Below are 57,044 nucleotides of genomic sequence, written 5' to 3'. Positions count from 1 at the left end.
GCCGGTCCGCCGGGGAACGCCGCCGCCCGCCGCGGGTGTCGTCGGCCGCGTCGGGTGCGCACCGCGCGCGGCTGCCGTTCTCCTGTTTTCTGGACACGTCGGCGCAGCTGACCGACAATCACCTGCGTGACGTCGTCCTACGAGTTCAACACGTACCCCGCGCGGTTGTCCGACGCGGAGCGCGACAAGGCGCTCAAGGCGCTGCGGGACGGCGTCGCCACGGGACGGCTGTCCCACGACACGTTCATCCGCAGGATGGAGCTGGCGCTCACCGCCCGCCGCGCGGAGGATCTGGTGGTGCTCACCGCCGACCTGTCCACCGAGGGCCGGCTGTCGCGGCTGGTGTTCGGCACCGTCGAGGCGGTGTCCGGGTTCGGCGCTCGGCTCGCCACGGCCTGGCGGGCCGAGCGGCTGCCCAAGCTGCTGCTGCCCCACCCCGGTACCAGTCATCCGCTGCGCATAGGGCGGGATCCGGCGAGCGGGCTGCGGCTGAGCCACGAGACGGTCTCCCGGGTGCACGCGGAACTCAGCCGGCAGGGCGGCATGTGGGTGCTGCGCGACCTGGGTTCGACCAACGGCACCACGGTCAACGGACGGCGGGTCATCGGAGCCGCCGTGGTCCGCGAGGGCGACCAGATCGGCTTCGGCCGGATGGCCTTCCGTCTTGCGGCGGACTGAGGCCGGCCACCCCCGCGAACTCACCCGTGGCCCGGGCTTCACTGGGCGTCGTACGCCTCTTGACCGGCACCATCCCTTTGCATTTCGCGGTGTTGACGTACCCCCCAAGTCGTGACTGACTGTGCGTAGACCGCGCACACCAGGTGAACCGACGGCCCGCATCGTGGAGGTGTGCCCTGCCGCCCCTCCTGCGCTATCCGACCGTGGACGAGTTGGGTGCCCGGGCCGCCGCACTCGTCACGCACCATCCCCGGCACGCCCGGCTGCGCCGCGTCGGCACCTCCCGCGCGGGCACCCCGCTGCTGCTGCTCTCCGTCGGCCACGGCAGCCGCCAGGTCCTCGTCGTCGCCGGACCGCACGCGAACGAGCCCGTGGGCGGCGCCACCGTCCTGCGGCTGGCCGAACGCGCCGTCGCCGACCCCCACCTCACCGAGGGCGCCGACGCCACCTGGAACCTGCTGCTGTGCGTCGACCCCGACGGCCTGCGCCGCAACGAGGGCTGGCTGTCCGGCCCGTACACCCTCGGCCGCTACGCCCGGAACTTCTTCCGGCCCGGCTTCCTGGAGCAGCCCGAGTGGCTGCCCGACGGGCCGGAGCGCGCCGCGCTGCCGGAGACCCGCGCGCTGCTCGGCCTCCAGGACGAACTGCGCCCCTTTCTCCAGTGCTCCCTGCACGGTGTCGACGTGGGCGGCGGCTTCGTCGAGCTGACCCACGAACTGCCCGGCATCGCCGGACGCATCGCCCACATCGCGGCCCGGCTCGGCGTCCCCCGCGAACTGGGCGCCTACGACACCCTGTACTGGCCCGAACTCGGCCCCGCCGTCTACCGCATCCCGCCGCCCCGCCGCGGCGACTTCACCGCGGCCATCACCGAGGCCGCCGTGGACTCCACGTGGTGCCACCCGCGGCACTACGGCACGGTCACCGCGGTCGTCGAGGCGCCGATGTGGGGCGTGGCCGCCGTGGCGGACGCCTCACCCCCGGCCGACCGGGACGCGGCGCTCCGCAACGTGAGCCGCACCCTGCGGCAGGACGCCCGGCGGTTGCAGCGCGTCCTCGCCCGGATGCGGCCGCACCTCGCCGCCGTGCCCGGAGCCGCGCACCTGCTCGCCCCGGTCGACGACTACCTGCTCGTCTGCCCCCGGCTCGCCGACACCTGGGACCCCGACGCCGACGACGGCTCGGGCCGTCCCCTGCCGCCGATGAGCACCGCCCACCTGGTCGCGCTGCGGCTGGCCGGACGGCGCCTCGCCCTGCGGACCGCGGGACTGCTGCACCAGTTGGTGACCCGCGCGGGGAACGATCCGGCGGGGGTCCTGCCCGAACTGGACCGGCTCGTCGACGAGGGCTGCGCCGACTACCGCGACGGCTGCGGGGCCCGCTGGATACCGGTCGCCCGGCAGGTGGAGTACCAGACCCGCGTCGTCCTCGCCGCCTTCGAGCTGGCGGGGCGGCGCCCCGCGGCGGACCCCCGCCGCGTCGAGGCGGACCGGGGCGCCGAGGCCGCGGTGCCGATGCACCAGGAGTGACCCGCGGCCCCCTCTCCGCGCAGGCCCGGGCCTCAGACCTTCGCGCAGGCCCGCCTCAGACGTCGCCCACCCGATCGAGGAGCGCCACCGGCGTGTCGGCGAACAGCTCCTCCACGCGCGCGTGCCCCGTGAACTCCCGGCCCGCCGCCAGCGTGTCGGCCCACCGGCCCGGCGGCAGCGGCAGCACCGTCCCGCGCCAGCCGCCCTCCTGTGCCAGCCGCAGCGACAGCCGGGTCACGGCCGTCACCACGTCCCCGGAGCGGGCGAACGCCACGCAGTGCGCCGCCGCGGGACCTTCGGCGCGCAGGGGCTCGTACGTCGCCGCGCCGCCGAAGGCGCCGGGCCGCCGGGCCCGCAGCGCGAGCGCCGCCCGGGTCACCGCCGTCTTCCCCGCGCCGTCCCCGCCGTACCCGCCGCCGGCGGCGCTCCCGCCCGGCGGCGGAGCCGGGGAGGCACCGGCCCGGGGGGCCCGCGGGATGCCCCCCGGGGCGTCACCCGTGGCGTCCGTCGGGGCGTCCGTCGGGAAGTCCACCGGTCGTCGGTTGTCCGGGTCCACCAGGGCCAGGTACTCGTGCTCGGTGCCCTGGTAGAGATCCGGCACGCCCGGCATCGTCAGATGGATCAGGGCCGTGCCGAGGACGTTGGCCCGCACGTGCGGCTCCAGGGCCTTGCGCAGCTCGGCGACCCGCTCGCCCGGTGCCCCGCACGGACCCGCCGCCACGAACCGGTCCACCGCCTCCTCGTAGGACGGCACCTGCTCCGTCCAGCCGGTGTGCAGGCCCGCCTCGCGCACGTGCTTCAGCAGCGCCTCCCGCACCCGCCCGCCGTCCGCCCGGCCCAGCCCGAACACCGTCTGCCAGGCCGCCCAGGCCAGCTGGAGGTCCGGCGCCGCCTCACCCGCGCGGCTGACCTCCGTCAGGACGTCCGCCCACCGCGCGGGGCACTCCGTGAGCACCGCCAGCGCCGCGCGCACGTCGGCGCTGCGCTTGGTGTCGTGGGTCGAGACGACCGTGCCCGTCGCCGGCCAGTCGCGCTGCACGCGCGCGCAGTAGGCGTGGAAGACCTCCGGCTCCAGGGCCGGGCCCCCCGGGTTCCCGCCCACCTCCGTCGCCGACAGCAGCGGCACGTAACGGTAGAAGGCCGAGTCCTCGACGGACTTGGCGCGCAGCGCGGAGGCGGTCTGCGCGAAGCGCGTCCGGAACTCCACGTACTCGGGACCGTCCCCGTACCGTCCGAGGACCAGGTCCCGTACGGCGTCCACCGCGCCGGCCTCCTCGGGCACCGCGAACGCGAGCCGCGCCTCGGCCGCCGCCTGACCGGTGACGACCCGCGCGGCGTCCGCCGGCGTGTACGGCCGGTACACCTCCAGGCGCACCAGCAGTTCCCGCAGCGCCGTGCCCAGCGCCCACGGGGCCCGGTCGCTCAGCGCGGGTTCCGGAGAGGCCGCGCACAGGCGGTGGGCCAGCCGGGTCAGCCGGTCCGTCTCGGCGGCCAGCTCGTGCGTGAGCACCCGGTACGCCGCCCGCCGCACGGTCGCCGCCCAGTCGCCGCCCAGGTCCGGCTGCGGAGCGGCGAAGGCGCGGTAGTGCCCGAGGAGTTCCCCGTGTCCCGCCGGGTCCGTGAAGAGCCCGTCGACATGGCGCAGCGCGTCGTAGCCGGTCGTCCCTGCCACGGGCCAGTCGGCGGGCAGCCGTTCCCCGTCCGCGAGGATCTTCTCGACCACCGTCCACCGCCCGCCGGTCGCCTCGTGCAGCCGCGCCAGGTAGGCACCGGGGTCGGCGAGTCCGTCGGGGTGGTCGACGCGCAGCCCGTCGACGACGCCCTCGCGCAGCAGCCGCAGAACGGTGGCGTGCGTGGCCTCGAACACCTCCGGGTCCTCCACGCGCAGGCCGATCAGCTCCGAGATGCTGAAGAAGCGCCGGTAGTTCAGTTCGGTGCGGGCGAGCCGCCACCACGCCGGGCGGTACCACTGGGCGTCCAGGAGCCGCGGCAGCGGCAGGTCCTCGGTGCCGTCCCGCAGCGGGAACGCGTGCTCGTGGTAGCGCAGTACGCCGCCGTCGACCCGGAGGTCGTCCAGCACCTCGCCGACCGGGGCGCCGAGCACCGGGAGCAGCACCCGGCCGCCCTGCGCCTGCCAGTCGATGTCGAACCACCGCGCGTACGGCGACTCCGGGCCCTCGCGCAGCACCTCCCACAGGGCGTGGTTGTGGCGCGGCGACATCGCCATGTGGTTGGGCACGATGTCCACCACCAGGCCGAGACCGTGCTCCCGCGCGGTGCGCGCCAGCGCGCGCAGCCCCTCCTCGCCGCCCAGCTCCTCGCGCACGCGCCCGTGGTCGACGACGTCGTAGCCGTGCCGCGAGCCCGGTACCGCCTCCAGGACGGGGGACAGGTGCAGGTGCGACACGCCGAGCGACGCCAGATACGGCACGGCCGCCGCCGCGGCCCCGAAGGGGAAGGCGGGCTGCAGCTGGAGCCGGTAGGTGGCCGACGGGACGGGGGAGGCGGCCGGGGACGGCACCGGGCCGGGTCGCTCAGGTGTCATGGAAACCTACGTACCCGCCTCGCCGTCTTTCGTGTCACCGGCCCCCTGCACGGGTGAAGGAGCCCGCGCCGGAACGGGCCCCTACACCGGCCGCTGCAGCACCGTCAGGCTCCGGTCCACCAGGGTCAGCCGGTCCCCGGCCTGCACCTTCGGTCCCGTCTGCGAGGGGACCGGATCCGTGCGGGCGGTGTCCACGACGACCTCCCACTGCCGGCCGTGGTCGACCGGCACGACGAAGTCGAGCGGCTTCGGCGAGGCGTTGAACATCAGCAGGAACGAGTCGTCGGCGATGCGCTCCCCGCGCGGATCGGGTTCGGAGATGGCGTTGCCGTTCAGGAACACGGTGAGCGCCGACGCCCGCGCGGAGTTCCAGTCCCGCTGCGTCATCTCCGTCCCCTCGGGGGTGAACCACGCGATGTCCGACAGCTCGTCGTGCGTGCCCTGCACGGGACGGCCGTGGAAGAAGCGGCGCCTGCGGAAGACCGGGTGGTCCTTGCGCAGCCACACCATCGCGCGGGTGAACTCCAGCAGCCCGGGGTCCGTGCTGTCGCTGTCGCCGTCGGGCCAGGCCACCCACGCCAGTTCGTTGTCCTGGCAGTAGGCGTTGTTGTTGCCGCGCTGGGTGCGCGCGAACTCGTCGCCGTGGCTGATCATCGGGACGCCCTGGGAGAGCAGCAGGGTGGCGATGAAGTTCCGCATCTGCCGCATCCGCAGCCGGCGCACCGCCGGGTCGTCGGTGTCGCCCTCGACGCCGCAGTTCCAGGAGCGGTTGTGGCTCTCGCCGTCCCGGTTGTCCTCGCCGTTGGCCTGGTTGTGCTTGTCGTTGTACGCCACCATGTCGTGCAGGGTGAAACCGTCGTGGCAGGTCACGAAGTTGATCGAGGCCAGCGGACGGCGCCCGTCGTCCTGGTAGAGGTCGGAGGAACCGGTCAGCCGGGACGCGAACTCCGCCAGTGTGCGCGGCTCGCCGCGCCACAGGTCCCGCACCGTGTCCCGGTACTTGCCGTTCCACTCCGTCCACAGCGGCGGGAAGTTGCCGACCTGGTAGCCGCCCTCGCCCACGTCCCAGGGCTCGGCGATCAGCTTCACCTGCGAGACCACCGGGTCCTGCTGCACCAGGTCGAAGAACGACGACAGCCGGTCCACCTCGTGGAACTGCCGGGCCAGGGTGGCCGCGAGGTCGAAGCGGAACCCGTCGACGTGCATCTCGGTGACCCAGTGGCGCAGCGAGTCCATGATCATCTGCAGGACGTGCGGGGACCGCATGAGCAGCGAGTTCCCCGTGCCCGTGGTGTCCGTGTAGTAGCGCGGGTCGTCGGCCAGCCGGTAGTACGAGGGGTTGTCGAGCCCCCGGAAGGACAGGGTCGGACCCAGGTGGTTGCCCTCGGCGGTGTGGTTGTAGACCACGTCCAGGATCACCTCGATCCCGGCCTCGTGCAGCGCCTTCACCGCCGACTTGAACTCCAGCACCTGCTGACCGCGGTCGCCCCACGAGGCATAGGCGTTGTGCGGGGCGAAGAAGCCGACCGTGTTGTAGCCCCAGTAGTTGTTCAGCCCCATGTCCACCAGGCGGTGGTCGTTGACGAACTGGTGCACCGGCATCAGCTCCAGCGCCGTCACGCCCAGCTCGGTCAGGTGCTCCACGACCGCCGGGTGCGCGAGGGCCGCATAGGTGCCGCGCAGCTCCTCCGGCAGGCCCGGGTGGCGCATCGTCAGGCCCTTCACATGCGCCTCGTAGATCACCGTGTGGTGGTACTCCGTGCGGGGGCGCCGGTCGTCGCCCCAGTCGAAGTACGGGTTGACCACGACCGACGTCATCGTGTGCGGCGCCGAGTCCAGGTCGTTGCGCCGTTCCGGTTCACCGAAGTGGTAGCCGTACACCTCCTCGCCCCACTGGACCGCCCCGCTGATCGCACGGGCGTACGGGTCGAGGAGCAGCTTGGCGCTGTTGCAGCGCAGCCCGCGCTGCGGGGCGTACGGGCCGTGCACGCGGTAGCCGTAGCGCTGCCCGGGCATCACGCCGGGCAGGTACGCGTGCCGCACGAAGGCGTCGCTCTCCCGCAGCTCGATCGCGGTCTCCGAGCCGTCGTCGTGCAGCAGACACAGCTCTACTCGGTCGGCGGCCTCCGTGAAGACCGCGAAATTGGTGCCGGCGCCGTCGTACGTGGCACCCAGTGGATACGCCTCTCCAGGCCAGACCTGCATGGACACGACTCTTTCAGGTGTGGGGCGCCCGCGCGGACGCCTTGGCTCCGAGTCCCCCGGAAGTCTCCCCGAAAGATGAGGCGACCCCTGGTACCCAGGTCCGGTACGTACGTCTCCTACCCACCCGCGGGCGTTCCGCTCCGGTTCCGCTCCGGCTCCGCTCCGGTTCCGCTCCGGGCCGGACGCGGGGCCCCTGCTCCGGGCCCCGGCCGCGTCACCGCTATGAATCCGCTCACTCCTCGGTGTCACGGCGGGCGGAACGGCCTTGTGGATCAAGGAGGTTGGCAAAACCGGCCGGTCCATCGGGCTGCACCGCGGACCGCTCCCGGAGTACCCTTCCTTGATCGTTGGGACGGGGTGTCCCCGGCAGTGACCGGGGGAGCGGAAGGCGGTACACGGGTGGGCTCGGGAGGGCTGGAGCTGCCTCCTGGTGACGACGGTCACCAGGAGAACTCCACGGACGTCCCGCCCGGTGCGGTGTCCCTGGCGCGGCCGATGAACGCGGGCGCGATCGGTCCGGAACTGGACTGGGACTCCGACGCCTGGCACGAGGTGCGCACCCGTGCGCAGCGGGCGGGCCGGGCCTACATCTGGCTGAACCTGGTCGAACAGCGGCTGCGCGCCGTCGTGGCGGCCGTCCTCAGGCCGGTGTACGAGCCCGTCCACGGCGACGACTGGGTGGTCGCCGCGGCCGGACCCGCCGGGCAGGAGTGGGTGCAGCGGGCCGTCGCCGTCCGCGAGGTCAGCCGCCGCAAGGGCTACCTCCTCGACCCGGCCGACGACAACGTCCTCAGCTTCCTCACCCTGCCCCAGCTGCGCGAGCTGATGGTGCAGCACTGGCCCTGCTTCGAGCCGTACGTGGACGAGCGCCGCGACGTCGAACTCGCCCTGGACGAGCTGGAGGTCACCCGCAACGTCGTCTCCCGCAACCGGGCGCTGTCCGAGGCCGTGCTGAGCCAGGCCGAGCGGGCCTCCGCGCGGCTCCTGGAGATACTCGGCGCGGGCAGCGACGTGCCGTCCGCGCGACGGCTGCCGGTCGACGCGGTGGAGGACCTGGTCGGCGACCGCTACTCCGACGTCGTCGCCGTGCACCCGGACCGGGTGCGGCTGCTGCGCCAGTTCCCCGCCGAGGACCTGTTCGGCGGCGCCCGCCGCGTGGACGCCCTCGGCATCGGCCTCAACCTGCTCGTGCAGAACTTCTCCGGCCGCCGCCTGCTGCGGATGGCCGAGGCCGGCGGCCGGGTGCGGCTGCTCTTCCTGAACCCGGCCTCCAGCGCCATCAAACGCCGCGAGCGCGAACTGGGTATCAAACGGGGCGAGCTGAGCCGTGCCGTGGAGATGAACATCCTGCACATGCGCCGGGTGCGGGCCCGGCTGCGGGACCCCGGCGCCTTCGAGATCCAGGTCTTCGACGAGACCCCCCGCTTCACCGCCTACCTCGTCGACGGCGACGGCGCCGACGGCATCGCGGTCGTGCAGTCCTACTTGCGCCGCACCCGGGGCATGGAGGCGCCGGTCCTCGTGCTGCGCAACGGGCGCAACGGCGGCAAGGTCGTGAAGTCGGACCAGCCGGACGAAGCCGGACTCTTCCCCACCTACCGTGAGGAGTTCGAGATGATGTGGGCGGATTCGCGACCGGTGTCGTGAAGGGCGTGACGGAGGGCGTGACGGAGGGCGCCGTAAGGACGTCGTGAAGGGGCGGGCCCGGGGTCGGTGCGGCCGCAAGCGGAATGCGACCCTCTGATTGTCAGTGGCCCGTGCGAAGGTGGAGACCACTGGGGGAACGCACCACCAAGAAGGGGGACCGCCCATGGGCTGGCACCGGGAGCTGCTGATCGGCTTCGACCTGGAGACGACGGGCACCGATCCGCGCGAGGCGCGCATCGTCACGGGAGCCGTGATCGAGGTCAGGGCCGGTGAGCCGCTCGGCCGCCGGGAGTGGCTGGCCGACCCGGGCGTGGAGATCCCGGCCGACGCGGTGGCGGTGCACGGCATCACCGGCGAGCGCGCCGCGCGTGAGGGCCGGCCCGCCGACCAGGTCGCGGACGCCATCGCCGGTGTACTCACGGACCACTGGCTGGCGGGCGTCCCGGTCGTCGCCTACAACGCGGCCTTCGACCTCAGCCTGCTCTCGGCCGAACTGCGGCGCCACCGGCTGCCGTCCCTGCGCGAGCGCCTCGGCGGCCTCGACCCCGCCCCCGTCATCGACCCGTACACCATCGACCGTGCCGTCGACCGCTACCGCAGGGGCAAGCGCAACTTGGAGGCGGTCTGCCGGGAGTACGGGGTCGGACTCGACACCGCGCACGACGCCACGGCCGACGCCCTCGCCGCCGCCCGGCTGGCCTGCGCGATAGCCGGCCGCCACCCCAAGGTCGCGGCCCTCGGCCCGGCGGACCTGCACCACCGCCAGATCGAGTGGTATGCGGAGTGGGCGGCGGACTTCCAGAGCTTCCTGCGCCGCAAGGGCGACCCCACGGCCGTCGTCGACGGAACGTGGCCGCTGCGCGAGCCGGCCGGCGAACGGGTCTGACACAACCCGGGGCGGACGCCGCAGGGCCGGGACGCGGAGCCACCGGCCGGAACGCACGGTCGCAGCGGACGTTCTGAACGTGTGGTCGGAACGCGCGTTCTGAACGTGTGGCGGATGTGTGGCCGGACGCACGGTCGGATGCGCGGTCGGCTGTGTGACCGAATGCGCGGCCGGACGCACGGTCGGCTGTGTGGCCGAATGCGCGGACGGGTGCGCCGTCAGAAGGGATGCCAGCGCACCGACGTGTCCCCGTCCCGCAGTGACGCCACCCTGCGCTCGAACTCGGCCAGCGCCTTCGGGTTGCCCGGCGCGTGCTGGGCCACCCAGGCGCAGCTCGCCGTCTCCCGGGCGCCGCGCAGCACCGCGCAGCCGTCCCACTCGCGTACGTCCCAGCCGTAGGCCGCGGTGAACGCGTCGTACGCCTCGGCGGGCAGCCCGTAGCGGTCCCGGCTGAGCGCGAGGACCACCAGGTCGTGCTCGCGCAGGTCGGCGGAGAAGGTCTCCAGGTCGACCAGGACCGGGCCGTCCGGGCCGACGTGCACGTTCCGGGGCAGCGCGTCGCCGTGGATCGGACCGGGCGTCAGACGCGGCGTGAGCGCGGCGGCCGCCGCCGCGAAGCCGTCCCGGCGCTCACGCAGGTACGCGGCGTCCGCGGGTTCGATCACGTCGCCCGCGAGCCGCAGCCAGCGCTCCACACCGCCCAGCAGTTCGCGGGGCGGCAGTTCGAAGGAAGGAAGGGGCAGTTCGTGAACGAGCCGGAGCAGCACGGCCACGTCCCGGGGCTCGGCGGGCCGCACCGGGTCGGGCAGCCGCCGCCACACGGTCACCGGGTGCCCGTCGACGGACCGCGCCGTCGGGTCGGCCGCCCGCACCGCCGGTACGCCGGCCTCCGCGAGCCACACCGCCACGGCCAGTTCCCGGCGGGCCCTGGCCAGGAGTTCCGCGTCGCGGCCCACCTTGACCACGAGGTCCCCGGCGGTGAAGACGGCGTTCTCGCCGAGGGCCAGCAGTCGCGCCTCGCGCGCCGGGCCGGGCAGTACCCCCGCCGCGGCCAGCACCTCCCGAGCCCGTGCCTCGTCCATCGTGGTGCGCCTCCGTGTTTTCGGTGCTTCTGGTGCTTCTGGTGGTTTCGGCTCGCTCGTCGGTCTTCTGCCGGCGTGAGCGTCGTGCGTCGCTCAGTGTCGCATTCGCACTGGTCGGGGCGGATGCGCGGTCCCTTGACTGAGCGCGGTCACCCCATGACCATGACGAGGCCCGCCCGAGCAGCGCAAAGGGGATGAATACGTGACATCGGTGACCGAGTCGAGACGGCCGGCGGTCCGCGCGTCCGGCACGGGACGCCCCGGACGCGGGCCCGACCACGGTGCCTGGTTCCTCGTGCTGCCCGCGCTGATCCCCATCCTGGTGCTCAGCGTGGGACCGCTGCTGTACGGCATCCTGCTGGCCTTCACCGACGCCCAGTCCGGCCGCACCGAACCCACCCGGTGGATCGGCACCCTCAACTTCCAGGACCTGCTGCACGACACCCTCTTCTGGGACTCGTTCCGCATCGGCCTGGTCTGGGCCATCGGGGTGACGGTCCCGCAGTTCCTGCTCGCGCTCGGCCTCGCCCTTCTCCTCAACCAGAACCTCCGCCTGCGCTGGCTGGCCCGCGCCCTCGCGATCGTCCCCTGGGCCATGCCCGAGGTCGTCGTCGGCATCATGTGGCGGCTGGTCTACAACGCGGACGCGGGCATCCTCAACGAGACCCTGCGCGACCTGGGCCTCGGAAACGGCCACGACTGGCTCAGCGGCCTCGCCACCGCCCTGCCGGCCGTCATCGTCGTCGGCGTCTGGGCCGGTATGCCGCAGACGACCGTGGCCCTGCTCGCCGGACTCCAGAACACCCCGCGCGAACTGCACGAGGCGGCGGCCGTCGACGGCGCCGGTGCCTGGCGCCGCTTCCGCACGGTCACCTGGCCCGCGCTGAGGCCCGTCGCCCTCGCCATCACCGCCCTCAACCTCATCTGGAACTTCAACTCCTTCGCCCTGGTCTACGTACTCACCAGCGGCGGCCCCGGCGGACGCACCCGGCTGCCCATGCTCTTCGCCTACGAAGAGGCCTTCCGGTACGGGCAGTTCGGCTACGCGGCGGCCATGGGCTGCGTCATGGTCGCCCTGGTCTCGGTCCTGCTGGCGGTCTTCCTCGCCGGCCGTCTGAAAGGAGGCGACGAGGCGTGAGGACCTCGACCGGAGCCCGCGTCGGCCAGTACGCCGCGCTGCTCGCCTACCTCGTCTTCCTGGCCTTCCCGTTCCTCTGGCTCGTCTCCACCGCCTTCAAACCGCCGCGCGAGCTGGGCAGTCTGCACCCCACCTGGATTCCCGAGGACCCCACCCTCGACAACTTCCGGCAGGCCTTCGACGAACAGCCGCTGCTGCACGCCGCGCTCAACTCCCTGCTCGCCGCGCTCGGCGCCGCCGTGCTCGCGGTGCTGATCGCGACGCCGACGGCGTACGTCATGGCCCGCCACCGCGGCCGGTTCGCCAAGGCGGCCACCGGCTGGGTCGTGGTCAGCCAGGCCTTCCCCTTCGTCCTGCTGATCATCCCGCTCTTCCTGGTCCTCAAGAACCTCCGGCTGATCAACTCCGTTCCCGGGCTGGTGATGGTGTACGTCGTGTGGTCGCTGCCGTTCGCGCTGTGGATGCTCGCCGGGTACGTCCGCGCCGTGCCGGCCGAACTGGAGGAGGCGGCGGCGGTCGACGGCGCCGGGCGGCTGCGCATCCTCGTGTCGGTGACCGCGCCGCTGCTCGCGCCGGGGATCGTGGCGACGGCCCTGTTCGCGTTCATCACCGCGTGGAACGAGTTCTTCTTCGCGCTGGTGCTGCTGAAGTCACCGGAGAAACAGACCCTGCCCGTGATCCTCACCCACTTCATCGGCGCCGAGGGCGTGGCCGACCTCGGGCCGCTCGCCGCGGCCGCCTTCCTCGCGACGCTGCCCTCGCTGCTCGTCTTCGCGCTCATCCAGCGCCGGATCACGGGCGGCATGCTCGCCGGGGCGGTGAAGAGCTGATGCGCGGGAGAACCGTCACGCTGCTCACGGCCCTCGTCCTGCTGCTCGCCGGCTGCTCGGCGGGCGGCGACGGGCCCGACGACGGCCGGATCACCCTGCGCTACCAGTCCCTGGCCTGGCAGGACGAGTCCGTGCGGGTCAACAGGGAACTGGTGCGGGAGTGGAACGCCACCCACCCGGACGTGCGCGTCGAGTACGTCCAGGGCAGCTGGGACAGCGTCCACGACCAGCTCCTCACCTCCTTCGAGGGCGGCGAGGCGCCCGACATCATCCACGACGCCTCCGACGACCTCGCGGACTTCGCGTACGGCGGCTACCTCGCCGACCTCACGGACCTGCTGCCCCGGCGGCTGACGTCGGACATCCCGCGGCGCAGCTGGGAGACGGCCACCTTCGGCGACGGCGTGTACGGCGTGCCGTTCCTCCAGGAGCCACGCGTCCTCATCGCCGACGCCACCCTGCTGAAGCGGTCCGGGGTGCGCGTTCCCACGCCGGAACACCCGTGGACCTGGGCGGAGTTCCGGCAGGTGACGAAGCGGCTGAGCGGCGACGGGAGGTACGGGGTGGCCTGGCCGCTCAAGGAACCCGTCTCCGCCACCCTCAACCTCTCCCTGTCCACCGGCGGCCGGCTGTTCCACCGGGGCGCGGACGGCAGGGTCACGGTCCGTTTCGAGGAGGGCGACCGCGTGGTGCCCCGCACCGTCCACGACCAGGTCAACACCGACCACAGCGCCTCCGCCACCACCCTGGGCAGCGGCGGCTCCGACACCCTGCCGGGGTTCTTCGCCGGCAAGTACGCCATGGTGCCGCTGGGCTTCTCCTACCGGCAGCAGATCGAACAGCAGGCCCCCGAGGGCTTCGACTGGCAGGTGCTGCCCGCCCCCGCGGGCGCCGACGGACTCGCCCAGGGCGTCAGCCCGCAGACCCTGTCGATCGCCGAGGACACCCGGCACAAGAAGGAGGCCGCCGCGTTCCTCGACTTCCTCCTCCAGCCCGACAACATGGTGCGCCTCGCCCTCGGCGACTGGATGCTGCCCACCGGTAAGCAGGCGCTCCAGGACCCCGCCCTGCACACCGCCGAGCACGGCTGGGCCACCGGTACCGCCCTCGCCGCCCACCTGCGCCCGGCGCCCGCGCAGTCCGTCCGGGGCTACGCCGAGTGGAAGGACAAGGTGGCGACACCGGCGCTCCAGGAGTACTACAGCGGCGCGATCGGCATGGACGAACTGCGCCACCGCATGGAGGAGGACGGAAACCTCGTACTCGCCCGGTACCAGCGTTGACGGCTGCCCGGTACCGGCGTTGACGGCCGCCGGTACCTGGGTTGACGCCGCCCGCACCAGCGTCGGCGCCCGCCGACCGAAAACCCGTTGCCGACCGGGCGCGGGTCCGCCTACCGTCACCTCCGTGGCAGCTTTCAACGCGATCACCAACTCCGGTCTCGGCCGGGGCTGCACGTACTCCATCAGGATGCGGCGCGGCCCCGGAGCCCTGACCGGCCCGGGGTCCCCCCGCCGCTGACGCGAGCGACACGTCCGACACGCCCGGCGCACGGGATGCGTCCGGCGTGTGCGACGCGCGCGCGGCGGGGCTGAGCCTCCGCATCTCCCACTGCCTCCGTCTTCCGGTCAGGGCCTTCGGCTGCCCTTTTCCCCCTTCACGGAAGACAAGGACCGCAGGCCATGGCCCGCCCCACCCAGCGTGCCCGCACGCTCTCGCAGAACTTCCTCGCCGACCGCGCCACAGCCGAGCACGTCGCCCGGCTCGCCGTCCCCGACCGCCGGCACCCGCCCCTGCTGCTCGAAGTGGGCGCGGGCAACGGTGCCCTCACCGAGCCGCTCGCCCGCCGCAGTCGGGAACTGCACGCCTACGAGATCGACGCCCGGCTCGTCCCGGGACTCCGCGCGCGGTTCGCGCGTACCCCGCACGTGCGTGTCGTCGCCGGCGACTTCCTCGCCGCCCGGCCCCCGCGCCAGCCGTTCTCGGTCGCGGGCAACGTGCCCTTCTCGCGCACGGCGGACATCGTCGACTGGTGCCTGACCGCGCCCGCCTGCACCGACGCCACCCTCCTCACCCAGCTCGAGTACGCCCGCAAACGCACCGGTGACTACGGCCGCTGGACGCTGCTGACGGTACGCACCTGGCCGAGCCACACCTGGCTGCTGACGGGCCGGGTGGACCGGTACCGCTTCCGGCCCGCGCCGCGTGTCGACGCCGGCGTCCTCCGGATCCGGCGCCGCCCGGCCCCGCTGCTCACCGGCGCCGCCCTCCGGAGCTGGCGGGACCTGGTCGAGCTGGGCTTCTCCGGTGCCGGCGGCTCCCTGCACGCCTCCCTCCGGCGCGCCCACCCACGGCGCCGGGTGGACGCCGCCTTCCGTGCGGCCCGGCTCGACCCCCGCCTGCTCGTGGGCGAGGTCGCGCCGGACCGTTGGCTGCGGCTGTACGAGGAGCTGACGCCATGAACCGGACCGGATTCCACGAGACGCCCCCGAAGGAGCCCCGCGACATGACCTGCACCGATCCGCAAGAAGCGCCCCCGAAGGAGCCCCACGACATGACCCGCAGCGATCCGCAGGAAACGCCCCCGAAAGAGCCGCAGCAGATGACCTCGAAGGAGCCGCACATGAGCGACGCAAAGAAGTTGCACGAGACGTCTCGTCTCGCATACGGTCGGCGCATGACCAGTCCCGCTCACATCGCCATGTTCTCCATCGCCGCGTACGGCCACGTGAACCCCAGCCTGGAGGTCGTCCGCGAGCTAGTCGCGCGAGGGCACCGGGTGACGTACGCGATCCCGCCGCTGCTCGCGGACAAGGTCGCCGAGACGGGCGCCGAACCCAGGCTCTGGAACAGCACCCTGCCCGGCCCCGACGCCGACCCGGAGGCATGGGGGAGCACCCTGCTGGACAACGTCGAGCCGTTCCTCGACGACGCGATCCAGGCACTCCCGCAGCTCACCGAGGCCTACGAGGGCGACGAGCCGGACCTGGTCCTGCACGACATCGCCTCCTACACCGCCCGCGTCCTCGGCCGCCGCTGGGACGTGCCCGTGATCTCCCTGTCGCCCTGCATGGTCGCCTGGGAGGGGTACGAGCAGGAGGTCGGCGAGCCGATGTGGGAGGAGCCGCTGAAGACCGAGCGCGGGCAGGCGTACTACGCGCGCTTCCACGCCTGGCTCGAGGAGAACGGGATCACCGACCACCCCGACCCCTTCGTCGGCCGCCCCGACCGCTCCCTGGTGCTGATCCCCAAGGCGCTCCAGCCCAACGCCGAGCGGGTCGACGAGACGACGTACGCGTTCGTCGGCGCGTGCCAGGGCGACCGCACGGCCGAGGGGGACTGGACCCGGCCCGAGGGCGCCGACAAGGTCGTCCTCGTCTCGCTCGGGTCCGCCTTCACCAAGCAGCCGGCGTTCTACCGGGAGTGCGTCAGGGCCTTCGGCGAGCTGCCCGGCTGGCACACGGTGCTCCAGGTCGGCCGGCACGTCGACCCGGCCGAGCTGGGCGACGTACCGGACAACGTGGAAGTACGCTCGTGGGTCCCGCAGTTGGCGATCCTCCAGCAGGCCGACCTGTTCGTCACGCACGCGGGCGCCGGCGGCAGCCAGGAGGGCCTGGCGACCGCCACGCCGATGATCGCCGTGCCGCAGGCCGCGGACCAGTTCGGCAACGCGGAGATGCTCCAGGGCCTCGGCGTCGCCCGCACCCTGCCGACCGAGGAGGCCACCGCCGAGGCGCTGCGCACCGCCGCCCTCGCCCTGGTCGACGACCCGGAGGCGGCCCGAAGGCTGAAGGAGGTCCAGGCACAGATGGCCCGGGAGGGCGGCACCCGGCGGGCCGCCGACCTCATCGAGGCGGAACTGGCCGCCGCACGGAGCTGACCGGGCCATACGGCAGCAGGACAGGCAGGACGGCAGGACAGGCAGGACAGCAGGACAGGCAGGACAGCAAGGCGGCAGGGCCCGTCGGTTCCATGCGAACCGACGGGCCCTGCCGTCGTGGTGACGCGCCGGTCAGACCCCGACCGGTTCGCCCCGCTCACCGCCCCGTTCGCCGCCCCGTTCGCCCTCGCCGTCCGGGACCGGCGGGGCGATCGCCCCGGGCGTCTCGTCGTGGCTCAGGTCCGGCAGCCGGTGCAGCCACTTCGGCAGGTACCAGTTGCGCTCGCCGAGCAGCGACATCACGGCCGGCAGCAGCACACCGCGGATGACCGTCGCGTCGATCAGCACCGCCGCCGCCAGGCCCACACCCATCTGCTTCATCGACTGCATGGACAGCGTCCCGAAGATGGCGAACACCGCGACCATGATGACGGCGGCACTCGTGACGACCCCCGCCGTCGTGACCACACCGTGCCGGATCGCGTCCCGGGTGCTCAGCCCGCGCAGCCGCGCCTCACGGATCCGCGAGACCACGAACACGTGGTAGTCCATCGACAGGCCGAACAGGATCACGAAGAGGAACAGCGGCAGCCACGTGATGACGGCCCCCACACCCTCCGCGCCCACCAGCGACGCGCCCCAGCCGTGCTGGAAGACGGCGACCAGGATGCCGTACGCCGCGCCCACCGACAGCAGGTTGAGCACGATCGAGGTGAGCGCGACCGTCAGCGAGCGGAACGACAGCAGCATCAGCAGGAAGGCGAAGGCGACCACGAACACGAAGACCGGCAGGACCGACCCGACCAGCTGGTCGTTGAAGTCCTTCGAACCGGCGACCTGCCCGGTGATCGGCGCCTCGACCCCGTCGACCTTGCCCAGGGTCGCGGGCCGCACGTCGTCGCGCAGCTTGTCCAGGCTCTCGCCGGCCCGGTCCTGGTCGGAGCCGCCGACCAGCGGCACGTACACCAGCGCGACGTTCTGCCCGTCGTGCACCGTGACCTCCACCGGCCCGCGCGAGGCGCCCGAACTCACCGCGCGCTCCCGGAAGTCGGCGAGCGCGGCCCGCACCTCGGGCGCGTCGATGTCGTCGGCCTTCACGACCACCTCGGCCGGGTCGGAACCGCCGGGGAAGGCCTCGTTGACCCGGTTGTACGTGCCCACGATGGGCAGTGAGTCGCCGAACTCCTGGTCCAGGGTGAAGTTCTGCGTCTTCATGCCGAGCGCGGGCGCGGCCACGGCCAGCAGCGTTCCGACGGCCACCGCGGCGGCGAGCAGCGGCCTGGCCAGTACGCGGTTCAGTACGGCCGTCCAGAAGCGGCTGCCCTCGGCACCACCGCTGCGGCGGCGCCGGCGCAGGAACGGCACGCGGCCCTTCTCGACGCGCTCGCCCAGCAGGGACAGCAGCGCGGGCAGGACCGTCACCGAGCCGACCATGGCGACCGCGACCACCATCAGCGACGCCAGGCCCATCGCCTCGAACTCGGCGATCCCGGTGAACAGCATGCCCGCCATCGCCACGCACACCGTGACACCGGAGACGACGATCGCCCGGCCACTGGTGGCGGCGGCGATCCTGAGCGCCGTCTGCGCGTCCCGGCCGGCGGCGCGCTCCTCGCGCTCACGGCGCAGATAGAACAGGCAGTAGTCGACGCCGACCGCCAGACCGACGAGCAGCATCACGGAGTCGGCGGTCTCGCTCATCGGCTGGAAGTGGCTGACCAGGCCCATCAGACCCATGGTCGCGACGATCGCGGTGATCGCCAGAGCCACCGGGACCAGCGCCGCCACCAGCGCGCCGAACGCGACGAGCAGGATGCCCAGCGCCACCGGCACCGCCGAGTACTCGGCCTTCTTGAAGTCGTCGCCGAACGCGTCGTCGAACGTCTTCATCATGCTGGCGCCGCCGATCTCCTCGATCCGCAGCGACCCGTGCTCCTTCTGTACCCCCTTGACGGCCTTCAGCACCGGCTCGACCCGCTCGCCCGCGGTTTCCGCGTCGCCGCGCATGTCGAACCGGACCAGCGCGCTGCGGCCGTCCTTGGAAACCGTTCCCGTGTCGTACGGCGAGGTCACGCCGGTGACCTCACCGGTCCCCTCGACCGCCGCCGTCACCGCGGTCACCGCGGCGCGGAACTCGTCGTCCGTGGCCTTGACGTCCCCGCCCCTGGCCTGGATCAGGACGCTCTCACCGGCCGGCTCCTCGATCCCCGCGTCCTCGACGATCCGCGCCGCGGTGTGCGTCTCGCCCCCCATCTCCTCGCTGTCCTTGACGTCGACCCGCCCGGCCGCCGAACCGAGCCCCATCGCCAGGACGACGAACAGTACCCAGATCCCCACCGCGGCCCATCGGTGCCGGGCGCTCCACCCTCCGGCCCGGGCGGCGACGCCCCGCACCCGTGTCTCTCCGTTCCGCATGACGGGCCTGCCCCCTCCTGAGCGGTGACGGCCCCCTGCCGCCACCTCGCGATTCGAAAGTATGGGCCGCGTAAGGCCGTCGCGTCGTGCTCCCCGGTGACGTACGGGGGCTCCGCCTCATCCCTCCGTACCGGCGCCCTCACCGCTGAGAAGGATGCCGGACCCTTACATCTACCGGGGTCTCCGGGGCCCCGGGATCAGGGTGCGGCCGGATGCGCAGGTCTATTGGAAAACCTGTTGATTAAGTCACAGGTGCGCGAAGTGGTTGAAGGCTGCACACGTATCGGCGAGAGTGGCGCGCACGTCCGCCTGCGCGGACCCGGCCGTCGTGCCCGCCCCCACGGGGCACGGCGGCCGTTCTATGGTGTGCGCATGACGAAGACGTACGCCGCGCTGCTGCGCGGGATCAACGTGGGCGGCGCCCGGAAGCTCCCGATGGCCGACCTGCGCGCGCTCCTGGAGGAACTGGGCCACGGCGGCGTACGCACCCATCTCCAGAGCGGACAGGCCGTCTTCGCGTCCGCGCACGGCGACGAGGAGTCGCTGGCCGCCGAGTTGAGGCAGGCGATCGAGCAGCGTTTCGGCTTCCCCGTGGACGTCCTCGTCCGCGACCACGCCTACCTCAGGGCGGTCGCCGAAAACTGCCCGTTCCCGGCCGCCGATCTGGAGCCCAAGCAGCTCCACGTCACCTACTTCTCCGGGCCGGTCGACGAGGAACGCTTCGCGCCGGTCGACCGCGCCGCCTTCCTCCCGGAGGACTTCCGCCTCGGCGACCGCGCCCTCTACCTGTACGCTCCGAACGGCCTCGGCCGCTCAGGCCTCGCCGATGCCCTGTCCAGACCACGCGTGAACAAGGGCCTGACCGCCACCACCCGCAACTGGAACACCGTCACCAAGCTGGTGGAGCTGACCGGCGCCTGAGAGCGGGCGTCAGGCAGCCCCGGCCGCCGCCGGTACCGGCACCCGCGCCGCCTCGTACCGCTCCAGGAGGACCCGCGCCACCTCCGGCGAGGGGCCGAGGACGTCCGCCAGCACGTCCGCCCCGGCCGCGCCCCGCGCGATGCGGTCCGGCAGGAAGCCGGGGGCCAGGACGTACGGCGCGACGGCGACGCGTGCACAGCCCAGCGCACGAAGCCGCCGTACGGCGTCCTCGGTGCGGGGAAGCGATGCGGAGGCGAACGCAGGCCGCACGGCGCACCAACCGGTGTGCCGCCACTCCCGCGCGATGTCAGCGATCACTGCGATCGCCTCCGGGTCGGAGGACCCCGCCGAGGCCAGCACGACCCCGGTCGAGGACTTGTCGGCGGGCGTGAGGCCCGCCTCGTACAGGCGCCGTTCCAGCGCCGACAGCAGCAACGGCGAGGGGCCGAGCACCTCCGCCTGCCGGATCCGCAGCCGGGGCGGGGCGTCCGCGAGGACCGCCGGGATGTCCGTCTTGGCGTGGAAGGCGCGGGTCAGCAGCAGCGGGAGGGCCACGACGTCCCGCACGCCCTCCGTCGCCAGGGACTCCAGGACGCCCTGCACGGAGGGCACGTTGAAGTCCAGGAAACCGGTCTCCACCCGAACGTCCGGGCGCTGCGCCCTGACCCGGCGGACCAGGGCGTGCACGGTCGCGGCGTGCCGCGGATCGCGGCTGCCGTGGGCGACGACCAGGAGTACGGGACGCACCGGTGCGGACATGGGGTGCCTCAGCTCTTGACCAGCAGGCCGCGGCTGCGCAGCACCCACCGCTCCAGCGGACTGAAGATGATCAGGTCGATGGCGATGCCGACGACCAGGATCAGCAGGATCGCCTCGAAGACCATGGCCATGTCGCTGGCGTTGCGGCCGTTCTCCAGGAGCTGGCCGAGGCCCACCCCGAGGTCGGGGAAGGACGCGATGATCTCGGCGGCCATCAGGGAACGCCACGAGAACGCCCAGCCCTGCTTCAGACCGGCGACGTAGCCCGGCAGCGCGGCCGGCAGGACGATGTGCCAGGTGCCCTTCAGCCCGGTCGCGCCCAGGGTCCGGCCGGCCCGCAGGAAGAGCGGGGAGACCTGGTCGACGCCGGAGACCAGGCCGTTGGCGATCGAGGGGACCGCGCCCAGCAGGATGACGGCGTACATCATCGAGTTGTTCAGGCCCAGCCAGATCACGGCCGGCGGCACCCAGGCCACCGACGGCAGCGACTGCAGACCGGACAGGATCGGACCGATCGCCGCGCGCACCACCTTCACCCGCGCCACCAGCAGACCCAGCGGGGTGCCGATGAGCAGCGCGAAGCAGAAGCCGAGCAGACCGCGCGAGACGCTGGTCCAGATGTAGCCGAGCAGCTCGCCCTGGAGCCAGGCGTCCCGCACGACCTGCCACACGTCCGACGGCGCGGGCAGCTTGCTCGGGTCGTCGACGATCTTGAAGGAGACCAGTCCCTGCCACACCGCCAGGACCAGCAGTACGGCGACGGCGGGCGGCAGGATCTTCTGCGTGAAGGTCTGCCGGAACGGCGTACGGCCGCTCTGCCGGGTCTCCAGGGCGTCGAGGCCCGCCTCCAGGCCGGCGAGATCGCCCGCGTCCCCTCCGGCGGGGGAGCCCGCGTCCCCCGCGGGCGTGGTGGTCTCAGTGCTGGCCATGGCGGCGGATCTCCCCACGCAGTTCTTCGGTGATCTCGACGGACAGTTCGGCGACCTGGCTGTCCTCGATCCGGCGCGGCTGCGGAATGCCCACCGTCCACTCGCGCGCCACCCGCCCCGGACGGGACGACAGCAGCACGACGCGTTCGGCGAGCCGGACGGCCTCGCGGACGTTGTGGGTGACGAACAGGACGGACACCCGCGTCTCGCGCCAGATGCGGGTCAGTTCGTCGTGCAGCACGTCCCGGGTGATGGCGTCCAGGGCCGCGAACGGCTCGTCCATCAGCAGCAGCCTGCTCTCCTGGGCGAGCGCGCGGGCCAGGGCGACGCGCTGGCGCATGCCGCCCGACAGCTCGTGCACCCGCTTGCCGTGCGCGCCCTTCAGCCGGACGAGCTCAAGCAGTTCCTCGGCCTTGTCGCGGCGCTCCGCCTTGGGCACGCCCCGCAGCTTGAGGGCGAGTTCGATGTTCTTGCCGGCGGTGAGCCAGGGGAACAGGGCGTGTTCCTGGAACATCAGGGCCGGGCGGCCGTCCGTGGTGATGTCGCCCGCGCTGGGCCGGTCCAGGCCCGCCACCAGGTTGAGCAGCGTGGACTTGCCGCAGCCGGAGGCGCCCAGGAGGGTGACGAACTCGCCGGGCGCGACATCGAGGGTGATGTCGTCCAGGACGAGCTGCTGCCCGGCGGGGCCCGCGAAGGACTTCGAGACGTGCTCGATCCGGGCGGCGGGTGCGGCCGGCTCCGTGCCGTCGGCGGCCTTGGCGAGGGTCGTGGTCGTGGCCATGGTCGTCACCTCCTGGGGTGGTCGGATCCGGACTTACTGGACGCCGAGTCCGGCGTCGTCGACCGCGGGCTCGCCCTTGGCCTTGAGGACCTTGTTGAGCAGCGTGAGGTCGTAGATGCCGTTCAGGTCGGGCTTCTGAAGCAGACCGGCCTTCACGGCGTGCTCCGCCTGGGCGTCGAGGGTGGCGGCCAGCGGGTCGTCGGTGAGCTTGATCGACTCCCACGACGGGTCGAGCACGTCGGCCGGCAGGGCCTTGCCGGAGTCCTTCTTCAGCTGCTCGTTGGCCGCCGCCTTCGCGTCGTCCGGGTTGTCCGCGATCCACTTGTTCGTGTCGACCGAGGCACCCAGCACCGCCTCCACGGCCTTCGGGTGCTCCTTGAGGAACTTCTGCGACACGATGATGTTCGTGATCACGAACTTCTCGTCGGGCCACAGCGTCGACTCGTCGAGCAGTACCTTGCCGCCCTCGGCGACCAGCTTGGACGCGGTCGGCTCCGGCACCCAGGCGCCGTCCAGGGAACCGGACTTGTAGGCGTCGGGCGTGACCTTGTTGTCGCTGCGCACGACCGTGACGTCGCCCTTGCCGCTCTGCGCGTCGACCTTCCAGCCCTGCTCGGCTATCCAGTTGAGGAACGCCACGTCCTGCGTGTTGCCCAGCTGCGGCGTCGCGATCCGCTTGCCCTTGACGTCGTCCAGGGACTTGATCTTGTCGGGGTTGACCACGAGCTTCACGCCGCCGGAGGCCGAACCGCCGATGATGCGCAGGTTCTTGCCGCCGGACTTGGTGTAGCCGTTGATCGACGGGGACGGGCCGATCCAGCCGATGTCGATGGAGCCGGAGTTCAGCGCCTCGATCTCGGACGGACCCGCGTTGAACACCGCGTACTTGGCCTCGGTGCCGCCCAGTACCTTCTGGAAGAAGCCCTTCTGGTTGGCGACCAGCGGCGTGGCGTGCGTGATGTTGCCGAAGTAGCCGATCCGGACGGAGTCGAGGCCGTCGATCTTCTCGGCGCCGTCGGCGACCTTGGCGGTGTCGTCGTCCTTGGACTCGGAGCCGTAGCCGCACGCGGCGAGTGTCAGCAGGGGCAGGGCGGCCATGACCGCGAGAGTGCGGCGCAGAGCGGTGGTGGCAGGCACGGGAGGGGTTCCTCTCGTTGGCCCGGAGCTCACGCCTGTCGGTCTGATCCGAGGTTCAGGTCGTGGCCGGGAGGTCGGCAGGTCTTCGACTGTGCGGGTGGGGGGCGGTCCGGGCGCGCGAGCGGTGCGCGTACGTCACCGCGCACATCGCGCCACTCCGCCCTGGCCCGCGCCGAGGGCGCCGCTGCCGACGCGGCCGCCCTCCTTCGCGAACGTGGAGTAGAAGTCGTGGGAGTTCATCGTCAGAAGTCCCATCCGTCGTCGTCCGCCTCGTCCTTGACCGGCTCGGGCGCCGCGAAGGACTCGCCGGCCATGCCCGCGGTGAGCGTGGTGCCGTCGCCGGGGTCGATGAGGATGAAGGAACCCGTGCGGCGCGAGTCCGCGTAGGAGTCGGCGGGCAGCGGCTCGGCGGTGCGGATCTTGACGCGGCCGATGTCGTTGGCGACGAGCTGCCCGGGGTGCGGGTGCAGGGACAGGTCGTCCAGGGTGAGCCGGGCCGGGATGTCCTTGACGATGGCCTTGACGGTGCGGGTGCCGTGCTTCAGGAGCACCCGGTGACCCACCGTGAGCGGCGCGTCCGCGACGTGGCAGACGGTGGCCTCGACGTCCTGCGTGGTGGCCGGGGCGTCCTCGCGGGGCACGATCAGGTCACCGCGGGAGACGTCGATGTCGTCCTCGAGGAGCAGCGTCACCGACTGCGGCGTCCAGGCGGCGTCCACCGGCTCGCCCAGCAGGTCGATGCCGGACACCTTCGAGGTGCGGCCGGACGGCAGGACGGCGACCTCGTCGCCGACGCGGAAGGTGCCGGCGGCTATCTGGCCCGCGTAGCCGCGGTAGTCGGGGTGGTCGGCGGTCTGCGGACGGATCACGTACTGCACGGGCAGCCGGGCGTGGCAGTGTGCCAGGTCGTGGCTGACCGGGACGGTCTCCAGGTGCTCCAGGACGGTCGGGCCGCCGTACCAGTCCATGACCGCCGACGCCTCCACCACGTTGTCGCCCTCCAGGGCCGAGATGGGGATCGCGGTGACCTCGGGGACGCCCAGCTCGGTGGCGTACGCCGTGAACTCCTCGGCGATGGCGGCGAACACGGGCTCCTTGTAGTCGACCAGGTCCATCTTGTTGACGGCGAGGACGACGTGCGGGACCCGCAGCAGGGCGGCGATCGCGGCGTGCCGGCGGGTCTGCTCGACGACGCCGTTGCGGGCGTCGACGAGGATCACCGTCAGCTCGGCGGTGGAGGCGCCGGTGACCATGTTCCGCGTGTACTGCACGTGCCCCGGCGTGTCGGCCAGGATGAACCGGCGGCGCGGGGTGGCGAAGTAGCGGTAGGCCACGTCGATGGTGATGCCCTGCTCGCGCTCGGCCCGCAGGCCGTCGGTGAGCAGCGCGAGGTCCGGGGCCTCCTGGCCGCGGCTCGCGGAGGCACGCTCCACGGCCTCCAGCTGGTCGGTGAGGACCGACTTGGAGTCGTGCAGAAGGCGGCCGACCAGCGTGGACTTGCCGTCGTCGACCGAGCCGGCGGTGGCGAACCGCAGCAGGGTCGTCTCCGACAGCTGCCAGACCAGCGCCTCGGCAGAAGTGGAAGCAGAAGCGGCGCCGGACGCGGCGGGCTCGATGGGTTCGGTGGTGCTGGTCATGGCTAGAAGTACCCCTCGCGCTTGCGGTCTTCCATCGCGGCCTCGGACATCTTGTCGTCGGCACGGGTGGCGCCGCGTTCGGTGAGGCGGGAGACGGCGATCTCGGCGATCACCTTCTCGATGCTGTCGGCGTCCGAGTCGACGGCTCCGGTGCAGGACATGTCGCCGACGGTGCGGTAGCGGACCTTCCGCTTGACCACCGTCTCGCCGTCCTTCGGGCCGCCCCACTCGCCGGCGGTCAGCCACATGCCGCTGCGCCCGAAGACCTCCCGCTCGTGGGCGTAGTAGATCGCCGGCAGTTCGATGCCCTCGCGGGCGATGTACTGCCACACGTCCAGCTCGGTCCAGTTGGACAGCGGGAAGACGCGCACGTGCTCGCCGGGGGCGTGCCGGCCGTTGTACAGGTTCCACAGCTCGGGGCGCTGGCGGCGCGGGTCCCACTGGGAGAACTCGTCGCGCAGCGAGAACACCCGCTCCTTCGCCCGTGCCTTCTCCTCGTCCCGGCGCCCGCCGCCGAAGACGGCGTCGAACCTCTCGGCCTGGATCTTCTCGGTCAGCGGCAGGGTCTGCAGCGGGTTGCGGGTGCCGTCCGCGCGCTCCTTGAGCACACCCCGGTCGATGTAGTCCTGCACGGAGGCCACGTGCAGCCGCAGCCCGTGCTTCTCCACCGTGCGGTCCCGGTAGTCCAGGACCTCCGGGAAGTTGTGCCCGGTGTCCACGTGCAGCAGCGCGAACGGCACCGGCGCCGGCGCGAACGCCTTCAGCGCTAGGTGCAGCATCAGGATGGAGTCCTTGCCGCCGGAGAACAGGATCACCGGACGCTCGAACTCCCCCGCCACCTCGCGGAAGATGTGCACCGCCTCGGACTCCAGGGCGTCGAGGTGGGAGAGGGCGTACGGGCTGTCCGCCGCCTCCTGAACCGCGGCCGCGGACGTCACGGACGTCGTCATGCCAGTCCCCTTTCGGTGAGCAGCGCGTGAACCGCCGCGGCGGACTCCTGCACGGTCTGGTCCTGCGACTCGATGCGCAGGTCGGGCTTGACGGGTTCCTCGTACGGGTCGTCCACCCCGGTGAGCCCCGTCAGCTCACCCGCGGCCTGCTTGGCGTACAGGCCCTTCACGTCGCGCACCGAGCAGACCTCGACGGGTGTGGCCACGTGCACCTCGACGTACGCCGTGCCGTTGCCCTCGTGGCGCTCGCGGACCGCGTCGCGGCTGTCGGCGTACGGCGCGATCACCGGGACCAGCGCGACGACGCCGTTGCGGGCGAGCAGCTCGGCGACGAAGCCGATGCGCTGCACGTTGGTGTGCCGGTCCGCGCGGCTGAAGCCGAGGCCCCGGGAGAGGAACTCACGGATCTCGTCGCCGTCGAGCAGCTCGACGCGCCGGCCCTCCTCGCGAAGGCGCCCGGCCAGCTCGTGGGCGATGGTGGTCTTGCCGGCGCTGGGCAGCCCCGTGAGCCAGACGGTGGCTCCGGTCGTCACGTGGTTCTCCCTGGTTCTCGACGGGCCCGACGCCGTCGGTCCGGTGGTGGCCGGTCCGGTGGTCGTCGGTCCGATGGTGGTCGGTCCGGTGGTCTTCATGTCAGCCGTGCAGTCCGCACTCGGTCTTGGAGCGGCCCGCCCAGCGTCCGGCGCGGGCGTCCTCGCCCTCCAGCACCCGCCGGGTGCAGGGCGCGCAGCCCACGGAGGCATAGCCGTCCGTCAGCAACGGGTTGGTGAGGACGCCGTGCTCGGTGACGTACGTTTGCACATCTTCCTGTGACCACCTGGCGATGGGGGAGACCTTCACCTTGCCCCGCTTCTCGTCCCAGCCGACGACGGGTGTGTTCGCCCTGGTCTCCGACTCGTCGCGGCGCAGCCCGGTCGCCCAGGCCTGGTAGCCCCGCAGCCCCTCCTCCAGCGGCTTCACCTTGCGCAGCGCGCAGCACAGGTCCGGGTCGCGGTCGTGCAGCCGGGGGCCGTACTCGGCGTCCTGCTCGGCGACCGTCTGGCGCGGGGTGAGCGTGATGACGTTCACGTCCATCACGGCCTCCACCGCGTCCCGGGTGCCGATGGTCTCCTCGAAGTGGTAGCCCGTGTCGAGGAACACCACGTCCACACCGGGCAGGGCGCGGGAGGCGAGGTGGGCGACGACCGCGTCCTCCATGGACGAGGTCACGCAGAAGCGGTTGCCGAAGGTGTCCGCCGCCCACTGGAGGATCTCCAGCGCGGAGGCGTCCTCCAGTTCGCGGCCCGCACGCTCGGCCAGTGCCTTGAGATCGTCGGTCGTACGCTCTTCCTGAACCGCGGTCATGTCGGTTCCCCTCCCGTGAGGTCGGGCTGCAGCCCGCGGGCGAGCAGCCCGAGGAACTTCAGCTGGAATGCGCGGTTGCACGCCCCGCATTCCCAGGCGCCGTGGCCCTGCTCTCCCGGACGCAGGTCCTCGTCGCCGCAGTAGGGGCAGTAGAAGGGCGCGGCGCGCTCGCTCACGACAGGGCCTCCTCGGACGCCCTGGCCGCCCAGGTGGCGAACCGCTCGCCGTCCTCGCGCTCGGCCCGGTAGCGGTTGAGCACGCGCTCCACGTAGTCCGGCAGCTCCTGCGCCGTGACCTTCAGGCCGCGCACCTTGCGGCCGAAGCCGGGCTCCAGGCCGAGCGCGCCGCCCAGGTGCACCTGGTAGCCCTCGACCTGCTCGCCGCTCTCGTCGAGCATCAGCTGGCCCTTGAGACCGATGTCCGCGGTCTGGATGCGGGCGCAGGCGTTCGGGCAGCCGTTGAGGTTGATGGTGAGGGGCTCGTCGAAGTCCGGGAGGCGGCGCTCCAGTTCGTCGATGAGGGAGGCGCCGCGCGCCTTGGTCTCGACGATCGCGAGCTTGCAGAACTCGATGCCCGTGCACGCCATGGTGCCGCGCCGGAAGGTGGAGGGGCGGGCCGTGAGGTCCAGCGCCTCAAGGGATTCCATCAGGGAGTCGACCGCCCCCTCCTCCACATCCAGAATGATCATCTTCTGTTCGACCGTCGTGCGCACGCGCTGCGAGCCGTGCGCCTCGGCCAGGTCGGCGACCTTGGTCAGGACCGTGCCGTCGACGCGGCCGACGCGCGGGGCGAAGCCCACGTAGTAGCGGCCGTCCTTCTGCCGGTGCACGCCGATGTGGTCGCGCCAGCGGCTGGTGGGGTCGGCGGGCGCCGGACCGTCGGTCAGCTTCCGCTTCAGGTACTCGTCCTCCAGGACCTGGCGGAACTTCTCCGCGCCCCAGTCGGCGACCAGGAACTTCAGGCGGGCGCGGTTGCGCAGCCGCCGGTAGCCGTAGTCGCGGAAGATGGAGATAACGCCCTCGTAGACGTCCGGGACGTCCTCGATCGGCACCCAGGCGTTCAGCCGCACGCCCAGCTTGGGGTTGGTGGACAGGCCGCCGCCGACCCACAGGTCGAAGCCGGGCCCGTGCTCGGGGTGCTCGACGCCGACGAAGGCCACGTCGTTGATCTCGTGCACCACGTCGAGGACCGGCGACCCGGAGATCGCGGTCTTGAACTTGCGGGGGAGGTTGGAGTACGCCGGGTTGTTCAGGACCCGGCGCTTCATCTCCTCCAGGGCCGGAGTGCCGTCGATGATCTCGTCCTCGGCGATGCCCGCCACGGGCGAGCCGATCATCACGCGGGGCGTGTCGCCGCACGCGGTCACGGTGGACAGGCCGACGCCCTCCAGGCGGTTCCAGATCTCCGGCACGTCCTCGATGCGGATCCAGTGGTACTGGACGTTCTGCCGGTCGGTGATGTCGGCCGTGCCGCGCGCGAACTCCTGCGAGATCTCGCCGACGACCCGCAGCTGGGCGGTCGTCAGCGCTCCGCCGTCGATGCGGACGCGGAGCATGAAGTACCGGTCGTCCAGCTCCTCCGGCTCCAGGATCGCCGTCTTGCCGCCGTCGATGCCCTGGCGGCGCTGGGTGTAGAGGCCCCACCAGCGCATGCGGCCGCGCAGGTCGCCCGGGTCGATCGAGTCGAAACCGCGCTTGGAGTAGATCGTCTCAATGCGTGTCCGTACGTTGAGACCGTCGTCGTCCTTCTTGGTCTGCTCGTTCCCGTTGAGCGGAGTGAAGTGCCCGGCCGCCCACTGGCCCTCGCCGCGGTGACGGCTCACCTTGCGGCGCGGGGTCGCGGCAGCGGGCTTGGGCGGGGTGGCGGCCATGGGTGACACGTCCTTTATAAGCAGCATCGAGGGGTGCCGGCGCGTGGCGTCGTCGATGAGGGGTGGCGGTCGGGTGGCGGGTGGGAGGCTCTGACCTGCGCGCAGGGCGCACGGGCACTGCGTGGGCGTACGTGGACATACGTGAGGACACGCGTGCGCGTCGTTGCGCGGGAGCGAGACGAAGGGGGATCCGGTGGTGCTGGAGAGTGCTCTCAGCGGCCCGGACAGATGGCGCTGGACATGCGGCCCAGGTCGACGTGGCGCCGACTCACCAAGGCAATTCCAGTTCCAGACATGACGGAAGCGTGGCACGGAGATCTGGAGACAGTCCAGCATTATCCGGAATGTGGACACCCCTGTCTCGCTGTACGAGACAGGGGTGTCGTTGGTCACACGGCTCGTCGCGCAGCTCGTCACGCGACCGAAAAGGTATGTGTCGGTGCAGGTCAGGAGGGGAAAGCCCCCGGCCACGGCCCCGGAGTCGCCACCTCCGCCTCCTCCTCGACCTTGGTGTCGAAGAGCCGGAAGCCCCGGCGCCGGTAGTTGTCCATCGCGTACGGGCCGTCCTTGCTGCAGGTGTGCAGCCACACCCGCTTCGTCGTGGCCAGTCCCGGCCATCGCTCCGCCACGTCCCACGCGCGGGCGGTGCCGTACGAGAGGAGGTGGCCGCCGATGCGCCGGCCGCGGAAGGCGGGGATCAGGCCGAAGTACTCGATCTCCACGACCCCGTCGTCCCCGGGCACCAGTTCGACGAACCCGGCGGGCGTGCCGCGGTCGTACGCGACCCAGGTCTCGACGCCCGGCCGCTCCAGGTGCTCGCGCCAGCGCGCGTGGGTCCAGCCGAGCCGGTCCGTCCAGCGGATGTCGCCGCCGACCGAGGCGTAGAGAAAGCGGCTGAACTCGGGGGAGGGCACCTCGGCGCGGACGATCCGCACGTCCCCCTCCGGGGCGGCGGCCGGCAGCAGGTCGGTGGGCGCCGTCTGCTCCAGGGACCACGTGGTCACGGCGATGTTGGTCATGCCGGCCAGGGAACCACCCGCCCCGCGGATCTGTCGATCCCGGCCCCAGGCCCAGGCCCAGGCCCAGGCCCAGGCCCAGACCCGGTCCCGGTCCCGGTCCTGGTCGGGATCCTGTTCGCGTTCGGTGCTAGTCGAGGGCGTTCGTGATCGACGACAGCGGCAGGGCGAAGAGCATGCTTCCCGACTGGGACCAGACCTCGCCGGTCCGTTCCGAGTACGACAGGGAGCCCGCTGATCCGCTCCAGCACTGCTGCGAGCGGTCGGCCCCGCACTCCGCGGCCCGGGCGCCCTCGGTGTCCTGGCGCCACAGGGTCCCGCGCCCGTCCTGGCCGCCGGCCGCGCGCCCCAGGTACCACTCGGAGTGCGCCGTGCCGGGCTGACGGACCGACAGTACGCCCCCGACCTCGGCGGCCCCGGTCTCGTACGCCTCCGCCGCGTTCACCCGTCCCGCGGCGTCCGTGACCGGGAGCCCGGTGCGCTCGGGGTCCGTGCTCGTGCCCAGGGCGTAGCGCCAGAGCCGGGTGGGACGGTCGGCGTCCGCGGTCACCCGCTCGCTCGCCACCACGCTGTCGGGCGCGGTGCCGCGGTCCAGGGAGAGCGCGCCGGGGCGGGCCGCGTCGTCGGTGTCGGGGAGCCGGTACGAGGCGACGGCGGGCAGTACGTACCGGTGGCCGTTCGCCGCCCAGCCGCCGGGCACGCGACCGACGGCGTTGGCCGCGGTGGTGGCGCGCTGGATCCGCTCGATGTCGTACACGTACAGCGCGTCGCGGTCTCCGGCGGCGGTGGTGACCAGCAGCTTGTCCTGGTACCAGACCATGCCGGTGACGGGCGAGGCCAGGCCGCGGTAGTCGTGGCCGCCGTCCACCGGGACGGCGAGCAGCGCCGAGGTGTAGCCGAGGTGGTCGGGGTCGTCGGCGTCGACGAAGGAGACCCGGGCGAGTCCGCCCCCGGGTGTGCCGTCGTCACGGGTCCAGGCGGAGAGGATCACGCGGTGGGTGCCCCAGAGACCGTCCTCGTCGGCCTCCCCCGAGGTGGTGACCGCACCGGGGCGCCAGCCCTCGGTGTCGGCGTCGTCCCAGCAGTAGGCGCGGGTCGCGGCGGGGGAGACGGGCAGCGCCTCCCGCTCCCCGGCCGTGCAGTCGGCGGCCTCGCGCAGGGTGCGGTCGGCGGAGTCGAGTACGGCGTCGACGCCCACGGGTTCGCCCATCGAGGCGGAGAGCCGGTCGAGCCAGGGCTCCGGAACGCGGTGCTCGGTCAGCCGCAGTGCGTCGGTCTCGGCGGCAGAGGTGAGGGGCTTGAGGGTGCCGGGGTCGTCGGCGACCGTGGCCTGGGAGGTGGTGATCAGGGTGGCCGCGCCGGTGAGGGCGAGGGCGGCCCCGGTCAGGGCCGCGCGCAGGGCCCGACCTCGCCTGCGCCGACGGTGTCTGCCGCGATGCTTCATGGAACAACCTCCACGGACACCGGACCAAGTGTGCTCGACACCAAGTGTGCTCGACGGTGGCCACGTTGACCGAGGAGCGGATGGGGCGGTCCTGCCGAGGATGCTACGGCAGTAGGTGGGGTCTGTGGTCGCAGACGATGCAAATATGCGAAATCAACGGGTCTTTACAGCCATTCGGGGGGGGCGCGCCCGCCGTCGCGTCGCGGTGGGTCGCGGGGGGACGGGCGCCGCCGCCGTCACGGTACCGACGCCGCCGCCCGTTTCTCCACCACCGCCGGCGCGGTCGAGTGGGGCAGCAGGTCGCGGGGGTCGGGCGGCAGCAGGACCTCGACCTCGGCGTCCTCGCAGAAACGATACGGCCGGTGTTCGAGATGGGCCCCGAGATATCTGCGCACCCGCGACATCTCGGCGCGGACCGTCACCCTGCGGGCCGGGTCGCCGAACATGTCCTCGGCCAGCGCCGCCGCGCTGCTCCCACCGCGGCGCACCGCCAGCAGGTACAGCAACTCGGCGTGCCGGGGACTCAGTTCCCGCGCCCACTCCTCCACGCCGCTCATCACCCGCACCGACCAGCGGCGCGGCTGCCCGAGGTCGAGCACGATCCGGGTCGCGCCCTGCGGCACCGCTTCTCCGCCGGCTGCCCGCACCAACCAGCCCTCGCCCAGCGGCTCCACGGTGCACGCCCCGAGCCCCGGCAGCCAACGCGTGCCCGTCACCGGCGGCTTGGGCAGCACCACCCGCTCCAGGTACTGCATCCCCGTCACCGCCGCCGTCCAGCCGTCCCGGTCGGCCACCAGCGCCCGCCCGTCCAGCCGGGCCAGCACCGGCGAGGCCACCGTCCGCAACCGTTCGAGCGACTGCGTGTGCAACTCCCGCAGCCGGGCCTCGGCCAGCTTGGCCACCGAGTCGACCCAGGCCAGCGTCGCCGGATGCATCGACTCCAGCGGCCCGCTCACGTCGACCACACCGAGCAGCCGGCCGTTGCGCGGGTCGGTGATCGGCGCGCCGGCACAGGTCCAGGTCGTCTGGGACCGCACGAAGTGTTCGGAGGCGAAGACCTGTACGGGACGCCGGGTCACCGCCGGTGTCCCCAGGCCGTTGGTGCCCACCACCTCCTCCTGCCAGTCCGCGCCGAGTTCGAGCCCGAGCCCGTCGGCCCGGCGCAGTACCCGGGCGCTGCCCTCCCGCCACAGCACCCGGCCGTCCTCGTCGGCGACCACCATGATGTGCTGGGCGACGTCCGCCACCGACAGCAGCGCCTCCCGCAGCACCGGCAGGACGTGCCGCAGCGCCGAGGCCTCCCGCCGGCGCCGGACCTCGTCCGGGGGCAGCAGCCGGGAGCGGAAGTCGTGCTCCGGGTCGACGCCGCTGCGCAGCATCCGCGCCCAGGACTGCTCGATCACAGGACGCGGCGCCATCGGGGCCCGCCCGCCCGACAGTCTCGCCGAGCGGACCGCACTGAGCATCCGTGCCGCACGCGCCGTGTCGGCGGCGGCGAACTGCGTCATGTCCATAGGCGAGAGCGCCACAGGTCCTCGTCCTCCCGGAAGCCGAGTGTTCGTCTGACAGTGACCGGTTGCCCACGCCCGGTGGGCACAGTCCGCGCACAGCCGACCGCAAGTTGCAACCCCTTGCAACCCTGGTGGAGGGCGGTGCGGATGTCCAAACTTGGACCACGCCGCCACGAGCGGCGTACGCGGCCTGAACAGGCCCGTGTGGCGGGGGTGGTGCCGTGTCGGCGCAGCACCACCCCCGCGCCGCGCGGCAGCACCATCCCCGCGCCGCGCGGCAGTACCGCCCCCGCGCCGTGCGGCCGGATCAGGCCTCCGGCCGGGCCCGCTCCACGACCGACGCCAGGTCCAGCGTCGGCGGCAGCGTTCCGAAGGCCGCACCCCCGTCGCCGCCCAGCCGTGAGGCGCAGAACGCGTCGGCGACCTCCGGCGGCGCGTACCGCACGAGCAGCGCGCCCTGCAGCACCAGCGCCAGCCGTTCCGCCAGCAGCCGCGCCCGCCCCTCGGCGGCCCCCAGGTCGGCGAGCTCTGTCAACAGGCCCCGGATCGCCGCGTCCAGCCGGTGATCGGCGCCGCGCGCCGCACCCACCTCCGTCAGATAGGCGTCCAGCGCCGCCGGCTCCCGCCCCAGCGCCCGCAGCACGTCCAGCGCCTGTACGTTCCCGGCGCCCTCCCAGACCGAGTTCAGCGGCGACTCGCGCACCAGCCGGGGCAGGCCGGACTCCTCGACGTACCCGTTGCCGCCCAGGCACTCGGCCGCCTCCACGACAACGGGCGTGCACCGCTTGGTCACCCAGTACTTGGCCGCGGGCACCGCGAGGCGCAGCAGCGCCCGCTCCCGTTCGTCACCGCTCCCGGCGGCGTCGTAGGCCGCCGCCAGCCGCATTCCGAGCGTCGTCGCCGCCTCCGACTCGACCGCGAGGTCGGCGAGGACGTTGCGCATCAGCGGCTTGTCGGCCAGTTTCGCGCCGAACGCCTCCCGGTGCGCGCAGTGGTGCACCGCCTGCGCCACCGCCTGCCGCATCAGACCCGCCGAACCCAGCACGCAGTCGAGGCGGGTCGCCGCCACCATCCCGATGACGGTGGGCACCCCGCGCCCCTCCTCGCCGACCCGGCGCGCCCAGGTCCCGGCGAACTCCACCTCCGCCGAGGCGTTGGACCGGTTGCCCAGTTTGTCCTTGAGCCGCTGGACGAGGAACACGTTGCGGGTGCCGTCCGCCAGGACGCGCGGCACCAGGAAGCAGGTCGGCCCGCCGGGTGCCTGCGCCAGCACCAGGAAGCCGTCCGACATCGGCGCCGAGCAGAACCACTTGTGCCCCCGCAGCTCGTACGTGCCCTCCTCGGCCAGTGGCCGCGCCGACGTGGTGTTGGCCCGTACGTCGCTGCCGCCCTGCTTCTCCGTCATGCCCATCCCGAACAGCACGCCCGCCTTCTGCGCGGCGGGGCGCAGTCCGCGGTCGTAGACCCGGGAGGTCAGCCGCGGCTCCCACTCCGCCGCCAGGTCCGGGTCCGTGCGCAGGGCCGGGACCGCGGCGTGGGTCATCGACAGCGGGCAGCAGTTGCCCGCCTCGACCTGCGTCCACAGGACGAACCCGGCCGCGCGCCGCACATGGCCGCCCGGCCGGGACCAGGCGTCGGTCAGACCCGCCGCGACGCCCTTGCCGAGGAGCCGGTGCCAGGCGGGGTGGAAGTCGACCTCGTCGACGCGGTGCCCGTACCGGTCGTGGGTGCGCAGGACCGGCGGGTTCGCGTCGGCCTGCGTGCCCCACTCCTGGGCCTGCGGCGATCCGCAGCTGCGGCCGAGGCCCGACAGCTCCGCCAGCGCCTCCTCGCGCGGCCCGGGCGCCAGATGCCGCTCGACGGCGTCCGTCAGGGCGCGGTCGGCGGCGAAGGCGTCGTAGCCGGTCAGCGGGGGCGCCTGATTCGTCACGGTGTGGGTACTGCCTGCCATGACCGTGAACCTACCCCGCGGAACCGACGGCCGGGGACCGGGACCGGCCGGAGGGCATCCGCGGATGAGCGCCGCCCGCCACGGCGGATACCTTTAGCACGTGCAGCCAGCAAGTGAATCCCCCGAACTGCCGTCCGGCCGGCTCCACCGTGCCCGGGTTCTGTACCGGAATGTCTCCAAACGCAGGACCGCCTGGCTGTTGCTCAAGGACACGGTCAACTCGTGCATGGAGTACCGCATCCTCGGTCTGGCCGCCGAGGCCGCGTTCTTCACGCTGCTCTCGGTGCCGCCGCTGCTGCTGAGCCTGCTCGGACTGCTCGGCTACGTCGACTCCTGGATCGGCGCCGACACCACCGAGAGCCTGCGCAAGAACATCCTGGACGCCTCCCGCGCGGTGCTCTCCGAGAAGGGCGTCAAGCAGATCACCGAGCCGATCCTGGACGACGTGACCAAGGGCGGCCGGCCCGACGTCATCTCCATCGGCTTCCTGTTCGCCGTCTGGTCGGGCTCCCGCGCGGTGAACGTCTTCATCGACACCATCACCGTGATGTACGGTCTCGACGGCGTCCGGGGGATCGTCAAGACGCGGCTGATGGCCTTCCTGCTGTTCATCGTGGCGCTGCTGCTCGGGGCGGTCGCGCTGCCGCTGATGGTCGCCGGACCGGACGCCGTGGTGCGGGTCGTGCCGTGGTCGACGACGGTCGTGCAGGTCCTGTACTGGCCGGTCGTGATCATCCTGTCCGTGGCCTTCCTGACCACGCTCTACCACGTCTCCGTGCCGGTGCGCTCCCCGTGGATCGAGGACGTCCCCGGCGCGCTGGTCGCCCTCGCCATGTGGGTGATCGGCAGTGCGCTGCTGCGCATCTACCTCACCAACACCGTCGAGGGCCCCACCATCTACGGCTCACTCGCGGCGCCCGTCGCCGTACTGCTGTGGATCGGCGTGTCCGCGTTCGCGGTGCTCGTCGGCGCCGCGGTCAACGCGGCCATCGACCGGGTCTGGCCGGCCGCCGCCACCGCCGCCGCCCGCGAGGCCAACGAGCGGCAGCGCCAGGCCCAGGTCGCCGAGTACGTCGCCCGCTCCGCCGCCAACGGCGACAGCGACCCGGACATGCCGTCCGAGTTCCCGGAACGCTGGTCCCGCTTCCTGCCGCCCGAGGACGTCACGGCCCGCCTGCGGACCCACCCGAAGCCCACGCCGCCGCCCGCGAACCACAGCCACGCGCGCAGCCACGACGACGACGGCCACGGCCGCGGTCACGACAGGCCGGCGGACTCCTAGACCGGGCAGTTCCGTTCGGAGCAGTGGGTCGTTCCCGGGCCGGGAAGGCTCAGAAGCAGCTCAAGCCCCTTGATCGGGACCGGCGGGGCGTCGACGATGGCCGCATGTTCGGACGGAGCAAACCACTGGAACTCAACGTCCTCGTCCTGCGCGACGCCGACGTCATCGCCCACGGCATCCGCCAGGCCCTCGCCGGGGCGACGCCCGAGGAACGGCCCGGACTGGAGCGCGCCGCCGCCCTGGTCGAGCAGGCCGCCGCGGTCTCCGACGAGGAACTGCGCTCCCGCTGGGTCCACGAACGCCTCGCCGCCGCGGGCCACGAGGGCCCCGCCGACTCTGTACAGGCCATCAAGATCCTGCGCGAGTCCGCCCCCGGCCTCAGCCTGCTCTCCGCCGTCCAGCTGGCCAAGGGCGCCGCCGCTACTTCGTGAACCCCGCCACGGTGTCCAGCCCGGCCTGCCGCAGTGTGCGGTGGACGGCCGGGCGCGCGCCCCGGACCGTGAGCTGCACGGGCTCCGGGGTCCGGGTCACCGTCCGCAGCAGCGCGTAGGCGCACGACAGGTCGATGTGCTCCAGGCCGCTCATCTCCAGGGTCCAGGCCCCCGTCTTCCGCAGCCGCGGTTCGAGGAGCAGCTCCTCCAGAACGCGCAGCGCGGGGGCGTCCAGGTCCCCGGTGAAGGCCAGGACCGCGTGCCGCTCGTCGGCCTCGGCGATCCTCACGGGTGCGTCGGTCACGTCAGCCTCCTCGGTGGCACGGTCCGGGCCTGCCCCTGCGCTCCATTGTCCCTCAGCCGGGGCGACAAGGGCGGACCGGAATAGATCCGTACGCCGGGACGCTGTGACATGAGCAGTGCAGCTGTGTGGTGAAGGGCTGGTGAGGCGGGATGTCGGGCCAGACGAACCCCGTGGTGAGCACCCCCCACGGAGCCGTGCGCGGCAGGTACGAGCACGGCGTCGCCGTGTTCCGGGGGATCCCCTATGCGGCGCCCCCCTTCGGCCCGCGCCGCTTCCGCCCGCCCGTGCCGCCCGAGCCCTGGGAAGGCGTCCGCGACGCCGGCTCCTTCGGGCCCACCGCGCCAAAACCGCCGTACTCCGAGGCCTTCGCCCGCTACCTCTCCGACCCGGCGATCCCCGGCGACGACTGCCTCAACCTCAACGTCTGGACCCCCGAGCCCGGTCCCGGCGCCCGCCTGCCGGTCCTGGTCTGGCTCCACGGCGGCGCCCTGACCAGGGGGTCCTCCGCCGTACCGGTCTACGACGGCCGCACCTTCGCCCGCGACGGAGTGGTCTGCGTCTCGATCAACTACCGACTGGGTGTGGAGGGCTACGGCCTGTTCCCGGATGCCCCCGCCAACGCCGGCCTGCGCGACCAGATCGCCGCGCTCGAATGGGTGCGGGACTCGATCGCGGCCTTCGGCGGCGACCCCGGCCGCGTCACCGTCGCCGGTCAGTCCGCCGGTGCCATCAGCACCGGCGCCCTCCTCGCCTCTCCGCGGGCCCAGGGCCTGTTCCGGCGGGCCGTGCTCCAGAGCGGCGCCCCGGAGGCCTCCGACCGCGACAAGGTACGGCGCATGGTCCGCCGCATGGCCTCCCGCCTGAAGATCCCGGCCACCGCCGAGGCCTTCGCCGCCGCCGACCGCGACCAGCTGCTACGGGCGCAGGCCGAGGTGGGGCGGTTCAGCAGCCCCGTACTCGGCGGACCCGGGTTCGGCATCGTCGTCGACGGCGACGTGCTGCCCCGTGACCCGCTGGAGGCGCTCCTCGATGGCGGTACGGCACCCGGCGTCGACCTCATGATGGGCTGGACCCGGGACGAGTACCGGCTCTGGCTCGTCCCCGGCGGCCTCCTCGAACGCGTCGACCGGCTCGGCGCCGTCGCCCTCGCGGGGGCCCGCGCCCGCTGCCACTGCGGCAACGAGGTGGTCCGCGGCTACCGCGCGCTGCGCCCCGGCGCCGGGGCCGCGGAGACCGTGGGCCAGCTGGTCACCGACCACCTGCTGCGCATCCCGATGCACCGCACGGCCGACGCCCGGCCCACCGGCTCCTCGTACCTGTACGAGTTCGCCTGGCCGTCCAACCTGCCCGGCCTCGGCGCCTGCCACGCCCTGGAGCTGGGCTTCGTCTTCGACTCCGGCGACGGCCCCGACGCGCGCAGACTCGCGGGGGAGGGGGCGCCGCAGGAACTCGCCGACGCGATGCACGGGGCGTGGGTGCGGTTCGCCGAGACCGGCGACCCGGGCTGGCCCGCGTGGGACGCCACGCACCCCGTGCACGTCTTCGGCGACGGCGCCCCGCACACGGCTCACGGCCCGCTGGACGCCGAGTACGACCTGTGGAAGGCCGACGTCACCGCGCCGCGAGGAACGCGGCCCAGGCGGCTGGTGCGACGGTGACGTGGGGTGCGGCCGGGTCGGTGCTCTTGGAATCACGGATGTGGATGGCATTGGGTTCGGTGGCCACCTCTATGCAGGCGCCGCCCTCGCTGCCGCTGTAGCTGGACTTGAACCATTCAAGTGCGGTACCACTCATTGCTCTCCCAGAAGACGGTCCAACATGGCCCTCGAGTCCTCGGTGTTGAGGGCTTGCGTCCGCAGCATCGCATACTTCTGGGTCAGGATTCCCACCCCGTCGGGGTCGCCGAGCAGTTGGCTGCCACGTTGGGTTTCCATGTAGGCGAGCCGCTGGTAATCGGGGGTCTCAAGCAGGATGAATGGCCCATCAAGCCCAGCATGAGTGGTGCGCCCGAGGGGCAGGATCTGCAAGGTGACCCCGGGCACGTCGGCGTACTCGCGCAGCCTCTCCACCTGCTCGCCGTACACGTTCTGGCCGCCCAATTGGTCACGCAGTGCGGCCTCCCAGATCACAAAGCTCATCGTGGGAGGAACCTTGCGGTGGAGAATCTCCTGCCGCTCCATCCGAGCCGCCACCAGCTGCTCGATCGTGTCCTCGTCATACACAGGGACGCGGCTGCGGAAGACCGCCCGCGCGTATCCCTCGGTCTGAAGCAAGCCAGGGACAGCCAGGCCCTCGTACCACGAAATCGCGACTGATTCCCGCTCCCGATCCAGATACTCCTCCGCCCACAACGGGACCAGATCCACCTCCGGCATCCTGCTCAGCGCGACCGACAACGCCCCCTTCGTCCCGAGGAGTTCGTCGAGTTGCTCGGCGAGATCCGGCTTCAGTGGGCGTCGGCCCTGTTCGATCGATGCGATCTGCTGCTCGCCGATGACGAACTGCTCGCCCAGCGACCGCTGCGTGTGTCCCGCGGCCTGTCGGTAGAGGGCGAGCAGCGCGCCCACCATCTTCATCGCGGAGGCGTTCCTCCGTGTCGTCGTGCCCATGAGGTCGAACTCCCCACCCGTGCGCGTACGTTCACCATCGCGCACCCGTACCGACCGGCTGTACGGCCGTGCGCCCTGTTCCATCATGACCACGGAGTGTGACTGTCGTCACGTGAACAAGGAAACTTCACCCTCGTCCCCACGTGAGCGCTTCTACCGCCGTGAGCGCCGGTCCGTTCCCGCCGCGCGGGCGTTCACGCGGGACGTGCTCGCCGACTGGCGTGTGCGCGGGCGCGCGGACGACGTGGTGCTGTGCGTCAGCGAACTGGCGACCAACGCCCTGGTGCACGGCGTACCGCCCGGCCGGGGCTTCCTGCTGCGGCTGCTGCCCTGCGGTGACGGTGTCCGGGTCGAGGTCCACGACAGCGGGGGCGGCGTACCGGCCGTACCCCTGGATCCCGACGGGTCGGACGAGGGCGGGCGCGGGCTGCTGCTGGTGTCGGAGCTGGCGGACAAGTGGGGAGTGACGGAACGGGCGCCCGGCAAGGTCGTGTGGTTCGAGTGCGCCGCGTCGGCCGACTGAGGCGGCGTCAGTCCCGTAGGCCGTAGAAGCGGATCGGGGAGTTCGGGCGGAAGCCGATGCGGGGGTAGACGGGTGCGCCGGCCTGCGTCGCGTGGAGGGTGGCGCGGGTCAGGCCCGTGGCGCGCGCTCCCTCGTGCAGCGCCTTGCGGGTGACCGCCTCGCCGTAGCCCCGGCGCTGCCACTCGGGTGCGGTGGCGACGAGGGCGACGAAGAGGCGGCCCTCGGCCGGTACCGCGGTGGCGCAGGTCACCGGGACCCCGTCGCGCAGGCCGAGGTAGGCGTGTGCCTCGTGCTTGAAGAGCGCCGAGCCGACGAGTCCGTCGCGGCCCGCGTCCAGGTCGAAGCCGTAGGCGCGGGAGTTGAGGTCGGCGTAGGAGATGAGCTGGGCGTCGCAGCGGACGCGCTCGAACGTCAGGTCGGGGTGGACCGGGTCGGGGACGGGGAGGAGGTCGCCCGCCATGCCGGTCCCGGTGAACGCGAGCCGGAGTCCGGTTCGTTCGGCGGCGTCGTCCAGGCTCGCCGGAGCCGCGTCGTCCAGGAGGTCCTCGAAGAGCCAGAGGAAGCCGGGCTGCCGCTTGGTGCGCATGATGTCCGCGGCCTCGGCCAGGCGCCGTGCCGCGAGTGCCGCGTCGGGCTTCACTTCGGTCAGGGTGACGCAGTTCCAGAAGGGGAACCGGCAGTCGGCCCACCGGACGGCGATGCCCGGGAGATCACGTACGTCTGCCCCGGGGTCGCGGTCGAGGACCACGGCCCGCCAGACCGTCGCGAGCTGCTCCGTCGATTCCACCGAGTCCGCAGGTTCCTTCACCGAATCTCCTCGAGCAGTCGTGTTGCGGAATGCCGTCGGAGTGTGAACGAGCGGGAGGCGTCGAGGGGTTCACGCGCGGACGCGTGGTGACGCAGCTGTGTGTCAGGTGCGGTGGCCGGTCAGGCCCAGCAGCCGTTCACGGTCGCGGCGAGGCCGTCCATGGCGTCCTTGATGTCGGTCGGGTCGGCCGTCGAGTTGTTCTCGATGAAGGAGAAGATCCGCCAGTCGCCGTCCTCGGTCTGCGTGACACCGCTGAGGGCGATGGCACCGGTGAGGGTGCCGGTCTTGGCCTGCACCTTGCCGACGGCGCACTCGGAGTTCGGGTCGTCGAAGCGTCCCCACTCCGGGCCGAGGCTGGCCCCGGCCTCACCGGCGACCGGCAGGCCCTCCAGGATCGAGCTGAGGGCGGGGGACTCGGTGATCGAGTCGAGGAGCTGCGCGAGCGTGGCGGCCGGTATGCGGTCGTCACGGGAGAGACCACTGCCGTCGTGCATCTCGAAGTTGTCGAGCGAGATGCCGTACGAGCTGAGCACCTGGCGGACGAGGGCGGTGCCGCTCTCGAAGGTGCCCGGCTTGCCGAGCTCCACGGCGGACATCCGCAGCAGGGTCTCGGCGATGTTGTTGTCGCTCGTCTTGAGCATCGTCTTGACGATCTCCGACAGCGGCGCCGACTTGTGCTGCGCCACCGGTACGTCGGAGTCCTTCGTCGTCGCGCGGCTGACCTCGCCGTCGACGGTGATGCCCTGCTCGGCGAGCTTCTCGGCGAAGACCTTGCCGGCGTCGATCGACGTGTCGTCGACGGCGGCGCCGTCCACGACGAGCGAACGGACCGGCGTGATCTCGGTCGGGTAGTAGCCCTCGTTCCAGCCCTGGGCGAGGCTCGGGTCGGCGAACAGGCTGTCGTCGATGCGGACCTGGACGTCGGACCGGCCCGCGGCCTTGAGTCCGTCGGCGGCGGTCTTGGCCATCTCGGCGAGGTCGTCGCTCGTGAGGGTGCGGTCGCCGCCGCCGACGAGGGTGAGGGTGCCCTCGCCGTACACGGCCTTGGTGGTGAACTCGTGGTTCGCGCCCAGCAGCGTCAGGGCGGTGGTCGCCGTGGCGAGCTTGGCGTTGGAGGCCGGCATCATCGCGGTGGCGCCGTTGTGGTCCCAGAGGGCCGTGTCCGAGTCGGCGTCGAGCACCACGCCGCTGACGTCGTTGCCCAGGCGCTCGTCGGCGATGCGCTCTTCGAGGTTCTTGACCAGCTGGGCGTCGTCGGCGGCGAGGTCGTCGACCGAGATGCCCTGGGCCTGGGTGTTGCTGTTGTCGGCGGCGAACGCCGAGGTGCCGGCCAGCGTGGCGGAGGCCACGGGCACGGCCATGGCGAGCACGAGAGCCCGTCGCCCGCCGATGCGGCTCACTCTTGCCTTGCGGTGCCGACGGCGTCCGCCCGGGGTGAACGTGTTCGTGGGGGTTTCGTCTGGCATACCAGTCATAAAGTGGAATCCAAGGATCGATTACTTGGTTCTGTGGGGGTACAACAGCGGGCACGCTACCAGCCGAGATGTCCTTGACCTGGATGGACATTGCACGGTTGTGAACGTCCTGCGACGCTTTATGAACGCCTGGTGACAGAACTCCCGCTGTGTTCCTTGAAGACGCGTACTCACGGTGCCTGGTTGCGGCCCGTTCCGGGCGGGTCTGAAATGCGAAAACACGTCAGGCCCGGCTGGTAAGCCGCTTTTCCGGTGCTTTCGAGGGCACGTTCCACTGCCCTTTCGTACCGGCGGGAGCGGCCCCGGGGCTTCGGCGCCGGGTCGGCCGGCCTACCTGACGCCCCGCCACCGGGCGCGCAGCACCAGGCCACCGGCCACCGCGAGGGCCGCCACCGCGCCGGCGGCGACCACCCGCCCGAGGCCCGAGCCGGTGCCGGTCACCGGTGCCGCGGCGGCGGCCGCCACCACACCGGACCCGGCGCAGGCCGCCGCCGCCTCCGTCCACACACGGGCCGTCCCGCGCCCACGGCGCCACGGCCAGGTCTCACTCGTCATCAGGTAGGCGACCAGCAGCACCACCACCGAGGCGCCCTCCCACCAGGCCGGCTCCCCGAAGGCCGCGACCACCACGATGCTCCCCGCCAGCACGGTCGTCCGGTGGTGCTGGAGCCGGTACGACCACCGGGCGGACCGCAGCGAGGGCCGCCGGTCCGGCGCGGGCGCCGCCCACACCGCGAACGCGACCACGCAGGCGGGCACCACCGCGTCCCCCGCCGTACCCACCGCCGTCCACGGCCGCCACGCCATCACGACCGCGGCCACCGCGATCACCCGCACCGGCAGGGTGCCGACCCAGTAGCCCAGGTACTCCCGCAGCCCGACCCGTCTGTCCAGCGCCGTCGTCATCCCGCGCGCCCCCTCCCGCCGACCCGTCCCGACAGCAGCGGTGCCAGCGCCAGATCCAGTGACTCGCCCACGACGTGCCCGACCACCGGCACTCCGCTGTCCCGCAGGGCGAAGCGCATCGCGTCCCGCTCCGCACGCCACAGCCGCAGCCCCAACTCGCCCGCCTCGTCGCCCGGTTCCACCTTTGGGTCGCCGCTGGGAATCTCCACGACGACCGGGCGGCGGCCCCGCGACTGGAGGTCCCGCAGCACGTTCAGGACCCGGGCGTCGCTCAACGGCGTGAAGACGTACACGAGCGCCCCCTCCGGCAGCGCCGGCGGCGGCACCCGCTCAAGACCGGGCGCGTCGAAGCGCCGGTCCTTGCGGACGTCGAGGACGCTCTCGACGATGCGGTAGAACGCCGCGTCCCCCGTGCCCGGTGCCAGCCAGCGGGTGGTGCCCCCGGTCGAGACGACACCCACCCGGTCATGGGTGCGCAGATAGGCGCGGGCGAGCCCGGCGGCGGCCCGCACCGTCTCGTCCAGGGACGACACCCCGGTCACCGGGTCGACCACGTCGCCGAACGCGTCGATCAGCATCACCGTGTCCGCGGCCCGTTCGGCCGCGAACCGGTGCAGCTGCACGCTCCCGCGCCGCGTCGTCGACGGCCAGTGGATGCGCCGCTGCCGCTCCCCGGGCACCCAGGGCCCCACGCCGATGACCTCGACCCCCTCGCCGGCCTGCGGCGACGCGTGCTCGCCGAGCCGCTGCGGCAGCCGTGCCGGGATGGGGGTGAAGCGGGCCTGCGTCGCGCGCGGGAACACCGACACCTCGGCCGCCTCGACCCGTACGGTGCGGCGCACGGTGCCCCCGGCGTCGTACACGTCGAGGTCCACCGGGCCCAGCGACCAGCGCCCCCAGTGCAGCGCGGTGTGCCGCAGCGTCACCGAGGCGGAGCCGACGACGACCTCGTCGAGCCGCAGGCCGGGGCCGAGCGTGACGCCGGGGTCGAGGCGGACGGCGTCCCCGTCGTGGGCCACCGCGATGCGCAGGGTGACGGTGTCGCCCTCGAAGCAGCGCCCCGGTTCGACGGTCGTCGACGTCTCGACGCGGCGGGCGTACGCGCGCGGCAGCGCGAGCGCGAGCAGCACCAGCGGCGCCGCCGCGAGTGCGAACAGCCACGCGTGGCCGGTCACCAGCGCGGCGGACAGCGCGATCGCGGCGACGGTCAGCAGCCGCAGCGTCCGCTCGCCCGGGCGCGGGCCGCCGGGCGGCGGGGCGGGTGGCTGGACGGGGGAGGTGCGCCCCTCCAGGGCACGGACCACCGCGGCCGACGGCGACACCGGTGCGGGTGCCGATCCGGCTGCGGACGCGGGTGCCGGGGTCGCCCCGGGTACGGGCGTCCCGGGTGCGGGCGGTCCGGGAACGGGAGCGGTCACGACGGTACGGCGGCCGTGCGCCGCGTCGTCGGCGTGCCGACACCGCCGACTATCTCGTGCAGCACGTCGTCCGTCGACATCTCCCGCACCCACAACTCCGGCCGCAGCGACACCCGGTGGGCCAGTGCGGGCACGGCGAGGCTCTTGACGTCCTCCGGGACGACGTAGTCGCGGCCGTCCAGCACGGCGCGGGCGCGCGCGAGCTGGACCAGGGCGAGTCCGCCGCGCGGCGAGGCGCCGATGCTGATCTGCGGGTGCTCGCGGGTGGCGCCGACCAGGGCGACGGCGTACTCCAGCAGGTCGTCGTCGATCTCCACGCGCTCCACGACGGCCCGCCACGCCACGACGTCCTCCGGCCCCGCCAGCCGTTCGAGCACGGTCTCGGGCGCCGCCCGGTCGACCCGAGCCCGCAGCATCGCCAGCTCCTCCGGCGCGCTCAGATACCCCATCCGCACCCGCAGCTGGAACCGGTCGAGCTGGGCCTCGGGCAGCGAGTACGTACCCTCGTACTCCACCGGGTTGGCGGTCGCGATCACCAGGAACGGGTCGGCCAGCGGCCGGGTCTCGCCGTCCACGGTCACCTGCGACTCGGCCATCGCCTCGAGGAGCGCGGCCTGCGTCTTGGGCGGCGTCCGGTTGATCTCGTCGGCGAGCAGGAGGTGCGTGAAGACCGGGCCTGGGTGGAACACCATCTCGCCGCTGCGCTGGTCGTACAGCGGCGTTCCGGTGACGTCCGACGGCAGCAGGTCCGGCGTGAACTGGATCCGGCGGAAGTCCAGTCCGAGCGTGGTGGCGAAGGACCGGGCGAGCAGCGTCTTGCCGAGGCCCGGCAGGTCCTCGACCAGCACGTGCCCGCCGGCCAGCACGCCCAGCATCACCAGTTCGAGGGCGTCGGGCTTGCCGACCACGGCACGGCCGATCTCGCGCAGTACGGCACCGGCCTGCTCGCCGACCTGTTCGGCGGTGTGCGGCCGGGGCGTGGGGTCAGTCGTCACGTCGCTTCGTCCTTACCAGTACGAGGGTCGCCAGTACGGGAGTTGCCGGTACCGGGGATGCCGGTACGGGGGTTGCCGGTACGAGGGCTGCGGGGTGCGTTGAGCGTTTCGAGGCGGTCGACGAGGCGGCGCAGCTCCTCGACGGGGACCTCGCCGTCCGGTCCGGTCCGCGGTGTGCCGAAACCGAGCCACGGCCACAGGTCCGGGCCGATCAGCTCGGCCGCCCGCTCGGGCTGCTGGTCGAGCGAGACATGGTGGTGCTCGGCGAGTGCGGCGGCGTACAGGCGGCGCAGTTCGGGGCGGAGCACCGCGCGGTAGTAGAGGGCGCCGTCCGATCCCGTGGCGGTCCGTATGTTCCGGCGCCACTCGCCCATGCCCGGCACCCGCGTGCGCAGCAGCCACACCTCGTGCCGGTGTCCGGAGTCGAGGGCGCCCGCCCCGGCGGCGTACCGGGCGACGAGCAGGGCCACGGCGACGAGCAGGGCCACGAGGGCGCCGGCCGCCTCCGCGCCGTCGAAGAGGAGGACGAGCAGCACACCGGAGGCGGCGACCGCGCCGCCCAGCAGGCCGAGCCACAGCAGGGTGAGCATGCCTCCGCGTCCCCCGGTCGCCTTCGTCCCTTCCGCCACACCGGTCACCGTCCGGCCTCCCGCTCCTGGTCCCGCTCCTGGTCCGTCACCGGTGCCCGGTCGTCCTGCAACAGCGAGGCGATCTCCTCCAGGGCGTCCGCGGCGGCCTCCCGGTGCGAGCCGTCCATCGGGTGCGAGGAATAGCGGGCCTCACGGAACAGCGCGGCAAGGCGCGGCGCCGCCGGCCCCGGCGCGAGGCCCGCCTCGGCGGTGCGGGTGAGCAGGTCGGCGGGGCTGTCGGAGGCGTGCCGGGGTACGCCGGACGCGACGAGGGCGTCCTCCATCGCGGCGTAGCAGGCGATGACGGCGGCACGGGCGTCGGCGCCGGTGTCGGCGAGGGCGCGGCGGCCCGAGCGCACGGCGGACAGGAGCAGGCGCGCGTCCTCGTCCTCCGGCACCGTGCCGGCCGGGCCGGGAAGCCGCGGCACCCGCAGCCCGATCCGCCGCAGCCGCCGTACGACGGCCACCAGGACGAGCACGACGACGGCCGCGGCCAGCAGAGCGACCACGACGTACAACGGGAACGACGAGCCCGCACCGTCCGATTCCGGCGGCGGCACGGGCACGGAGGAGTCCGAGGGGCTGGGCACCACCGTCGAAACGTCGGGCGCCGGGACGGAGGTGGTGCTGTCGCGGTTGAACCGGTGCAGCACCACCGTCAGGACCCCGATCGCGCCCGCCGTGGCCAGCAGCAGCGGCCCGGCCGTCTCACGCAGTCGCTCCTCGACCGGCGGCAGCGACATGCGGTCGGCGCCGAAGCGGGGTCTCAGGCCCTGGACGACCAGCATGGCGCCGAGCGTCCAGGCGACGGCCGATGCGATCGCCACGACGCCCCAGTGGCCGAGCGGCCCCTGGCCCGAGTGCAGCAGCACCTCCGCGGGGCGCAGCGCGAGCGCGGCGACCGCCAGCAGCCCCACCGCACCGGCCGCGAGCACCGCTCCCGGCACCGGCCGACGCCCCGTCGGTTCACCGCGGTTCGTTTGTTCCCCGTGCCCCGGCCGATCCCCGTGGCCCGTCCGTTCCGCGTGCCCCGCCCGATCCCCGTACCCCATGCAGTCCCCCGCTGGACGCGTCTCCCCCGAACGCCTGTTCACTGCCATCTTGGCACATGCCCCAGCGGTCATTCCCGCGCCAAGGCCTCCGCAATCGACGTGATCGTCCCGGGGCCCACCCGGCAGCAACCGCCGATCAGCCGGGCCCCGCGCTCCCGCCACTCCCGTACCCGCCCGGTCGGGAACGCCGAACGCCCCTGCCAGGCGCGCTCCCGCGCGTTCCACGCCTCCCCGCTGTTGGGATAGGCCACGACGGGCTTGCCGGTGACCCGCGCGGCCGTCTCGACCGCCCCGGAAACGTCGGCGGGGGCACAGCAGTTGACGCCGACCGCGACCACCTCGTCCACGTCGGCGGCCAGGGCGAAGGCCTCCGCGAGCGGCTGCCCGGCGCGGGTGCTCCCGCCCGCGACGGTGTACGACAGCCAGGCGGGCACGCCCAGTCCGCGCACCGCCCGCAGCAGCGCCACCGCCTCCTCGGTGTCCGGGACCGTCTCCAGCGCGAGGACGTCGGGACGCGCGGCGGCCAGCACCTCCAGGCGAGGCCGGTGGAAACGCTCCAGCTCACCCGCGTCGAGCCCGTAGCGTCCCCGGTACTCCGAGCCGTCCGCGAGCATCGCCCCGTACGGGCCCGCCGACGCCGCCACCCACAGGGCGCGGTCCGGACGGTGCGCCCGCGCCCGGCGGGCCGCCTCGCGGGCCGACTCCACACTGAGCGCGAGGAGTTCGGCGGTCCGGGCCCGCCCGACGCCGCGCCGGGCGAAGCCCTCGAAGGTGGCCTGGTAGCTCGCGGTGATCGCCACCTCCGCGCCCGCCTCGAAGTAGGCGAGATGCGCCGCCGTGACCGCCTCCGGGTCCTCGGCGAGCAGCCGCGCCGACCACAGCTCGTCCCCCAGGTCGTGCCCGGCCGACTCCAGCTGGTTGGACATGCCGCCGTCCAGCACGAGCGGCCCGGAGGCGAGGGCATCGGCGAAGTCGCTGGTCATGACCGCAGGCTACGGCCTGCGTGCCCGGCTACGGGGCCTTGTCCCCCGTGCGAGCTACGGCCAGGTGTCCACCGTGAGGTGACGATCTCCGGCCGCCGGATCCGTAGCGTCCGTTGCAGCCCGCGGCACTCGAGTCCCGGGCCCGACAGAGGAGTTCCCCGTGAGATTCGTGTGGCAGTTCCTGGCCGTCCTGGCCGCCTACGCCGCAGGCGGTGCCGCCATCCAGGCGGTGCAGGACAACGACTGGCTCACCCTGGTCGTCGGTCTCACCTCGGCCGCGCTGATCGTGTTCGTGTACGCCTGGGTGGTACGGCGGACCGAACGGCGGCAGGCCCTGGACGTGGCCCCGACGGGCGCCGTGGCCAAGACCGGCTGGGGGATGCTGATCGGCGCCGGAATGTTCACGGCCGTCATGGTGAACCTCTTCACCTCCGGGCACTACGAGGTCGACGGCCTGGGCTCGGTGCAGAACGCGATCGGGCTCGTCGGCTTCATGGCCGGTGCCGCCGCGACCGAGGAAGTCGTCTACCGCGGCGTCCTCTTCCGGATCATCGAGGAGCACATCGGCACGTACACCGCGCTGCTGCTGACCGGCGTCGTGTTCGGCGCCTCGCACCTGCTGAACGAGGACGCGACCGTGTGGGGCGCCGTCGCCATCGCCGTCGAGGCCGGGTTCATGCTCGCCGCCGCCTACGCCGCCACCCGCAGCCTGTGGCTGACGATCGGCGTGCACTTCGGCTGGAACTTCGCCGCCGCCGGTGTCTTCAGCACCGTCGTCTCCGGCAACGGCGACAACAAGGGCCTGCTCGACGCCACGATGTCCGGTCCCGAACTGCTCACCGGCGGCGACTTCGGGCCGGAGGGCAGCGTGTACTCGGTGGGCTTCGGGGTGCTGCTGACGCTGGTGTTCCTGTGGCTGGCCCACCGGCGCGGCAACATCGTGCCGTTCGGCGCCCGGCGGGCGGCCCGGGCCGCCGAGGCGACCGCTACACTTCCCCGATGATCGACAGCCGACGGGCCCTGGAGCTGTGGCGCCGGCTCGACGTCGGACTGTGGCGCCGGCTCGACGTCACGGTCCGGGACCTCCCGCTCGGGGTGGCGTTCCTCGTCGCGTCGCTGCTGCCCTCGTTGCAGGGCCACGGAACGGAGTTCGGCGGCCTGCCGACCCGGCCCGCCGACGCGCTGGCCGGCGTCGCCGCCGTCCTCCAGTGCCTCCCGATCGCGCTGCGCCGCCGGTGGCCGCTGCTCTGCCTCGTACTGGTGTCGTCCGGCTTCGCCCTCGACCAGCTCCGCGGCTACCACCTGTTCGCCGGCACCATGCTGCCCATCGCCCTGCTGAGCGCCGGCATGCACCTGGAGCATCACCGGCGCGCCACCATGATCGGCGGCTCGGTGGCGTTCGTGGCCCTGTCGGCCGAGATGTACCGGCGCGGTCCCGGCGAGGCGCCCGTCGAGTTCGCCGCGTTCTACCTGACGCTGGCCCTGGTGTGGGGCATCGGTCACTGGATGCGCTCCGCCCGCGCCGCGGAGGCCGACCGCCGGCGCCGGGTCGCCGAGGACGCCCGCAACGCCGAACGCTCCCGCATCGCCCGCGAGTTGCACGACGTGGTGACCCACCACGTGACGGCGATGGTCGTGCAGTCCGAGGCCGCACGCTATCTGACCGCGGCGCCCGAACGGCTCGACGAGACACTGGCGGGCGTCAGCGACACCGGCCGCCGCGCCATCACCGACCTGCGGCACCTGCTCGACCTGCTCAACCCGGACCACGGCACCGCCGAGCCCAGGACGCCACCCGTCGGCCGGGTGCTCACGCTCGTCGAACAGACCCGCCGGGCCGGGCAGCCGGTGGAGTTCACCGAGGAGGGCACCCCGGCGGCGTCGACCGGCAGCTCCGACCTCGTGGCCTACCGCGTGGTGCAGGAGGCCCTGACCAACGCGCTCAAGTACGACCACGGCGGCAAGACCTCGGTCCTGGTGCACCACGGCGAAAGGGAGATCACGGTGGAAGTCGGCACGGACGGCTCGGGCACGGGGGCGTCGTCCCCCGGCGGCAGCGGGCGGGGACTGGCGGGGCTGAAGGAACGGGTCGACGTGCTGGGCGGCCAGTTCAGCGCGGGCCGCCGGGACGGGGGCGGCTTCGTCGTCCGGGCGCGGATACCCGGGGGGAACGTCTCATGAGTGCGCCGGTCCGGGTCCTGATCGTCGACGACCAGGTGATGATCCGCGCCGGTCTCGCCACGATCGTCGACGCCCAGCCCGACCTGGAGGTGGCGGGCCAGTGCGGGGACGGGCAGGCCGCGGTGGACCTGGCCGGCGAGGTGAAGCCCGACGTCGTGGTGATGGACGTACGCATGCCCGTGCTCGACGGCATCGCGGCCACCCGGCTGCTGGCCGGGGAGGGTGTGGAGCACCCCGTCAAGGTGCTCGTGGTGACGACGTTCAACCTCGACGAGTACGTGTACGAGGCGCTGCGCGCGGGCGCGAGCGGGTTCCTGCTCAAGGACGCGCCGCCGGACCGGCTGCTGCACGGCATCCGCACCGTGGCCATGGGCCAGGCCCTGCTCGACCCCGACGTGACGCGCCGCCTCGTCGGCCGGTACGCCGCCCGGATCCGGCCCGCCGAGGGCGCGGCGCGGGAGATCCCGCTGACGCCCCGCGAGACGGAGGTGCTGCGCCTGATCGCGGAGGGCCTGTCCAACGGTGAGATCGCCGCGGAGCTGGTGATCAGCCCGGAGACGGTCAAGACCTTCGTCTCCCGCATCCTGACCAAGCTCGACCTGCGCGACCGCGTCCAGGCGGTCGTCTACGCCTACCGCCACGGACTGGTGACCTGACGCGTCGCGCGACCGCGAGCGCGACATCACGGGCACGAGCGCGCGAGCACGAGCACGAGCCGAGTACGGCTCGGCCACCCGCACCTCCTGCGGCGGCCGTGGTGGGGAGGTGGGCATCGGGGCCCCGCATCCGCATCCGCCGGGGACACTTCGGCCGTCGCCGAAGGAACCGGCGCCTAGCGTTCGGGACATGAGCAACGGTACGAAAACCGCCCCGGGGTCCGGGGTTCCCGCGTCCTCCCTCCCCGCGTCCCCCGGCGCCGCGCCTTCCGTCTCCGTGTCCTCCGGCGTCGCGGTGGGGCCCGGCGACGCCGTCACCGGCATGGTCGAGCACGTCCTGCGCCTTGCCGCCACCTGGACCCGCTGGGACGGGCGGCCCGTCCACGTCGACGACCGCGTGTACACCCCGCACAAGGCGGTCCGGCGCGTCGCCGACCACATGGTGGACCATCTCGCCGAGCTGGAGGCCCGGTTGGCCGGCCGGGAGACGCAGCCCGACCACTGGCACGCCTCCGCGACCACCACCGCGGCCGACCGCGCCCCCTTCACCGCCGAGGACCTCGACGAGGCCCGCAGCCGCCTCACCCGGCTCGCCCGCATCTGGGCCGACCGCCTCGCCGCGCTCACCGGCGAACAGCTCGACCACTCGCCCGGTGACGGCTGGACCTTCCGTGAACTCGCCCTGCACGTGACCGAGTCCGCGTACTACGCCGACGCGGTCGGTGACCTGTCGTGACCGCCTTCGCCGACCTGCACCGTGCCGGCCTGCCCCTGCTCCTGCCGTGCGCCTGGGACCACGCCTCCGCGTCGGCCCTGGCGGGCCAGGGCTTCGGCGCCGTCGGCACCACCAGCCTGGGCGTCGCCGCGGCGGCCGGGCTGCCCGACGGGGCCTCGGCGACCCGCGACGAGACCCTCCGCCTGGCCCTCACCCTCGGCTCGGCCCCCTTCCTGCTCTCCGTCGACGCGGAGGGCGGTTTCAGCGACGACCCCGACGAGGTGGGGGAGTTCGCCCGGGAACTGGCGGCGGTGGGGGCGGTCGGGATCAACCTCGAGGACGGGACGGGACCCGCCGACCGGCACGCCGCGAAGATCGCCGCGGTCCGTTCGGCCGCCCCGGGTCTGTTCGTCAACGCCCGCACCGACACGTACTGGTCGGGCGACGGCGACACCGCGGAGACGATGCGGCGCCTGGAGGCCTACCGCGAGGCCGGCGCCGACGGCCTCTTCGTCCCCGGACTCACCGACCCCGCCCGCATCGGTTACCTGGCCGCCCGTTTCGACGTGCCCCTCAACGTCCTGTACTCACCCGGGGGCCCCGCCCTCGCCCACCTCGCCGACCTGGGCGTGCGCCGGGTCAGCCTGGGCTCGCTGCTCTACCGCAGGGCACTGGGCGCCGCCCTGGAGACGGTGGCCGACATCCGGTCGGGCCGCACTCCGGGCGGTACGGCGCCCACGTACGGGGAGGTCGCGGCGCTGACCTGACCTGGTGCCGGGCCGGCGCGGAGACGGTCACGCTCTCGACCCCGGCCTGTCGGCGAGGTCGGCGGCGGCCGCGACGACGCGGCCGGTCGTGAGACCCACTCGGGGCACGGGCCACCTTCCTGCCGCTGCCCGGAGGCTGTGCAGCTACCGCCTAGAGGTCCTGGGTTTTCAGGCTGGGGCAGAGAGCGCGACGGCCCCGGACCACCTCCGCCCGCGGGTCCTTCGAGGGCTGGCTTCTGCCGGGACGAACCGTCCGTCACTCCTCGCCCAGCACCTCCCGCACGAACGCGTTGGTGAACTTGCCCGCCGGGTCGAGCGCCGCGGCCAGCGACCGGAAGTCCGCCAGCCGCGGGTAGAGCGCGCCCAGTTCCCGGGCCGGGGTGGTGAACACCTTCCCCCAGTGGGGGCGGGCCGCGAACGGCGCGAGCGCCTCCTCCAGCCGCCGTACCACCGGCACCACCGCGGCCGTGTCCTCGACCCAGGTGAAGTGGGCCGCCACGGTGTCCCGGCCGTGGGCGGGGCTCAGCCACTGCTCGTCGGCGGCGACCGTGCGGATCTCGCAGGTCTGGAGCACCGGAGCGAGGACCTCACGTATCGCGTCCATCGCGTGCAGGGCGTCCAGGGCGTGCTCGCGGGGCATCAGGTACTCCGACTGCAGCTCGGCACCGCTGCTCGGCACGAACTCGGCACGGAAGTGCGGCAGCCGTTCGTGCCAGGGCCCCGGCACGCCGAACTGCTCCGTGCAGTTGACCGCGGGCATGCCCGGCACCGGGTGCATCTTCTCGGCGGCCGGCGCCGCGTACGGGAAGTCGGGCAGCGGCTGGTCGGTGCGCCGCTTGAGCCACACCTGCCGGAAGCCGGGCGCCCGCCAGTCGGTGAACAGGCTGACGCTGTACGCCGCCGCCGTCACGGCCGCGAACGTCACCGTGTCGAGACCGGCGAGCGGCAGTTCGGTGAAGACGTGCTGCTCGACCTCGTAGGCCGGCTCCAGGTCGAGAGTGAGCGACGTCACCACGCCCAGCGCGCCGAGGGAGGTCACCGCACCGCCGAACCGCTCGTCGCCGCGGGCGATCACCACCGTCGAGCCGTCCGCCGTGACCAGCTCCACCTCGCGCACCGCCGACGCCAGCGGACCGTTGCCCACACCCGAGCCGTGCGTGCCGGTCGCCACCGAACCGGCGACCGAGATGTGCGGCAGCGACGCCATGTTCGGCAGCGCGAGGCCCCGCGCGTGCACCCGCCGGGCCAGCTCCGCGTACCGGACACCGCCGCCGACCCGCACCGTACGGGCCGCGGTGTCGACGTCCACCTCGGACGGCAGGTCCGCCAGCGACAGCAGGACACCCCCGGGGCCCGGCTCGGCGATCTCGTTGAAGGAGTGCCCGCTGCCCAGCACCCGCACCCGGTCGCCGTCGGCCACCAGGGCCCGCAGGGCGTCCGGGGAACGCGGGCGGAGCAGCTCCTTGGCGGCGTACGTGATGTTGCCGGCCCAGTTGGTCACCGTGATCTCGCTCATACCGCGGAAACCTACCCGGCGCGCCTGGCGGGGGCCCCGCGCGGGAAGCCGCTCCCGCGGGGGCATACCGTGAGAAGTGGAACGCCGGAGCTGGGAGGAGATCACGGGATGGACAGCCGTACCGCGCTGGTCGAGGATCTGATGGAGCGGTTCCCGCACGTGCCGCGCGAGGCCGTCTTCAAGGAGGACCTCCTGCGCGGCGGCGTCGCCTTCGACGCCTCGGCGCTGAGTGACAACGAGGGCGGCGAGGTCAAGCCGAAGTCGTACTTCATCTTCTCCTTCGACCACGGCACCCTCCCCGAACTGGGCGAGGCCGCGCTGCGCCGGCCGCCCGAGGAGATCATCCTCACCGGCGGCCCCTACGACCTGCGGCGCACCGTCGTCTCGGTCCGCGTGAACCCGTCCTCGCCCTACCGGGTCGCCGCGAACGACGACGGCGTCCTCGGCCTCTACCTGGACGGGAAGCGGATCGCCGACGTCGGCGTACCGCCGATGCCGGAGTACTACCGGCACAAGCTCTCCAACGGGAAGTCGGTCATGGAGGTCGCCCCGACCATCCAGTGGGGCTACCTGATCTACCTGACCGCGTTCCGCGTCTGCCAGTACTTCGGCGCCAAGGAGGAGTGCCAGTACTGCGACATCAACCACAACTGGCGCCAGCACAAGGCGGCGGGGCGGCCGTACACGGGCGTGAAGGACGTCGACGAGGTCCTCGAGGCGCTGGAGATCATCGACAAGTACGACACCGCCAAGATCTCGACCGCGTACACGCTCACCGGCGGCGCGATCACGTCGAAGGTCCAGGGTCTCGACGAGGCCGACTTCTACGGGCGGTACGCCAAGGCCATCGAGGAGTACTTCCCGGGCCGCTGGATCGGCAAGGTCGTCGCCCAGGCGCTGCCGAAGCCCGACGTCCAGCGGTTCAAGGACTACGGCGTGCAGATCTACCACCCCAACTTCGAGGTGTGGGACGAGTACCTGTTCAAGATGTACTGCCCCGGCAAGGAGCGCTACGTCGGCCGCGACGAGTGGCACCGGCGCATCCTGGACTCGACGGAGGTCTTCGGCGCGCGCAACGTCATCCCCAACTTCGTCGCGGGCGTGGAGATGGCCGAGCCCTTCGGCTTCAAGACCGTCGACGAGGCCATCGACTCCACCACCGAGGGCCTGCGCTTCTTCATGTCCCACGGCATCACGCCCCGCTTCACCACCTGGTGCCCGGAGCCGACGACCCCGCTGGGCAAGACCAACCCCGACGGCGCGCCGCTGGAGTACCACATCCGCCTGCTCCAGGCCTACCGCCAGACCATGGAGGACTTCGGCCTCTCCTCGCCCCCCGGCTACGGCCCGCCCGGCGCCGGCAACGCGGTCTTCTCGGTCAGCTCCTTCATGGACAGCCTGCCGGCGGACGCGCCGGTGGAGGCCTGAGGCGCCGGAGGGGGGAGGGCGCACGCCCGCGCGAGGCTGGCGGACAACAGGCGTACGACGCTTGTCAGCCGGGCCGGGAACGTGTCAGGCTACGCGCTTGCCGTGAGGCCGGCCCTGCCCAACTCCGTCGATCCCTGTGGTGAGTTGGCCTCGCCCGTGGACGCAGTGGATGCAGCAGTGGATGCAGGAGTCCGATGCCCGACGCGCCGAGCCCCAAGGACGCCGCGGAAGCGGTGCTGCTCGCCGAGAGCTGGGACACGGTGCTCTCCTACGCCGACCTGTGCACGGCGGGTTCGGAGGCGGCCGTCCGGCTGGCCACCGAGGCCTTCGAGCACGGCCGGCGCGAAGTCCGCGCCGCAGAGGCGACGGCCGCGGCCCGCGGCAGCGCCCGCCATCCGTCCCGGCTGCCCCGCCTCCCGCTGCTGCTGACCGCGGTCCGTACCACCGCGGCGGCCTGGGAGGAGGCCGGGCAGGGCCACGAACTCGACGGTGACCTGCGGCGTTGGCTGCACTCCGACCGGGCCGCGCGCCACGCCGGCCCCCCGCCCGGCCGCCCGCTCGCGCTGCGCGGCCTCAGGGACATGCAGGCCGCGGACGCCGAACTGCTGTGGCTGGCCGACGTGGAGGCCCTGCCGACGACCGTGGTGGCCCGCCGGCTCGGCCTCGACCCGGCCACCGTCTCCGACGAACTCGCCCAGGTGCGCGAGCTGTTCCGGGACCGCTGCCGCCGCGGCCACGTCGACGCACCGCCGTCCGACCAGTGCCGCGCCTACGCCCGCCTCCTCGACGCGGTCACCAGGTCGCCCGCCGCCGACGTCCCCGACGACCTCTCCCAGCACCTGACCACCTGCCCCGACTGCGCCGAGGCCGCCGCCTGTCTGCGCCCGCACGGCACCGGACTGCCGGCCGCCCTCGCCTCCGGCGTGCTCGGCTGGGGCGGGCACGCCTACCTCGAACGCCGCCGCCGCGCAGCCGAGGCGCGGCTCGCCGCCGGACGCCCCGGCCCGGCCGACGAGGACGGCGCCGCCGCCGCGCCGGGCCGCACCCGCCGGGCCCGCCTGATGCGCGCGGGCCTGTTCGCCGCGGCGGTCCTGGTGTCCCTGCCGGCGCTCACCGTCTCCCTGATGCCCTTCGGGGACACCGCACAGCAGGCCACCGCCCCCACCGACACCGTGGACGGCCGCGCGGCCACCGTCCCGTCCCCGGCGGCCCCGGAGACGCGCGGGACATCCCCGGAGTCACCCCCGGCCCCCGACCCGGCCTCCACGCCCGCGTCGGCCC

At 72.9% G+C, this 57,044-nt stretch carries 52 protein-coding genes; 21 read left to right on the top strand and 31 right to left on the bottom strand.

Going from position 1 to position 57,044, the window contains the following annotated elements; all coding sequences use genetic code 11:
- Nucleotides 1–126 precede the first annotated feature (126 nt).
- The gene (locus tag HZS56_RS15465; protein WP_216721246.1) at nt 127–678 is read left to right on the top strand and encodes an FHA domain-containing protein; all 552 of its coding nucleotides are present in this window, start codon (nt 127–129) and stop codon (nt 676–678) included.
- 203 nt (nt 679–881) lie between these two features.
- Nucleotides 882–2,207 carry a M14 family zinc carboxypeptidase gene (locus HZS56_RS15460; RefSeq protein WP_216721245.1) on the top strand — a complete coding sequence of 442 codons (1,326 nt, stop codon included), beginning with the start codon at nt 882–884 and terminating at the stop codon, nt 2,205–2,207.
- A gap of 55 nt (nt 2,208–2,262) precedes the next feature.
- On the opposite strand, the gene treY is transcribed toward HZS56_RS15460, so the two are convergent.
- Together treY and glgX are read right to left on the bottom strand one after the other, a co-directional pair.
- Nucleotides 2,263–4,752: a malto-oligosyltrehalose synthase gene (gene treY, locus HZS56_RS15455; RefSeq protein WP_216721244.1), complete on the bottom strand. Its 2,490-nt coding sequence runs from the start codon at nt 4,750–4,752 to the stop codon at nt 2,263–2,265.
- Nucleotides 4,753–4,833: 81 nt separating this feature from the next.
- The gene (gene glgX / locus HZS56_RS15450; RefSeq protein WP_216721243.1) at nt 4,834–6,957 is read right to left on the bottom strand and encodes a glycogen debranching protein GlgX; all 2,124 of its coding nucleotides are present in this window, start codon (nt 6,955–6,957) and stop codon (nt 4,834–4,836) included.
- A gap of 399 nt (nt 6,958–7,356) precedes the next feature.
- On the opposite strand from glgX, the gene HZS56_RS15445 reads away from it, so the two are divergent.
- The gene (locus HZS56_RS15445) at nt 7,357–8,604 is read left to right on the top strand and encodes a DUF5919 domain-containing protein (protein ID WP_216721242.1); all 1,248 of its coding nucleotides are present in this window, start codon (nt 7,357–7,359) and stop codon (nt 8,602–8,604) included.
- Between the two features lie 163 nt (nt 8,605–8,767).
- Nucleotides 8,768–9,490 carry a 3'-5' exonuclease gene (locus HZS56_RS15440; RefSeq protein ID WP_216721241.1) on the top strand — a complete coding sequence of 241 codons (723 nt, stop codon included), beginning with the start codon at nt 8,768–8,770 and terminating at the stop codon, nt 9,488–9,490.
- A gap of 218 nt (nt 9,491–9,708) precedes the next feature.
- Here the strand turns inward: HZS56_RS15440 and HZS56_RS15435 are convergent, their stop codons facing one another.
- On the bottom strand, nt 9,709–10,572 hold the full coding sequence (locus tag HZS56_RS15435; RefSeq protein ID WP_216721240.1) for a phosphotransferase enzyme family protein: 864 nt from the start codon (nt 10,570–10,572) through the stop codon (nt 9,709–9,711).
- 202 nt (nt 10,573–10,774) lie between these two features.
- Between HZS56_RS15435 and HZS56_RS15430 the strand changes: the two genes are divergently transcribed.
- From HZS56_RS15430 to HZS56_RS15410, 5 genes are all read left to right on the top strand, one after another.
- On the top strand, nt 10,775–11,710 hold the full coding sequence (locus HZS56_RS15430; protein WP_216721239.1) for a carbohydrate ABC transporter permease: 936 nt from the start codon (nt 10,775–10,777) through the stop codon (nt 11,708–11,710).
- Entirely contained in the window at nt 11,707–12,540 is an 834-nt protein-coding gene (locus HZS56_RS15425) for a carbohydrate ABC transporter permease (protein WP_216721238.1), read from the top strand. Before HZS56_RS15430 ends, HZS56_RS15425 begins: the two co-directional genes overlap by 4 nt.
- Nucleotides 12,540–13,823, top strand: a complete 1,284-nt coding sequence (locus HZS56_RS15420) for an ABC transporter substrate-binding protein (RefSeq protein ID WP_216721237.1) — start codon at nt 12,540–12,542, stop codon at nt 13,821–13,823. The genes HZS56_RS15425 and HZS56_RS15420 overlap by 1 nt, the downstream gene beginning before the upstream one ends.
- A 399-nt stretch (nt 13,824–14,222) precedes the next feature.
- Nucleotides 14,223–15,002, top strand: coding sequence for a 23S rRNA (adenine(2058)-N(6))-methyltransferase Erm(O) (gene erm(O) / locus HZS56_RS15415; RefSeq protein ID WP_216721236.1), 780 nt, complete (start codon nt 14,223–14,225; stop codon nt 15,000–15,002).
- A gap of 161 nt (nt 15,003–15,163) precedes the next feature.
- Complete coding sequence (locus tag HZS56_RS15410) at nt 15,164–16,420, top strand: glycosyltransferase (protein ID WP_216721265.1); 1,257 nt, start codon at nt 15,164–15,166, stop codon at nt 16,418–16,420.
- A 132-nt stretch (nt 16,421–16,552) separates the two neighbouring features.
- On the opposite strand, the gene HZS56_RS15405 is transcribed toward HZS56_RS15410, so the two are convergent.
- Nucleotides 16,553–18,835, bottom strand: a complete 2,283-nt coding sequence (locus tag HZS56_RS15405; protein ID WP_216721235.1) for an MMPL family transporter — start codon at nt 18,833–18,835, stop codon at nt 16,553–16,555.
- Between the two features lie 372 nt (nt 18,836–19,207).
- Between HZS56_RS15405 and HZS56_RS15400 the strand changes: the two genes are divergently transcribed.
- Nucleotides 19,208–19,756: a DUF1697 domain-containing protein gene (locus HZS56_RS15400; protein WP_216721234.1), complete on the top strand. Its 549-nt coding sequence runs from the start codon at nt 19,208–19,210 to the stop codon at nt 19,754–19,756.
- A gap of 9 nt (nt 19,757–19,765) precedes the next feature.
- Here HZS56_RS15400 and HZS56_RS15395 read toward each other — a convergent pair whose 3' ends face one another.
- The 15 genes from HZS56_RS15395 to HZS56_RS15325 form a co-directional block, all read right to left on the bottom strand.
- Nucleotides 19,766–20,515 (bottom strand): sirohydrochlorin chelatase, encoded by a 750-nt coding sequence (locus HZS56_RS15395; RefSeq protein WP_216721233.1) that lies wholly within the window; start codon nt 20,513–20,515, stop codon nt 19,766–19,768.
- Between the two features lie 8 nt (nt 20,516–20,523).
- Complete coding sequence (locus HZS56_RS15390) at nt 20,524–21,444, bottom strand: ABC transporter permease (RefSeq protein WP_216721232.1); 921 nt, start codon at nt 21,442–21,444, stop codon at nt 20,524–20,526.
- Entirely contained in the window at nt 21,431–22,225 is a 795-nt protein-coding gene (locus tag HZS56_RS15385; RefSeq protein ID WP_216721231.1) for an ABC transporter ATP-binding protein, read from the bottom strand. Before HZS56_RS15385 ends, HZS56_RS15390 begins: the two co-directional genes overlap by 14 nt.
- Before the next feature lie 33 nt (nt 22,226–22,258).
- On the bottom strand, nt 22,259–23,362 hold the full coding sequence (locus HZS56_RS15380) for an aliphatic sulfonate ABC transporter substrate-binding protein (RefSeq protein WP_216721230.1): 1,104 nt from the start codon (nt 23,360–23,362) through the stop codon (nt 22,259–22,261).
- Nucleotides 23,363–23,604: 242 nt separating this feature from the next.
- Entirely contained in the window at nt 23,605–24,999 is a 1,395-nt protein-coding gene (locus HZS56_RS15370; RefSeq protein WP_253914295.1) for a sulfate adenylyltransferase subunit 1, read from the bottom strand.
- Between the two features lie 2 nt (nt 25,000–25,001).
- A complete protein-coding gene (gene cysD / locus HZS56_RS15365; RefSeq protein ID WP_253914294.1) occupies nt 25,002–25,949 on the bottom strand; it encodes a sulfate adenylyltransferase subunit CysD in 948 nt (315 codons plus the stop codon).
- On the bottom strand, nt 25,946–26,482 hold the full coding sequence (gene cysC, locus HZS56_RS15360; protein WP_216721229.1) for an adenylyl-sulfate kinase: 537 nt from the start codon (nt 26,480–26,482) through the stop codon (nt 25,946–25,948). The genes cysD and cysC overlap by 4 nt, the downstream gene beginning before the upstream one ends.
- Before the next feature lie 100 nt (nt 26,483–26,582).
- Nucleotides 26,583–27,293, bottom strand: coding sequence for a phosphoadenylyl-sulfate reductase (locus tag HZS56_RS15355; protein WP_216721228.1), 711 nt, complete (start codon nt 27,291–27,293; stop codon nt 26,583–26,585).
- Complete coding sequence (locus HZS56_RS15350) at nt 27,290–27,469, bottom strand: hypothetical protein (protein ID WP_216721227.1); 180 nt, start codon at nt 27,467–27,469, stop codon at nt 27,290–27,292. The genes HZS56_RS15355 and HZS56_RS15350 overlap by 4 nt, the downstream gene beginning before the upstream one ends.
- Entirely contained in the window at nt 27,466–29,163 is a 1,698-nt protein-coding gene (sirA, locus tag HZS56_RS15345; protein WP_216721226.1) for a sulfite reductase SirA, read from the bottom strand. The genes HZS56_RS15350 and sirA overlap by 4 nt, the downstream gene beginning before the upstream one ends.
- A 212-nt stretch (nt 29,164–29,375) precedes the next feature.
- Nucleotides 29,376–29,459 carry a putative leader peptide gene (locus HZS56_RS39070; protein WP_350890428.1) on the bottom strand — a complete coding sequence of 28 codons (84 nt, stop codon included), beginning with the start codon at nt 29,457–29,459 and terminating at the stop codon, nt 29,376–29,378.
- Between the two features lie 150 nt (nt 29,460–29,609).
- On the bottom strand, nt 29,610–30,182 hold the full coding sequence (locus HZS56_RS15340) for a GNAT family N-acetyltransferase (protein ID WP_216721225.1): 573 nt from the start codon (nt 30,180–30,182) through the stop codon (nt 29,610–29,612).
- 127 nt (nt 30,183–30,309) lie between these two features.
- Nucleotides 30,310–31,623, bottom strand: coding sequence for a hypothetical protein (locus tag HZS56_RS15335; RefSeq protein WP_216721224.1), 1,314 nt, complete (start codon nt 31,621–31,623; stop codon nt 30,310–30,312).
- Nucleotides 31,624–31,859: 236 nt separating this feature from the next.
- On the bottom strand, nt 31,860–33,152 hold the full coding sequence (locus tag HZS56_RS15330; protein WP_216721223.1) for a helix-turn-helix domain-containing protein: 1,293 nt from the start codon (nt 33,150–33,152) through the stop codon (nt 31,860–31,862).
- A gap of 289 nt (nt 33,153–33,441) precedes the next feature.
- The gene (locus tag HZS56_RS15325; RefSeq protein ID WP_216721222.1) at nt 33,442–35,085 is read right to left on the bottom strand and encodes an acyl-CoA dehydrogenase family protein; all 1,644 of its coding nucleotides are present in this window, start codon (nt 35,083–35,085) and stop codon (nt 33,442–33,444) included.
- Between the two features lie 100 nt (nt 35,086–35,185).
- On the opposite strand from HZS56_RS15325, the gene HZS56_RS15320 reads away from it, so the two are divergent.
- Together HZS56_RS15320 and HZS56_RS15315 are read left to right on the top strand one after the other, a co-directional pair.
- Nucleotides 35,186–36,367, top strand: a complete 1,182-nt coding sequence (locus HZS56_RS15320) for a YihY/virulence factor BrkB family protein (protein ID WP_216721221.1) — start codon at nt 35,186–35,188, stop codon at nt 36,365–36,367.
- Nucleotides 36,368–36,471: 104 nt separating this feature from the next.
- On the top strand, nt 36,472–36,798 hold the full coding sequence (locus tag HZS56_RS15315; RefSeq protein ID WP_216721220.1) for a hypothetical protein: 327 nt from the start codon (nt 36,472–36,474) through the stop codon (nt 36,796–36,798).
- On the opposite strand, the gene HZS56_RS15310 is transcribed toward HZS56_RS15315, so the two are convergent.
- A complete protein-coding gene (locus tag HZS56_RS15310; RefSeq protein WP_216721219.1) occupies nt 36,788–37,102 on the bottom strand; it encodes an STAS domain-containing protein in 315 nt (104 codons plus the stop codon). The genes HZS56_RS15315 and HZS56_RS15310 overlap by 11 nt on opposite strands.
- 149 nt (nt 37,103–37,251) lie before the next feature.
- Between HZS56_RS15310 and HZS56_RS15305 the strand changes: the two genes are divergently transcribed.
- Nucleotides 37,252–38,760, top strand: a complete 1,509-nt coding sequence (locus HZS56_RS15305) for a carboxylesterase/lipase family protein (protein ID WP_216721218.1) — start codon at nt 37,252–37,254, stop codon at nt 38,758–38,760.
- On the opposite strand, the gene HZS56_RS15300 is transcribed toward HZS56_RS15305, so the two are convergent.
- Complete coding sequence (locus HZS56_RS15300; protein ID WP_216721217.1) at nt 38,714–38,896, bottom strand: DUF397 domain-containing protein; 183 nt, start codon at nt 38,894–38,896, stop codon at nt 38,714–38,716. The two genes, HZS56_RS15305 and HZS56_RS15300, sit on opposite strands and share 47 nt — an antisense overlap.
- Entirely contained in the window at nt 38,893–39,795 is a 903-nt protein-coding gene (locus HZS56_RS15295) for a helix-turn-helix domain-containing protein (protein WP_216721261.1), read from the bottom strand. Before HZS56_RS15295 ends, HZS56_RS15300 begins: the two co-directional genes overlap by 4 nt.
- A gap of 1 nt (nt 39,796) precedes the next feature.
- Here HZS56_RS15295 and HZS56_RS15290 point away from each other — a divergent pair, with 1 nt between their 5' ends.
- Entirely contained in the window at nt 39,797–40,234 is a 438-nt protein-coding gene (locus HZS56_RS15290; protein WP_216721216.1) for an ATP-binding protein, read from the top strand.
- A gap of 7 nt (nt 40,235–40,241) precedes the next feature.
- Here HZS56_RS15290 and HZS56_RS15285 read toward each other — a convergent pair whose 3' ends face one another.
- The 8 genes from HZS56_RS15285 to mmuM form a co-directional block, all read right to left on the bottom strand.
- Nucleotides 40,242–41,042: a GNAT family N-acetyltransferase gene (locus tag HZS56_RS15285; RefSeq protein WP_216721215.1), complete on the bottom strand. Its 801-nt coding sequence runs from the start codon at nt 41,040–41,042 to the stop codon at nt 40,242–40,244.
- A gap of 119 nt (nt 41,043–41,161) precedes the next feature.
- Nucleotides 41,162–42,517: a D-alanyl-D-alanine carboxypeptidase/D-alanyl-D-alanine endopeptidase gene (gene dacB / locus HZS56_RS15280; protein WP_216721214.1), complete on the bottom strand. Its 1,356-nt coding sequence runs from the start codon at nt 42,515–42,517 to the stop codon at nt 41,162–41,164.
- Between the two features lie 330 nt (nt 42,518–42,847).
- Complete coding sequence (locus HZS56_RS38730) at nt 42,848–43,423, bottom strand: hypothetical protein (protein ID WP_216721213.1); 576 nt, start codon at nt 43,421–43,423, stop codon at nt 42,848–42,850.
- Nucleotides 43,420–44,745 (bottom strand): DUF58 domain-containing protein, encoded by a 1,326-nt coding sequence (locus tag HZS56_RS15270; RefSeq protein WP_216721260.1) that lies wholly within the window; start codon nt 44,743–44,745, stop codon nt 43,420–43,422. Before HZS56_RS15270 ends, HZS56_RS38730 begins: the two co-directional genes overlap by 4 nt.
- A gap of 92 nt (nt 44,746–44,837) precedes the next feature.
- Complete coding sequence (locus HZS56_RS15265) at nt 44,838–45,836, bottom strand: AAA family ATPase (RefSeq protein ID WP_216721212.1); 999 nt, start codon at nt 45,834–45,836, stop codon at nt 44,838–44,840.
- Complete coding sequence (locus HZS56_RS15260) at nt 45,833–46,426, bottom strand: hypothetical protein (RefSeq protein WP_253914291.1); 594 nt, start codon at nt 46,424–46,426, stop codon at nt 45,833–45,835. The genes HZS56_RS15265 and HZS56_RS15260 overlap by 4 nt, the downstream gene beginning before the upstream one ends.
- A 44-nt stretch (nt 46,427–46,470) precedes the next feature.
- Nucleotides 46,471–47,412, bottom strand: coding sequence for a DUF4129 domain-containing protein (locus HZS56_RS15255; protein WP_308408081.1), 942 nt, complete (start codon nt 47,410–47,412; stop codon nt 46,471–46,473).
- A 173-nt stretch (nt 47,413–47,585) separates the two neighbouring features.
- Nucleotides 47,586–48,500 carry a homocysteine S-methyltransferase gene (gene mmuM, locus HZS56_RS15250; protein WP_216721211.1) on the bottom strand — a complete coding sequence of 305 codons (915 nt, stop codon included), beginning with the start codon at nt 48,498–48,500 and terminating at the stop codon, nt 47,586–47,588.
- Between the two features lie 160 nt (nt 48,501–48,660).
- Between mmuM and HZS56_RS15245 the strand changes: the two genes are divergently transcribed.
- The 5 genes from HZS56_RS15245 (at nt 48,661) to HZS56_RS15225 (ending at nt 52,819) form a co-directional block, all read left to right on the top strand.
- Nucleotides 48,661–49,503: a CPBP family intramembrane glutamic endopeptidase gene (locus HZS56_RS15245; protein ID WP_216721210.1), complete on the top strand. Its 843-nt coding sequence runs from the start codon at nt 48,661–48,663 to the stop codon at nt 49,501–49,503.
- Complete coding sequence (locus HZS56_RS15240) at nt 49,500–50,681, top strand: sensor histidine kinase (protein ID WP_216721209.1); 1,182 nt, start codon at nt 49,500–49,502, stop codon at nt 50,679–50,681. Before HZS56_RS15245 ends, HZS56_RS15240 begins: the two co-directional genes overlap by 4 nt.
- Nucleotides 50,678–51,337, top strand: coding sequence for a response regulator (locus tag HZS56_RS15235; protein WP_216721208.1), 660 nt, complete (start codon nt 50,678–50,680; stop codon nt 51,335–51,337). The genes HZS56_RS15240 and HZS56_RS15235 overlap by 4 nt, the downstream gene beginning before the upstream one ends.
- Nucleotides 51,338–51,659: 322 nt before the next feature.
- Nucleotides 51,660–52,073, top strand: a complete 414-nt coding sequence (locus HZS56_RS15230) for a hypothetical protein (protein ID WP_253914297.1) — start codon at nt 51,660–51,662, stop codon at nt 52,071–52,073.
- Nucleotides 52,070–52,819 carry an isocitrate lyase/PEP mutase family protein gene (locus tag HZS56_RS15225; protein WP_216721207.1) on the top strand — a complete coding sequence of 250 codons (750 nt, stop codon included), beginning with the start codon at nt 52,070–52,072 and terminating at the stop codon, nt 52,817–52,819. Before HZS56_RS15230 ends, HZS56_RS15225 begins: the two co-directional genes overlap by 4 nt.
- Nucleotides 52,820–53,075: 256 nt before the next feature.
- Here HZS56_RS15225 and HZS56_RS15220 read toward each other — a convergent pair whose 3' ends face one another.
- Nucleotides 53,076–54,335 carry an FAD-binding protein gene (locus HZS56_RS15220; protein WP_216721206.1) on the bottom strand — a complete coding sequence of 420 codons (1,260 nt, stop codon included), beginning with the start codon at nt 54,333–54,335 and terminating at the stop codon, nt 53,076–53,078.
- 108 nt (nt 54,336–54,443) lie between these two features.
- Here HZS56_RS15220 and HZS56_RS15215 point away from each other — a divergent pair, with 108 nt between their 5' ends.
- Complete coding sequence (locus HZS56_RS15215; protein ID WP_216721205.1) at nt 54,444–55,763, top strand: radical SAM protein; 1,320 nt, start codon at nt 54,444–54,446, stop codon at nt 55,761–55,763.
- A gap of 194 nt (nt 55,764–55,957) precedes the next feature.
- Nucleotides 55,958–57,044 (top strand): cellulose-binding protein (locus tag HZS56_RS15210; RefSeq protein ID WP_253914290.1); only part of this gene is annotated, 1,087 nt, incomplete at its 3' end.

Source organism: Streptomyces mayonensis, assembly GCF_018982965.1.
Classification (GTDB): domain Bacteria; phylum Actinomycetota; class Actinomycetes; order Streptomycetales; family Streptomycetaceae; genus Streptomyces; species Streptomyces mayonensis.
The sequence above is the reverse complement of the archived record's forward strand: the minus strand, read 5'-3'. Positions and strand labels throughout refer to the sequence as shown.

Coding starts and splice junctions, on each gene's coding strand:
- HZS56_RS38730 (WP_216721213.1), bottom strand. CDS start 43,423: ATGACGACGGCGCTGGACAGACGGGTCGGGCTGCGGGAGTACCTGGGC.
- treY (WP_216721244.1), bottom strand. CDS start 4,752: ATGACACCTGAGCGACCCGGCCCGGTGCCGTCCCCGGCCGCCTCCCCC.
- HZS56_RS15305 (WP_216721218.1), top strand. CDS start 37,252: ATGTCGGGCCAGACGAACCCCGTGGTGAGCACCCCCCACGGAGCCGTG.
- HZS56_RS15325 (WP_216721222.1), bottom strand. CDS start 35,085: ATGGCAGGCAGTACCCACACCGTGACGAATCAGGCGCCCCCGCTGACC.
- glgX (WP_216721243.1), bottom strand. CDS start 6,957: ATGCAGGTCTGGCCTGGAGAGGCGTATCCACTGGGTGCCACGTACGAC.
- HZS56_RS15240 (WP_216721209.1), top strand. CDS start 49,500: ATGATCGACAGCCGACGGGCCCTGGAGCTGTGGCGCCGGCTCGACGTC.
- HZS56_RS15390 (WP_216721232.1), bottom strand. CDS start 21,444: ATGGCCAGCACTGAGACCACCACGCCCGCGGGGGACGCGGGCTCCCCC.
- HZS56_RS15410 (WP_216721265.1), top strand. CDS start 15,164: ATGAGCGACGCAAAGAAGTTGCACGAGACGTCTCGTCTCGCATACGGT.
- mmuM (WP_216721211.1), bottom strand. CDS start 48,500: ATGACCAGCGACTTCGCCGATGCCCTCGCCTCCGGGCCGCTCGTGCTG.
- HZS56_RS15260 (WP_253914291.1), bottom strand. CDS start 46,426: ATGCTCACCCTGCTGTGGCTCGGCCTGCTGGGCGGCGCGGTCGCCGCC.
- HZS56_RS15440 (WP_216721241.1), top strand. CDS start 8,768: ATGGGCTGGCACCGGGAGCTGCTGATCGGCTTCGACCTGGAGACGACG.
- HZS56_RS15315 (WP_216721220.1), top strand. CDS start 36,472: ATGTTCGGACGGAGCAAACCACTGGAACTCAACGTCCTCGTCCTGCGC.
- sirA (WP_216721226.1), bottom strand. CDS start 29,163: ATGGCCGCCACCCCGCCCAAGCCCGCTGCCGCGACCCCGCGCCGCAAG.
- HZS56_RS15220 (WP_216721206.1), bottom strand. CDS start 54,335: ATGAGCGAGATCACGGTGACCAACTGGGCCGGCAACATCACGTACGCC.
- HZS56_RS15405 (WP_216721235.1), bottom strand. CDS start 18,835: ATGCGGAACGGAGAGACACGGGTGCGGGGCGTCGCCGCCCGGGCCGGA.
- HZS56_RS15215 (WP_216721205.1), top strand. CDS start 54,444: ATGGACAGCCGTACCGCGCTGGTCGAGGATCTGATGGAGCGGTTCCCG.
- HZS56_RS15435 (WP_216721240.1), bottom strand. CDS start 10,572: ATGGACGAGGCACGGGCTCGGGAGGTGCTGGCCGCGGCGGGGGTACTG.
- HZS56_RS39070 (WP_350890428.1), bottom strand. CDS start 29,459: ATGTCTGGAACTGGAATTGCCTTGGTGAGTCGGCGCCACGTCGACCTG.
- HZS56_RS15370 (WP_253914295.1), bottom strand. CDS start 24,999: ATGACCAGCACCACCGAACCCATCGAGCCCGCCGCGTCCGGCGCCGCT.
- HZS56_RS15355 (WP_216721228.1), bottom strand. CDS start 27,293: ATGACCGCGGTTCAGGAAGAGCGTACGACCGACGATCTCAAGGCACTG.
- dacB (WP_216721214.1), bottom strand. CDS start 42,517: ATGACTGGTATGCCAGACGAAACCCCCACGAACACGTTCACCCCGGGC.
- HZS56_RS15400 (WP_216721234.1), top strand. CDS start 19,208: ATGACGAAGACGTACGCCGCGCTGCTGCGCGGGATCAACGTGGGCGGC.
- HZS56_RS15295 (WP_216721261.1), bottom strand. CDS start 39,795: ATGGAACAGGGCGCACGGCCGTACAGCCGGTCGGTACGGGTGCGCGAT.
- cysD (WP_253914294.1), bottom strand. CDS start 25,949: ATGACGACGTCCGTGACGTCCGCGGCCGCGGTTCAGGAGGCGGCGGAC.
- HZS56_RS15340 (WP_216721225.1), bottom strand. CDS start 30,182: ATGACCAACATCGCCGTGACCACGTGGTCCCTGGAGCAGACGGCGCCC.
- HZS56_RS15335 (WP_216721224.1), bottom strand. CDS start 31,623: ATGAAGCATCGCGGCAGACACCGTCGGCGCAGGCGAGGTCGGGCCCTG.
- HZS56_RS15235 (WP_216721208.1), top strand. CDS start 50,678: ATGAGTGCGCCGGTCCGGGTCCTGATCGTCGACGACCAGGTGATGATC.
- HZS56_RS15230 (WP_253914297.1), top strand. CDS start 51,660: ATGGTCGAGCACGTCCTGCGCCTTGCCGCCACCTGGACCCGCTGGGAC.
- HZS56_RS15385 (WP_216721231.1), bottom strand. CDS start 22,225: ATGGCCACGACCACGACCCTCGCCAAGGCCGCCGACGGCACGGAGCCG.
- HZS56_RS15300 (WP_216721217.1), bottom strand. CDS start 38,896: ATGAGTGGTACCGCACTTGAATGGTTCAAGTCCAGCTACAGCGGCAGC.
- HZS56_RS15420 (WP_216721237.1), top strand. CDS start 12,540: ATGCGCGGGAGAACCGTCACGCTGCTCACGGCCCTCGTCCTGCTGCTC.
- HZS56_RS15290 (WP_216721216.1), top strand. CDS start 39,797: ATGACCACGGAGTGTGACTGTCGTCACGTGAACAAGGAAACTTCACCC.
- HZS56_RS15395 (WP_216721233.1), bottom strand. CDS start 20,515: ATGTCCGCACCGGTGCGTCCCGTACTCCTGGTCGTCGCCCACGGCAGC.